This is a genomic window from Chryseobacterium sp. sg2396 (genome assembly GCF_042610505.1).
Lineage (GTDB): Bacteria > Bacteroidota > Bacteroidia > Flavobacteriales > Weeksellaceae > Chryseobacterium.
Genome location: NZ_JBHGAQ010000024.1, coordinates 1 through 45,042, shown reverse-complemented (window position 1 = coordinate 45,042; position 45,042 = coordinate 1). Strand labels below are relative to the sequence as shown.

Genomic DNA, 45,042 nt, shown 5'->3' with positions numbered 1-45,042 from the left:
CTATCCTATCAGAGAAATTCAAGTGCAAAGCTTTTAACTCCCCATTAAATAAACGAAATCATCCGTGAAAATCTGTGCAAATCCATGGTTAAAAAATTCTTCGATTTTATTTTATATGTTTCAGGCTATCAAAAAAACTCTTCTGTGACCAATATGTTAATACCTGAATTAAACACCCAGTTTGTCATTCCCGCAGGGAATTTGAACATAGTATTAGAGAAGCAATAGAAAACCCGGTTTCTATCCTATCAGAGAAATTCAAGTGCAAAGCTTTTAACTCCCCATTAAATAAACGAAATCATCCGTGAAAATCTGTGCAAATCCATGGTTAAAAAATTCTTCGATTTTATTTTATATGTTTCAGGCTATCAAAAAAACTCTTCTGTGACCAATATGTTAATACCTGAATTAAACACCCAGTTTGTCATTCCCGCAGGGAATCTGAACATAGTATTAGAGAAGCAATAGAAAACCCGGTTTCTATCCTATCAGAGAAATTCAAGTGCAAAGCTTTTCAACTCCCATTAAATAAACGGAATCATCCGTGAAAATCTGTGCAAATCCATGGTTAAAAAAAACAAATGCAGACTCCAGCCTTCCAATGAGAAGTATACATTTAAAAATCTTTGATTTTTAGTCTCATGTGTTCTGAAATATTTTCAATCCATTCCAAAATTCTCCTGTGCTCGATGTGTTAACAAAGCAAATGCAATCATCCTTAAAATCAGCAGGGCTTAAAACCTCAAAGCCAGCAAAGCCCCGATTAGCGCAGGAATCATTACCACCATTCCGAGTTTTAAAAACGCCCAGCCGCTCATATCATAACCGTTTTTTCTTAACTCTTTCAGCCATAAAATCGTTGCTAAAGAACCTGTGATGGAAAGATTCGGACCAAGATCGATCCCAACGAGGATGGCACTTCGTACCGCTTCCGGCAGGTGAATGGCTGAAACCGTTGATCCGGCAATAAGTCCGGCCGGCAGATTATTGATAAGATTGCTTCCAAACGCAACGGCCAGACCAGCGAGCCAGGAAGTCGTTTCCGTCGCATGATGCGCCTCATCCGCCAGTTTTTGGGAAAGGGAATCAATAATTCCCGTTTGCTGAACAGCTTCTACCAAAACAAACAGGCCAGCTACCAACGGAATGACAGACCATGAAATATGCCGGGCAAACGCCACCGGATTTTTCCGGCCGGCTATGAGAACCAGAATGGTCGTACTTAGCCCGGCAATGGCCGTAGGTAATCCGAGATCCCAATTCATGAGGGAAGCAGAAAGTAAAACCAGGGTGGTAACAACAATTCCGGCCAGTGCCATCTTTCCTCCCGGCTGTAAAGGCTCTGCTTCAATATCAGAATTGATAGATTCACGCAGTAATTTTTTCTGGGTTAAAAAAAGCATCAGAAAGGTAAGTACTACCGAAATCATGGACGGCAGCAGATAGGTACTGAACCATACTCCCAGGGGTGGCATTTCTTTTCCGTAGATTACCAGGTTGGCCGGATTAGAAATCGGAAGAATGAAAGAAGCCGCGTTAGCAATAAAAGCACAGATCAGCAGATAGGGAAGGACATTTTTTACTTTCGCCCGCCTTACAGCAACGGCAACGGCAGGAGTTAATACAACGGCAGTGGCATCGTTCGACATGAAAGTGGTTACCATAAGACCTACCAGGTAAATCAGCACAAAAAGCCTGAAGGAAGATCCTTTGGAGAATCGTATCGCATGACAGGCCAGCCAGTCGAAAAGGCCCTCCCGCCGTGCGGATTCGGCAAGGGTCATCATTCCGATCAGGAAAAGATAGACATCAAGACCTTTCCCGATTCCAGTCCAGGCATCCTGTAAAGAAATCAGTCCGAAAACAAGCAGAAGCAAAGCTCCGGCAACGGCCCAGACCGCTTCCTGGATTTTATATGGCCGGATAATCACTCCGCCAATGGTAACTAAAGCAATAAAGTAGATGAAGAATTCATTGTTCATAATAAAGGGAAAAATAATCTTTATTTAATGATAATTAAATAGTAAATGATCTTGAAGTCTGTTTAAAATTAGTTTAAGGTATGATTTCCAGTAAATTATAGTGGTTATGCAACAGATACAAATCAAATCTTCCTGATTTGCGTGAGAGATTAAAACTCAAAAATAAGATCTTAATTAACCGGAAAAGTGTAATATTTTAATTTTAAGCGGGCTCTGAGCAGGCTTCGGAGGGCGCACATTCTTTTTTCATGGTTTTGGCGTTAATTAGCCATAATGCAATGGAAATGACGGCAATGCTTCCCAGAATAAGAAACGCAGAGCTGTATCCCATCTGCTGCGCAATCCATCCGCCAATGGCCGGGCTTAAGGCTGCACCGACTCCCTGAACCGTCATTACCGCACCCTGCCCGATATTGATCCTTCCCGTTCCGTTAAGAATATGCGCGACCAACCCCGGAACGGCAACACTCTGAAGTCCTGCTCCGATTCCGTCAAGGATCTGTACAGGATACAATCCCACTTCACCGATCATTTGGGAGGCAATAAATCCTCTTAGCGGAAGAGAAAGAAAAGAAACCAGCATGATCATCCAGTATCCGTTCTTTTCGGCAATTTTCATTCCTGCGATCGAAGCCAGGATCATAACAATCTGGGCAATTATAACGGTTAACGCCACAAACATATAGGCATTTTCCTGCATTTTAGAGGCTGCCGCCATTCCGTAAAGAGGAAGTAAAGCGCCATTGCCGAGGTGAAAGCATGCGAGTGCCGCTGCAAGAATCAGCAACGGTTTACATTTCAGAAGCGTGCTGAGCCCGCTCGCTTTCTCGTCCTGTTCTGCATCCGACTTCATTCCGCGCGCGGCTTTATTATCGATACTGTCTGCCGGGATCATCAGAACGCTGATGATCGTGAGAACACCAAATAAAGCGGCGAGAAGAACAATCGCTGTCATCCCCCATTTCAGTCCCAGATAACCTGATAGAGCCGCGCCCGCCACGTTTCCGGCATGGTTGAAAGCCTGGTTCAAGCCATTCTGCCTGTTGAATCCTTTCTGCTTTACGATTCCCAGCGTGATTCCTACTACCGCAGGTCCTATGGCAGCTCCTGCAATGGCGGTTGCTACCTGGGAAAGGCTGACTACCCAGAAGTTTTGTGAAAGTAGAATAAGAGCGGATGCAATAACGGTAAAAATTCCGGGTAAAATGACAAATCTCCGTTTATGATTGGTGGAATCGATCACAGCACCGGCTGGCGTTGTCATCAGCATTCCTGCCACCCCTCCCAGGGACATTACCGTACCGATGGGGCCGCTTTGCCATCCTTTTGAAAGCAGAAAAATCCCCAGAAAGGGCCCGATACCGGCCTGCATATCGGCCATAAAAAAATTTAGCGCCTTAAGGGCACCTAATGTACGCAGCCCGGCATGAGTGTTTTTTTTCATAGATAACCTCAGTATTAATTGGTTTAATCGTAAACAGAAAACCTTATGGAAAATGTAATCATGCCATCGTCAAAAGGTTTTCATATTCTTAATTTTGTGTGTAAGTGATATTTTGTAAGCCTGCCAAAAAGTATTCCAAATATGATCAGGATCATATTAATAATTTGAAATGACAAAGGTTGCCGATCAATAAAAAATATTTCCGGTCTTACTTTCCGGCATTTAAAAAAATTACAAGGACGAAATGCTTCAATTTAAATTCATTCTTAACGAAACATTTCCTAATTTTGCATAAGTGAAAAAACTGATCTCGATACTATTGCTTAGTCTATACTTGGTTTCTACAACCGAGCTGTATCAGTTTTTGAAAGTACCGGTTCTTATTGAACATTATCTGGAACATAAGGCAGAAAATCCGGCCATTACAATTGTTTCATTTTTTAAAATTCATTACGAAAACCCGGTAAAGGATTCGGATTACAATAAAGACCAGCAGCTTCCCTTTGCTTCGCATGCAGCGCATCTTGTGATTGTTTGTACACCGGCGACACCTTTTACTTTTCAGTTGTCCGACAAGGGTTCCAACCCGATTATTAAATCCAAACAGACTTTTTACAAAAGCATCTTTTATAATAAGGATATTCTCAATTCCATCTGGCAACCGCCGAAATCCTGTTGATTTTTTTCTGAATTATTCTCAAAAATATTTTTGAGAACGTTTTGATATTAGGTTAATCAACGATAGGTTCATTAATTTTTATCAGGCGATCAAACTTATTTATTCATAAGCATTTGCTGGAATAGTAAATTCGAATAGAGATATTTATCTATAGCATAGGTATATGTTATCTGTTATTTATTATCTGCATATGCTAATAAGCTCAACAAATCATTATGCTTACAAAAATCATTGAGTTTTCTGTAAAGAACAAACTCATCATTGCGCTGTTGGTTTTGGGACTGATAGGCATTGGCTCCTATCAGGTTACCAAACTTCCGATAGACGCAGTTCCGGACATTACCAACAATCAGGTTCAGGTGATCACGATTGCCCCTTCATTTGGAGCAACAGACATTGAAAGACTGGTAACTTTTCCCATAGAACAGGCAAACAATAATATTTCAGGATTAAAAGAGATCCGCAGTTTTTCACGGTTCGGGTTATCGCTCGTTACCATCGTTTTCGAGGATGATATCGATATTTACTGGGCAAGACAGCAGGTGGCAGAACGGCTGCAGCAGGTTCAGACCCAGATTCCGCAGGGAATCGGAACCCCCGAATTGGGGCCTATTTCCACAGGGCTAGGCGAAATTTTCCAGTATGTGATCCGTCCCGAAAAAGGCTACGAGAAAAAATACGACATCACAGAACTTCGTACCATTCAGGACTGGATCGTAAGACGACAGCTTCTCGGTGTAAAAGGCGTTGCCGAAGTCAGCAGTTTCGGTGGAAAACTGAAACAATACGAAATTGCCGTAAATCCCGACAGGTTAAATGCTTACGGAATTACCATCAACGATGTTTTCGATGCTTTAAACACCAATAACCAGAACACAGGAGGAGCTTATATCGAAAAAGGGCCCACTGTTTTATACATCCGAAGCGAAGGTCTCATCGGAAATATTGAAGACATCAAAAATATAGCGATTGCTTCCAAAACCAATGAAATTCCATTGTTCATAAGAGATGTTGCAGAGGTAAAAACCAGCTTTGCCACAAGATACGGCGCCATGACATTCAATGATCAGGGAGAAGTTTCCGGGGCAGTGGTGATGATGCTGAAAGGAGAAAACAGCAATCAGGTGATTAAAAACGTAAAAGAAAAAATTGCACAGATCCAGAAAACCCTTCCGAAAGGAGTGGTGATAGAACCGTTTCTGGATCGTACCAAAATGGTAAACAACGCCATCGGAACCGTAGAAAAAAACCTTACGGAAGGTGCATTGATTGTTGTATTTGTACTGGTTCTGTTCCTTGGAAATGTACGCGCAGGCCTGCTGGTGGCTTCTGTGATTCCTCTCGCAATGCTTTTTGCCATCTGTATGATGAATCTTTTCGGAGTCAGCGGAAACCTGATGAGTCTTGGTGCACTGGATTTCGGATTGATTATCGACGGTGCGGTCATTATTGTAGAATCTGTCCTGCACCAGTTCAGCCATAATTCAAAATTCAAAAAAATATTCTCCGTCGGAAAAGAAGAAATGGACACCATTGTTACCGATTCTGCCGGAAAAATGATGAACAGTGCGGTCTTCGGTCAAATCATCATCCTGATTGTTTATCTTCCCATTCTTACCTTGCAGGGAATCGAAGGAAAAATGTTCAAACCGATGGCTCAGACTGTCGCTTTTGCTTTACTGGGCGCATTTTTATTGTCGTTAACCTACATTCCGATGATGAGTTCTTTGCTATTGAGAAAAAGAAGCTCAAAGCCGAATTTATCCGACCGGATGATGAAAAAAGTAGAGAAAATTTATCTGAAAACATTACTTAAAATTTTAAGAGTTCCGAAAATCGTATTCTCCATCGTGGCTTTACTTTTCGTATTGGCAATTTTCATTCTCAGCAGAATGGGAGGAGAATTTATTCCTTCCCTTGAAGAAGGAGATTTTGCGGTAGAAACCAGAGTTTTGCCGGGAAGTAATCTGAATACAACCATTGAAAGTACCCAAAAAGCCGCTCATATTCTGAAATCAAGATTTCCCGAAGTACAAAAAGTCGTGACAAAAATCGGGAGCGGGGAAGTTCCTACAGATCCGATGCCGATGGATGCTGCCGATTTAATGGTGATTCTGAAAGACAAAAAAGAATGGACTTCTGCCTCTACATTCCCTGAACTGGCAGATAAAATGAGCAAAGAACTGCAGGACGTTCCCGGTGTAACGGTAAGTTTCCAATTTCCGGTGCAGATGCGTTTCAATGAACTGATGACGGGAGCAAGACAGGATGTCGTGGTGAAGATTTTCGGAGATGATCTTGACATTCTTTCCCAAAATGCCCAAAAACTCGGGAAAATTATTGAAACTGTAGACGGAGCGCAAAATCTTTACATCGAACCGATTGCCGGAATGCCGCAGGTAACTATAGAATACAACCGTCCTGTTATTGCACAATATCATTTATCCATTTCCGATATCAACCGGATTGTGAATGCTGCATTTGCAGGGCAGAGTACGGGTCTCGTTTTCGAAGGAGAAAAACGTTTCGATATGGTCGTTCGTCTCGATTCCAAAGTCCGTAAAAATGTGGATGATGTTAAAAACCTGCTTGTTCCGACCCCTTTCGGAAACCAGATTCCGCTTTCCCAGCTTGCAAAAGTTGAGGTGAAAAACGGTCCGAACCAGATTCAGAGAGAAAACGCACAACGAAGAATTGTGGTTGGCTTTAACATCAAAGGAAGAGACGTTCAGAGCATCGTGGAAGAACTTCAGGCTAAAGTTAACAAAGAAATAAAACTTCCAACAGGTTATTACATGACGTACGGAGGTTCTTTTGAAAACCTGAACAATGCAAAACAGCGTCTGATGATCGCCGTTCCGGTTGCTTTGGCGCTTATTTTTGTGATGTTGTTTTTAGCATTTGGCTCGGTGAAAGAAAGTCTGCTGATTTACACCGCAATTCCACTGTCGATTATTGGCGGCGTATTTCTTCTGGCTCTGAGAGGAATGCCTTTCAGCATCAGTGCAGGTGTCGGATTCATTGCCCTTTTCGGAGTGGCAGTTCTTAACGGAATCGTTCTCATTTCAGAATTCAACAGATTATACAAAAGCGGGATCCGCAATATCGTAAGAATTGTAATTGATGGCGGAGAATCCAGACTTCGTCCGGTTCTAATGACGGCTTTCGTAGCATCTTTAGGATTTATTCCGATGGCGCTCAGCAACGGAGCAGGAGCGGAAGTGCAACGTCCGCTGGCAACCGTGGTGATCGGAGGTCTGCTCGTGGCAACTTTCCTTACGCTTTTTGTACTGCCGCTTCTTTATGTAACTATTGAAAAAGGATTTAAAATGAAATCGCCATCATTTGTAAAACGCAAACGCCTATGAAGAAAACGCGATTACATATGACCTTTAAAAAATAATAAATATCTACATATGAAAAATAATCATAAAAATATAACGGCTGTATTCATTTTGCTATTCAGCTTTGCAGGATTCGGGTTGAAAGCGCAAACGCCAATTAATCTTCAGACGGCGATCAATACCGCACTGGAAAACAACAGAAATCTTAAAAACGAAAAGCTTAAATCTGAATATTCCAAAGCTTTGATAAAATCGGCTGATGATATTCCGCAGACTGGTGTAACGTTCGATTACGGACAGATCAACAGTGCGTACAACGATATGAAATTTGGCGTTTCGCAGAACATTGCTTTTCCGACCGTGTATAAAAAACAGAAAAATGTGTACACCGAAGAATGGAAAAAATCTTTGCTGAATGTTTCCCTGAAAGAATATGAACTTAAAAAAGCAGTCAGTCTTACCTTTTACAATATGCTGTACTGGAAAGAAAAAGAAAAACTGCTGAATGAAATCCTGCAACTCTACACCGATTTTTCCGACAAAGCGAACCTTCGTCTGAAAGCCGGGGAGAGCAATATTCTTGAAAAAACAACCGCTTCCAGCCAGAAATCGGCGATCGAAATTCAGTTAAAACAATTGCAGCAGGAATTAGCCGTTTTAAAGATCCAGTTTCAATGGCTTTTAAATACGGAAACCGATTTTATTCCCGAAGATTCAAAATCTTTTGCCAATTCTCTAAGCGGAGAACTGGCGGATCATCCTCTGCTCAAAATCTGGGAACAGCAGAAAAATATTTCCGCAGAACAGATCGCACTGGAAAAAGCGAAAATGCTTCCTGGTCTGCAATTGGCGTACAATCTGAACAGTTTTAAAGGATTAGGTCCGGATGATAAAATGTATAATGCAACGCCTCAGTTTCATTCGGTTCAGGTGGGTGTTTCGCTTCCTGTATTTTCTCGAGGTCAGAAAGCGAGGATTGAAGCCGCAAAAGTGGCGCAGTCCGTTGCTGAAAGTGAATTGAAAAATGCGGAATTCAATCTTCAGAATCAGCTTAAAAAAGCCAGAGAAATCTATCATTCCAACCTGGACATTGTTTCAAAATATGAAACTTCCGACCTTAAAAACGCAGTGGTCATTACCGAAACGGCGAAAAGGCAGTTTATCGGCGGTGAAATCAATTACCTCGAATTTGTGATCCTCGTGAACCAGGCGGTACAGCTTAAAAACAATTACTCCGATGCAGTCTGGAAACTTAACCAAAGTGCCATTGAACTGGAATACCTTACTTTAAATCCGTAAAAAAATGAAATCAATTTCAATATATACCTTATTAATCAGCTTTTTTGTATTCATTCAATGTAAAAAAGAAGAAGCTCCAAAGCAGGAAAAAAGCCTCCCGAAAGACGAAAATGTAGTGACTTTAACGGATGCACAGTTAAGAAATGCACCGATAGAGACGACCACGCTTTCGTTACAGAATATCGCTTCCACCCTGAAATTAAATGGAATGATCGATGTTCCGCCCCAAAATCTGGTTTCTGTAAGCATTCCGCTTGGCGGCTATCTGAAATCCAGCAATCTCCTTCCGGGAATGCCGGTTTCCAGAGGTCAGGTCATTGCGGTGATCGAAAACCCGCAGTTCATCCAGCTTCAGCAGGATTATTTAATGGCAAGATCCAAAGCACATTTTGCGGAACTGGATTATAACCGTCAGAAAACCCTGAACCAAAGCCAGGCAAGCAGCGACAAAGCAATGCAGCTCGCCCAATCTGAAATGAACAGCCAGCGAATTCTGATGAACTCCCTGGCGCAACAGCTCAGACTGATCAATATCAATCCGGGATCCTTAAAATCAGGAAACATTACGAAAAGCGTTCCGGTGTACAGTTCGATCAACGGTTTTGTAAGCAAAGTGAATGTGAATATCGGGAAATTTGTAAACCCTTCGGATGTGCTTTTCGAGCTTATTAATCCCGATGATATCCACCTGAATCTTAAAGTATACGAAAAGGATCTGGAAAACCTAAAAAAAGGACAGCGTTTTGAGGCATACACCAATGCCGATCCGGCCAGGAAATATTACGGCGAAATTCTTCTCATCAGCAAGGATATCAGCCAGGGCGGTCTGGCGGAAGTACATTGTCATTTCGATAAATACGATCACAGCCTGGTTCCGGGAATGTATATGAATGCCGAAATTGAAACCAGCACCTCTTTTTCCAATGTAGTTCCGGAAGAAAGCATCGTTAATTTTGAAGGCAAAGACTTCGTTTTTGTTGAGGTTAAAAAGCAGACGTACCGATTGACTCCGGTTACTTTGGGAGAAACGGAAAACGGATTTATCCAGATCCTCAATTTTGATGATTTTAAGAATAAAAAGATCGTGACCAAAAATGCTTATACGCTTTTGATGAAGCTTAAAAATACGGAGGAAGAAGAATAAATATTAAGTTTAAAGTAATTTGATATCATTATTCGTCAGTTAAATATGTAAAGTCTGTCTGAAATAATTTCAGAATTAATTTACACAAGTTTATAATTTAAACAATAAACTAAAGCTGAACAATTTATTGAACATTTTAGCGTTATAATCCGGATTAATTTAAAATCATTCTTAACAGAAGATTTTATACCTTTGATTAGGTGAAAAAGTTGGTTTCCATATTGTTACTATCCTTATTCTTGGTTTCTACAACCGAGCTGTATCAGCTTTTGAAGATTCCTGCTCTGGTAGAACATTACTGGGAACACAAACAGCTTAATCCGGAAATGCCGCTGATTGCGTTTTTCAAAGCACATTACGATCATCCTGCAAAAGACGGAGATTACGGTAAAGACAGAAAACTGCCGTTTGTAATTCATTCTGCACCGCTTACTTTGGTTTTTACCATCAATCCGGGCTTTTATTTTGAAACAAAAACGGAAAATTTCAGATCACTGAAATCGCATGAAATTCCTTCAAAAGACGAAGATTTCTGCTACAAAGGATTCGCGGGATCTGTCTGGGAGCCACCGAAATCGATTGCTTAATTCATTTACCATTTTTTGATTTCATTTAATCAAAATCCATCGTTTATTATCAAAATCATTATAAAATTTAAAATAATGAAAACAATATTATCAGCCATTCTTATGGTTGTATTTTCCTTTGGTTTCCACGCGCAAAACAGACTGGAAAACGCAAAAAAAACGGCTGCAGAAAACAAAGAACTTATCCTGCTTAATTTTTCGGGTTCTGACTGGTGTATCCCGTGCATTAAACTTCATAAAAATATCATCGAAACAGAAGATTTCAAAAAACTGGAATCCGATGGTGTGCTTGTGTACATCAATGCCGATTTTCCACGAAATAAGAAAAACCAGCTTTCGGCAGATCTGAAAAAAGAGAACGCTTCTCTTGCCGACCAGTACAATCCGAAAGGTATTTTCCCATATACCATTCTGATGAATGCGGACGGAAAGATCCTGAAAAGCTGGGAAGGGCTGCCTTCGGAAAATGCGCTGGCTTTTACTGAAGAAATAAAAGAGATCAGGGAGAACCAAAAACCTTAAACTATGCTGAGAGAATTCAAAAGACCCCGGAAGCTGATGGGGAATGCTTTTGAAATTACCGTGGTAAGCGATGATGAAAATGCTGCGTACGGTCATATTGAAGATGCCATTGATGAAATCCGCAGGATCGAAAAGCTTCTTACGACTTACAATGAAGAAAGCCAGACCAACCTTATCAACCGGAATGCCGGTGTGAGGCCTATAAAGGTAGACCGGGAAATCTTTGACCTCATTGAAAGAAGCCTCCGCATCAGCAGGATAACGGATGGGTATTTTGACATCTCTTATGGCGGGATCGATAAAAGTTTCTGGAACTTCGACCGTGAAATGAAAGAGCTTCCGGATCCCAAGCAGATTAAAGATCATTTGAAACTAGTCAATTATCAGCATATTATGCTCGATCGGGAAAATCAGACCGTTTTTCTCAAAGAAAAAGGGATGCGCATCGGCTTTGGCGGAATTGGGAAAGGATATGCCGCAGAAATGGCCAAAAGAATTCTCCTTGAAAGAGGCGTAAATTCCGGCATCGTGAATGCTTCGGGTGATCTGACCACGTGGGGAAATCAGGCGAATGGAAAACCGTGGACGGTAGGAATTGCCGATCCCGACAACGCCGGACAGCCTTTTTCCTATATGAATATCACAGATATGGCCGTGGCAACGTCCGGGAATTACGAAAAATTTGTGGTTATCAACGGTAAAAAATATTCACATACCATTAATCCGAAAACGGGAATGCCGGTTTCGGGTGTCAAAAGTGTCACCGTTTTTTGCCCCAATGCAGAAATTGCCGATGCCATGGCAACCCCTGTCAGTATTATGGGGGTTGAAGCAGCACTCAATATGGTCAACCAGATCAATCATCTGGAATGCATCATCATCGATGATCATGATACAATATATTCCTCTCAGAATATTAATTTAAAATATTAAAAAAATGAAACATTTCATAAAACATATCCGGAAAATTTCCAATTTATTAGGGCAGCTAAAAACGATGTTCGTAAATTTCAGAAAAACATTCGTTTTTGCCTCATGTATGTCTTCCACTAATGCGAGTCACTTTGAGCTTGTCGAAGAGTCCGCTCAGGTCGGGCTGCATAAATTCAACACTTTACATTACAGAACAATTGCTGTTCTTTCGATATTGATAATCCCGTTTTTGAATTCGTGCACAACCGTAAAAGAGTACGAAAAAAATAAACTCAACGATGCCGAAATGGTTCTTGGAAACCGTACCATCGAAAAAACGGAACTCAGCTTCCAGTCTTACCGTGAAGGTTCTTCGGGAGCCAATGCCGGAAAAGTAGGTGGCGGCTGCGGCTGTAATTAAGAAAAGAGAAATTGTAAAATGTAATTGTGATTTAAAATGAAAAGAATTATCATCAGTGCCCTTGCTCTTTTCGGGATCTTTAATGCCAAAGCGCAGGAAAATACCAATAACGAGCAGCCTAAAAAGCTGACTTTCGATGAAGCTAATTTAGTATCGAGCTATTATAAACAGGATGGAAACAACTCGGCAGTAACCGGCGGAATCGGTACGGAGAAGCTTACCGATATTTCCAATGCCATCGACGTAACGGTGGTGAAATACGATAAAAAAGACAGGAAAAACAAATTTGGGCTAAGTGTCGGCATCGACCATTACACCTCAGCTTCTTCCGATATGATCGACCTGAAGGCCAATTCGTCGGCTTCTCATGCCGATACCAGGATTTATCCTGCGCTCAGCTGGAGCCGGGAAAATGAAGCCAAAGGTACCACGCTGATGGCCGGAGCTATGTTTTCCACGGAGTTCGATTATCAATCTGTCGGGGCCAATATCGGATTTGCAAAAAAAACAGGCGACAGAATGGGCGAATTTACTGCAAAATTCCAGGCGTATATCGACCAGGTAAAACTCGTGACCCCCATTGAGCTGAGAACAAACGGAAGTACCGGTGGCGAACATGAAAATTACGGAACCAGCGGCAGAAATACTTTTGCGCTTTCATTGGCCTATTCGCAGATCATCAACCAGAATTTTCAGGTTGAGCTTTTGGCGGACGGGGTTCAGCAGACCGGTTATTTAAGCCTGCCTTTTCACCGGGTCTATTTTACGGACAACTCGGTACATCAGGAAACTTTGCCGGATAAAAGATTTAAAATTCCGGTAGGTGTACGGGCCAATTATTTCCTGGGCGATAAAGTAATCCTGAGAGCGTATTATCGTTATTACACCGACGATTGGGGGTTGAAGTCGAATACCTTCAGCCTGGAAACCCCGGTAAAGATCTCACCGTTTGTTTCCGTAAGTCCGTTTTACCGGTACTATTCCCAGACGGCGGCTAAATATTTTGCACCTTACCAGCAGCATACGGCTTTTGACGATTACTATACCAGCAATTATGATCTCTCGAAATTCGACAGCCATTTTTACGGAGCCGGAATCCGGCTCAATCCCAAAAACGGTCTCTTCGGAATCCAGAGGCTGAATATGCTGGAAATCCGGTATGGGCATTATACGAAATCCGTAGGGATGAAATCTGATATTATTTCCTTAAATTTAAGGTTCAAATAATAGCCTATGAAATTATTAACACTATCTGCTTTGATCTGTTCGAATATTATTTTCGGGCAGATCGAAGCGGATTCTTCCGGTATCGTCCGGCAGAGCATGAAATATGAAGACCACGTTTATAAACCAAGTTATAAAAAACTTATTGTTCCAACAGTTTTTGTAGCCTTCGGTGTTGCGAGTCTTACTTCTGATGCATTGAAGAATCTTAATAATTCGACCAAATACGAAATCGGAGAACATCAGCCTAAACATATTACGCTGGATAATTATACACAATACGTTCCTGCCGCAATGGTGTACGGGTACAACCTCGCCGCGATCAAAGGGAAACATAATCTGAAGGAGCGAACCATTATCTACGGAACCTCACAGCTGATTGCCGCTACCATCGTTCTTCCGCTGAAACACCTGGTAAAAGAGGAACGTCCGGACGGTTCCAACCGCCTTTCATTTCCTTCCGGGCATACGACCACTGCATTTTCATCGGCGCAGTTTCTGTTCCGCGAATATCAGGATGAAAATATCTGGCTGGCTGTTTCGGGTTATCCGGTCGCACTTTTTACCGGAATTTACAGAACACTGAACGACAAACATTGGGTTGGCGATGTAGTTGCCGGTGCCGGATTCGGGATCCTGAGCACGGAGCTGGCTTACTGGCTGTTTCCTTTTATCAATAAGCATCTGAGTAAAAAAGATTCCAAAAGCTTTACCTTTATCTATCCCGTTCTGCAATCGAAAAACGTAGGCGCAGGATTGGTCTTGAATTTCTGAAAAATAAGGAAAACCTGAGTCGGCTGGAAGAAAGAAACTGAAGGTTTCCGGATAGTATATCACAGCCAATCGTCCTGACAACATTGAATTTAGAACCTTGAACCTTGAATCATAAATTATGCATCACCAGTTAGAAAAACATTATGTCAATAGAGTAGGGTGGCTGCGGGCAGCAGTTTTAGGGGCCAATGACGGTATACTGTCCACTACGAGTATCGTTATTGGCGTGGCCGCAGCTTCCCCCGACCGGAATACCATTATCCTCGCTGCCCTTGCCGGGATGATTGCCGGGGCTATGTCCATGGCCGCAGGAGAATATGTTTCCGTAAGCTCGCAGGAGGATACTGAAAGAGCGGACCTTCTCAGGGAAAAGCGGGAACTGGAAGAAATGCCGGAAGTAGAATTACAGGAACTGGCCAAAATCTATGAAAAGCGGGGCGTGAGTAAAGAGACCGCCCTGCTTGTAGCTACCGAACTTACTGCTCATGATGCTTTGGCTGCCCACGCTCACGACGAACTGGGAATTAATGAAATTACCCAGGCTAAACCGCTGCAGGCGGCAATGGCTTCCTTCGGTTCGTTTGCGCTGGGAGCATTGCTGCCGTTTGCGGTTTCCCTCCTTGCGCCTATCCAGCAGATGGTTTATTTCCAATACGCTTTCTCAATTATTTTCCTGATGATCCTTGGTGCCGTTTCGGCCAGAACCGGTGGTTCAAAAATTGGGATTGCCGTCATGAGGATCTGTTTCTGGGGAACCATTGCCATGGGCGTAACGGCACTGATCGGACATTTGTTCGGGGTAACGGTTTCATAAATTGGCAATCAGGCGGGCTGATATCATCTGTGAAAATCTTAGCAGATCAGTGGTTAATAATGCACAGATTTTTAAGTTTTCAGACGATGCTTAACTCCGGTAAATAATTAATCGAATATTTTATCATAGCGGATGAGATCATGATTTTGATCATATTTTAAATGCTGTTTTTACAGTCGTTTCCGTATTTTAACGTATGGTACCCCGTTCTAACGGCATTATGGGAAAAATAAGGTATGTGTTTTTTGACCACGGGATCACCATTTTTATTCTGTTAAGAATCTTTTCTGGAATTTATGGGCATAATATTTGGTCTGCTAGAAGATGACGAACAAAGATTTTAAAACCCGTACATCATCGGGGTTCGATCGCTATATGTGCAAGTAATTATTATGCTTTATGGATGACAATAATCTCGAACTTTATTTAAAAGCGCTGGATTCCGCAAATTCAGGAATTATTATAACAGACAACCGTCTGCCGGATAATCCTATTATTTACTGCAACAAGGCATTTGAAAAAATTACAGGATACAGCCATGAAGAAATTATCGGCCACAACTGCCGTTTCCTCCAGATGAAAGACCGTAGTCAGCCTGAACGTGCAATGTTAAGGGAACATATCATAGAAGGGAGAGAGTGCAGGGTTGAGATCAGGAATTATAAAAAGAACGGTGATCTGTTCTGGAATGAATTATATATTTCTCCTGTAAAAGATGAAAACGGTTTGATAACCAATTTTATCGGCGTACAGAATGATATTACCGACCGTAAAAAAGCAGAGCAGGATCTTCGCGAAGAAAAAGCAAGTGTCGAAAGAAAAATAAACGAACGTACCCAGGAACTTCAGGAAAATGAAGCCTTTCTTTCCAGTATTATCCAGACGGTACGCGAAAGTCTGTTGGTACTTGATCCTGACTTCAGGGTGATAAGTGTCAATTCCTATTTTCTGAAAACTTTTAAAGTAACGGAAGAAGAAACCATAGGAAAAGTTCTGTATGAACTCGGAAACCATCAGTGGGATATAGATTCACTGAAGGAGTTGCTGATTAAAATACTTCCTACCAATAATCCGGTGATCGATTTTGAAGTTGAACATGATTTTCCGTATATCGGCAGAAAGCTGATGCTGCTGAATGCATACCGGATTGAATTCGACGGCCAGTATAAAGATAATATTCTTTTGGCCATTGAAGATATTACGGACAAGAGAGAGATTGACCGTCGTAAGGATGATTTCCTCTCCATTGCCAGCCACGAGCTTAAAACACCTTTAACAACAATCAAAACATTGGTACAGCTGCTTGAAAGAATGATGGATAAGGGAATAGACGACAAATTCAGGTCTACACTTCACAAAGTATCCGTCAACATCGAAAGACTGAATAACCTGATTACGGAACTGCTGGATACTTCCAAGATCCATTCCGGAAATATCGATATTAACCGAAAACCATTTGATATCAACGCCCTGATTCACGAGACAGTAGAAAACAGCCTCTATAATGCTTTCTCTCACCGTATCGAGATCAAGGGTAGTACAAATGCCATTGTAGAAGGTGATGAAATAAAGATATCGCAGGTATTGAACAATATCGTTTCAAATGCCGTAAAATATTCTCCTGAGGCAGATAAAATAGAGATTCTTCTCGGTAACGTGGGGAATTTCGTAAAAGTCTCGGTAAAGGATTTTGGCGTAGGAATTGATTATGATGACAAATCCAAGATTTTCGAAAGGTTTTTCAGAGTAAAGAATGTACAGCAGAAGTTTTCAGGGTTGGGTATCGGGTTATATGTAAGCCAGGAAATCATAAAGATGCATGGCGGTACAATCTGGGTGGAAAGCGAGTTGGGAAGCGGATCTGTTTTTAGTTTTACATTACCGATTTTAAAAATGAAGAAAAGTGAAAAATAAATTAATATTAGTGTGCGATGATGAAGAGGGAATACTTGATGTGGTAGAAATGATGCTTGATGCTGAAGGTTTTACGGTAAAGACCGAACTCGAAAGTGCCCATGTTTTTGACCGTATAAAGGAGCACAATCCTGATCTGCTGATCGTAGATCTGTGGATGCCTGTTATGTCGGGAGATGAGTTAATCCGGAAAATAAGGGGAAATGAAGAAATGAAATCCCTGCCAATTATGGTGATGTCTGCCAGCCGTGACGGTGAAGGCATTGCTTTCGGAGCAGGAGCAGATACTTTTATATCGAAGCCATTTGATATCAATGCCTTTGTGTCTAAGGTGAATGAGCTGATTAGTTAGAAAACCGATTACCCGTATAGTGTTTTATTTTGTGAAATTATACTCTTATTCTCCATCAGCATGTTAATACGGAAAGAGAAAAAAAGAAAGATTCTTATTTTTGACGATGATTTGATGACCCTTGAAGTCATTTCTATAATTTTCAGTGAAAAAGGGTATGATGTTTCGGTGTCCGAAACCACTTACAATCTGCTGGAAATTGTAGATGAGATCAAGCCGGATTTAATTATTATGGACAACTGGATTCCGGACAGGGGCGGGGTTGAAGCAACCCTTCTTCTGAAAAATAGTAAGAAATATTCGGCAATTCCGGTGCTTTTTATCAGTGCGAATATCGATATTGAAAAGCTGGCCGGTTACTCTTATGCCAACGATTATGTTCAAAAACCTTTTGATCTGGATCATTTTGAGCAGAAGGTTATGTTTCTTCTGAATATATAACTGCAATTGGTGGCAAGTAAATATTATCCATACCGCTTTTTCCAATCTGTTTTCATGTGTTTATATTCGGGAACTGCCTCAGCTTCTTTCCATTTTTTATAGAAAACCTCGGCAGATTTTGCCTTTTCAGGATCTCCTGTTCCGCGTTCCGATTGTTCATAGTTATTTGAGGAATCGTATTTTTTTCCTCCTTTGTAATTGAAATACCGCCGCGCCCGTGTAAAACCCATCTGCAGATATTTCCGTGACATATCCGCACCCACAAAATCATTTTCTTTCAGGTATTCGAGGAAAAGACCGAATATGTTCTCCGAACTTTCCAGGGCAATTTCCCTGTTCTTAAAACGCCAGTATTTGCCGATTTCGCTTTTATACGGTTCACATATGAGTACGCCTTGTTCTCCTTTTCCAACCCGGTATAATTCAGGATGCTGACGGTAATCAACATCAGGTTTCCATTCATAATTACCGGCATCAAAGTTCAAATAGCTGGGGGTTTCTTTTTTCATAAATATAAGAGTGAAATTGGGACTGATGCTCTTCAGATGTAGAAGATTTTGTAATTAATTATTTCTCAAAAACAAGGCCATACTAATAAAAAAAGATGACTGTCTTATCATAAAAAATAAGAATACCACGGAAGATGGCATAATAATTTCAGGGCTATCAGCTGAGCAAAACAGGACAATTATGAATGAGAAATTTATCAGGATATTAGGATGGGTAGCTACGGTAACAGCTATGGCCATGTATTTTTCTTATATTCCCCAGATCTCCGGGAATCTGAACGGCCATAAAGGCGACTGGCTCCAGCCGTTAGTTGCTGCTATCAACTGCAGCCTTTGGGTAACCTACGGATTTATCCAGAAACCTGAGAAAGACTGGCCAATTGTGGTAGCCAACTCACCAGGTGTATTTTTCGGATTATTTGCGTTTATCACTGCGCTGTAAATCATCCAGTAATTCTTTTCGGGTGTTTTAAAATTTTATTCAATATTTCAGGTATTTTTGCTTAATGTGCTTTATGCGAATAAAACAGAGTTTATTCTTCATCTTTTAATGTTGAAAATATAACTAAGGAAAGTCGCAGTCTCGGATATAACATTAAAAAATGTAAGGTTAAAAATAATGCTTAGATATTGTGATATTTTTGGATTATTAATATCCGTACTTTTAGGCATCTTCACTCTCATAACGTTCATCGACTTCAAGGTTATAAGAATTTTCTCTTGAACTGTCGTCATTTGAGTTTCTTTCCAAAGCGTTTTTGAAAAAAGTGGATTTTCCCGAACCTGTATTTCTTCTATTACTATTTGATGGTATGCGGGTTGATCTTCAACAACTGCACCATAAGATTTACCAAAAGTGAGATATGCTACCTTCTGCAGGTGGATGTGCCAATCTACTATTTATGTGTGCTTTGCGATTTGGATTCCTGTAGTCAGCTGTTGGCTTGCTAATTGATATGAAAAGATGTATTCAATATTGCTGTCGGTGAGAAAATTTGTGTTATTCTTTCTTTTAATCTGCTTTTCCTTTGCACATGGACAGGAGAAGCGGGATTCACTGTATTACAGAATAGAAAAATTCTCGGACAAAAGAAAGTTTACCCGGTTTCTCCACCGCTTTATTTTCCGTAGGGAGCCAGATTCTGCTTCCGTAAAGACCAGTACGGAGAAGCAGGTACAGCAGACCTACGATGGGAAATACATCAGGCATATCCGTATAGAAACCATCGACCCTTTTGGGTACGGTTCCGGTGACAGGAAAGAAAAATCCAAATGGTACGACTGGTTTACTAACCACCTTCATTCCAATACCAGGCTTTCAACCGTTAATAATTACCTGCTTTTTAAAGAAGGGGAGGAATATAATGCGCAGAAACTGTATGAGTCTGAACGTCTGTTGAGAGGAATGCCTTTCATTAACAGGGTAAACATAAGCGTTTCCGACAGTACTTCGGGTAAAGACTCCATCGATGTTGTGGTAAAAGTACTGGATTCCTGGAGCCTGAAGCCCAGAGCCAATTATTCAGGCAGTAAGATCGGAGTTGGCGTTACCGAAGAAAATCTTTTGGGGCTGGGGCATGATGTCGATTTCCTGTACCGTAATGATTCCAGGGAAAAGCAGGATTATTTTCTCGGAAGTTATACGGCCTATAATCTTTGGGGTTCTTACATCAATGCCCAGGTGTTGGGTGAACGTGATTTTTATAAAAATGAAAGGATCAACGTAAACGCAAGAAGAGATTTTTTCTCGCCTCTGACCAAGTGGGGAGGTGGTTTTACTTTTGAATACTTTATGCGGCACGTACTGCTTCCGCTTCAAGACAATACCGTTTTTCCGGAAGTACAGATCAAAGTCTACAGCCAGGATCTCTGGGGTGGTTACCAGATTCCGGTTTCCTCAAACCCGGAGACTCGGATTTCCAGCAATATTGCACTTATCGGAAGGTTCCAGAACTACCAGTACAAGGATAATCCTTCTATCGATCAATATCAGTATTTTACTTCCTACAGCAGCCTGCTGGTATCGGCCGGACTGGTCCAGCGAAAATTTTCCATTGAAAAAAATATTTTTCAGTACGATTTGCCGGAGGATATTGCATACGGCTATTCGGTAAATCTCACTTCGGGATTTCTGGCCAGAAGCAACACATTAATACCGTATGCGGGAATCTCAGCTTCCTACGGCGATTTTACAAAATTGGGATACTTTACTGTAAAAGCCCAGTTCGGAAGATTTTTCAGCGAGGACCGCCAAAACCGGGAATCTTTCCGGCTGGACGGTACTTACTTTACCAATCTTACCGACTGGAAGTTTGCCAAAGCACGGCATTTCTTTTCCCCGACACTGGCTTTGGGAAATCCACAGCATAACTATTCATACAGAGACCGCATTAATCTTTCCGGGAGTGATGAGTTTCCTGTGTATAACAGCGATTATATAGGAACCAAAAAACTGGTGCTGCGATATCAGCTGCAGCTGTTCGTCAATAAAGCATGGAAAAATTTTCATTTCAGCCCCTATATTACAGCTGCTGCCGGCTGGCTGGCTATGCCCGATGAAAAGCTTCTGAAAACCAATGCAAATACGAAAATAGGAATCGGTGTACTCATCAACAATCCGTTTCTGGTTTTCAACAGAATCCAGATCTCATTTACGTATTATCCGAGGGTCCCTTTTGACAATAACCAGGTTTTCGATTTCAACAGCAACCGGAACAATGTTCTTCCGTTAAATGGTTTTGGTACAGAAATCCCACACTTTGTGAATTTTGGGAATTAATACGGTCTACTGCTGTTTTAAGATGAATTCAAAGTATTTTTTATTTAATTCATAAATGAAAAGAAGTGCTAAAAATTTTAAAAGAGATTTGTCGGAATTGAATACGGTCGGGTCGGGTAAAAATTGATCCTTAAATGATAATAAGACACAGGATACATGGATATTATTAAGAATTTTCATTAAATCTTGTTTATAATAAAACAAAGATCAACTTTAATTATTATTTTTGCAGAAATTAAATCTCCCGGTGAAATTTTATTCATGTATCGTGGCTGTATTTTGCAGTCTGCTTTTTCAGGCCCAGCAATTGGATATTAAAAAACTGTCAGATAAAATCTATCTTCTGAACAATGGTTTACAATATAAGAAATCTCAGGATACGCTTATCGGGCTGCTTCAGAGAGAAGATCTTTCGCCGAGGGACCATATTGAAGTAAATATCCTGCTTTCAGCCACATACAAGAGATTACAGGATTATACCTCCGTAAATTACTACCTTTCCAAAGCCTTGGACATTGCCAAGGAAAATAACTGTAGGGATCTTTACAATATCATCAATTCCCATTTTGCATTCTCTTATTTCGATACACACGATTATAAAAAAGCAGCCGGGATTATGGAGCAGATTGCCGATCAGGACTATAAATACCTGCCGGCAGAAGATAAATCCAAGATCCTGATGCAGGAAGGGTACATCAGGTTTCTTGATGAAAATTTCCAGGCGGCAGAAGAATATTACCGCAGGGCTTCTTCTTTGATGATGCAGGATAACGCTTGCGATTTGCCTATTGTTTACGGAAAGCAGATACAGCTTTATTTTGCAGAGAATAATATTGCAAAGGCTTTAGAATATTACAGGACAGGAGTTTCCAGGGCAAAACGGTGTAATATACTGAAATATGAAATGTATCTGGCTGAGGTCATGATGAATACTTATAAGGAGCGGAAAGATGCGGACAATGAACTGAAGTTTAACCATATCTACGATTCTCTGAGCAATATCTACAAACCCACGGAAAATCTTCAGGCCCTTCATTTGAACCGTGAAATAAAATCCAAAGAAAATGAAGAAAAGGAGAAAAAAGAGAAATGGAGAATCTTTATTATTTATACCCTGGCAACCCTTGTACTGGTATTTATAATCATCATGATTGTAAGGTATATGCTGAAGTTGAAGGTGAAAAACAGGGAAAATGAAAGAGTAATCGATGAAATGAGGCAGTTGCTTGCGGAATATGAAACTGAAAAAGCCAGAAATATAGATCAGCAGTCAAAGCTTACCTCCAAACAGCAGCTGATGCTGGAAATGATAAAAGACGGAAAAAGCAATAAAGAAATTGCCATTCATTTTAACATTACCGAAAGTACGGTAAAATATCACATCAGGAATATATTTGAAATCCTCAACATCAAACGCCGAAGCGAACTGAGATAAAACGTTGCTTTTAATACCGGTGAGTTTATACTTAAACCCGTATGAAAAAATTATCAGTTTAAACAGATTTTTTATACGGGTTCCTGGGCTTATGTGATGTACGGTTTACATCCTTTACCGATGAAGATGCTAAACTTTATAACCTTCATGTGGTAACACGATAAAATTTGCATCTACTCTCAAATACGATAATTAAATCGGTAGGGTAAACCAGAATTCGGATCCTTTGCCTTCTTCACTTTCGACACCAATCCTGCCGCCGTGCTCTTTAATGATATCACCGCTTATAAATAAGCCCAAGCCCAGACCGGTAAACTTCTGCCCGTGATAATTGGTGCGGTAATAACGTTTAAAAAGATGTTCAAGTTTCTCTTTCGGGATTCCCGGGCCCTGGTCCCTTACGCTTATTTTAATTTCATGATCGGAAATTTTTTTAGCCGTAATAATGACCTGTTTCGACTCCGGGGCATACTTGATGGCATTACTGATGAAATTGATCATGACCTGACCGATCTGCTGATTGTCTGCCATAACCTGCTCATAGATATCCCCCTCAAAGATAATCTCCTGGTCCGTAATCTGTGAAAAGTTGGAACAACAGTCATCAAAAAGCTCTGAAATAGTAAACGGCCGCTTATCCAGTTTCAGCTGGCCCTGTTCAATTCTGCTGGTATCCAGAAGGCTGTTGATTAATCCGGATAACTTATCAAGGCTTTTAATGGATTGATCCAGAAGCTTCGCCCGTGATTCCGGTGGCAGCCTGTCGTGTGACCGCTGTAATAATTGAAGGGATGCTTTCAGGGCAGTAACGGGAGTCTTCAGCTCGTGGCTGGCAATACTGATAAAATCTTCTTTCCCCTGCGTAATCATCCTTCTTGTGGTTACGTCCATAAAAGTACCGATTCCACCTGTGAGATTCCCTTCATCGTCGAAAAGGGGAGCCGCATTGATGGAGATATACATTATGTCCCTTTCGGGAGCTTTTACACCGACTTCATGGTCGTATACAGGCTTTTGGGTAGACATCATAATAGACATCGGATGTTCTTCCGAAGGCAGCAGTGTGCCATCCAGTCTCAGGTTCTGCCATTTGGGATCATCATAGGTCCTTTCTTTGATTTTGCTTTCTGAAAGCCCCAGGATCTGCTGTGCCATAGGATTGGCATAAACAAGCTGCCCTGTTGCATCGATGACGCCTACACCTTCTGCCATTGTTTCAAGGATTCCCTGCAAACGTTGTTCGCTTTTGCGAAGGGTCTCTTCCAGTACACTTTTCTCAATAATAATAGATTCGCGTTCCTGTATTGCCATGACCTGGGTGGTAACTTCCACAGCCATATCAATAACACCCGTTACTTTTCCGTCTTCAATGAACGGCGTATAATTAAAGGTAAAATATCGCTCTTCAAACTGTCCGTCGCGGTTTAAAATTACCGGATTGGAGTGGTCGGAATTCGGTGTTCCCATCCGGTATGTCTTGATCAGCATTTCTGCGGCCGGCTGCCCCTTAAGTTCTGGAAGCACTTCAAATAAAGATTTCCCTATGACGGAGTAATCTTTCTCAATAAGTGCCAGCATCGCATCATTTATCATCGTAATCACAAAATCATCACCTTTTAAAAGCATGATGGCTACCGGTGCCTGATCGATCAGATTGGTAAAGCTGATGTCGCTTTCTGATAATTTGTTATTCAGCTGGGTAATGGTGTCATTTAAATCCTTTAGCTCCTGATTTCTGGAAGCAAGGTTTTTATTAAGATCTCCCAGATTGGTAATATCATCCTGAAACTTCCTGTTTCCGGACAACAGTTCGTTGTTTTCCTTTTTTATCTGCAGATTCAGATCTTGGATGATTTTATTGGAAGCACCAAGCTTTTCGTTGGTAACCGTATATTCTTTATTTAAAGTGTAAAGTTCTTGGTTGTTAGAGCGAAGTCCTTCATTGGAAGCCCTTAGCTCTTTTTTTATTTCCTCTTCTTTTCTTTCTTTTTCAAGAACAGCATCACGTGTTCTGATGAGTTCCGTTACGTCTTTTGCCGTATGCAGGATACAATAAATGTCGCCTTCCTTATTAAGAATCGGTTTAAAGGTAAAATTAAAATAAGAAGTAATCGGTTCACCATGGATATCCAGGGTGGCAGGCATTTCATTTGCTTCATAGATCTCTTTCGATTCCCATACCTGCTTAAGCAGATCGGCGAAAGGCTGGCCTTTCATTTCCGGCAATGCATTCTCAAATCTATGACCAATGACGGACTCATCCTTTCCCCATATCGCAAGAATGGCATTATTGGCAAACTGAATGGTAAATTCAGGCCCCGTATACATTGCGGTAGGATCACCGGACTGCTGAAGGATTTTCAAAAGAGGCTCTACCCCCAGAGCAGAAAAAAAATGAGTCATTAAGTGAAAGGTGTTAATGTAATTCAGATTAATCTAACAAATTTACGATATTTATATTAAATTCTATCCAATGGAAAATGGATCATGTTTTTATTAACATTCTGACTGACGGTTAAGAACAATTACTTATCATTACCCGGATTTTCAGGTGATCCTTATTGAATTTATAGCCGTTACCCATTCGTTTCTGCTGCAGGAAGCGCAATATTCCGGGCCTTTTTCCAGATTTTCCGTATGGCCGCAATAGGTACAGGCATATATTCCCGGTGAAGGTATCTGCACTGATTTCCTGTCATATATTTTCGGTTGTACAGGCAAGCCGTATTTTACTTCTTTGTCGGGATAATAATAGAAACTTATGTTGCCATTGGTTTCCAGGATCGCAGTTTTGATTTGTCCCAAATGTTCGATACTTTCCTGCCGCATCTCAGCAAAAAATTCATCCTTAGCAAAAGTATGGCTCTCGTTGTCCAGTAAAATAAACCGACCTTCCTCGATTACATACAGTGGTTCGCCTTCAATTACCTTTTCAAAACGTTCGCTTTTGCTCGCCCACAGAGTAATAAAACGGTAAAGAATAATGATGGCACTAAAAACGATCAGTGAAACAAAAATGGCAGTATCTTTCGTGAACATAGGATCGCCTGCGGCGGAACCCATGGCAATAATAATGGCCACCTCAAAAATAGACAGCTGCCGTACCCCTTTTTTGCCCGTAAGACGCAGTACAAGAAGGACCATGCTGAACATGAACAGAGTCCTGATGACGATTTCCGCTGCAAAACCTACACTGAGGTCTCCGAGAAAAATTTTTCTGAAGTCCAGTTCCGTAAATATCCGATTCATGCGACTGGTTATGCAAAAGATTAGCCATTACGTCCGGAACACCGGTAGTGCCTGTACATTTAAAAGAAGTTCCGGGATCTATCTGCAACATAAAAAGTACCACATAAATGCAGTATTGAAGCATGATTAAACGTATTACTGCTGAAGATTCATATATTTGCCGCCTTTTAAAACGGTTAAGTGACACTAAAAAAACTACTATTTTTAGGGATATTTTCTGTATCTCTTCATTTCAATGCCCAACGGGCGGTTTCCAGGATTTATTCAGATTTCGGTGGCTTTTGGGACAGCTTCAGCACCATACAGCCGGATAACAGCCATAACCTTATCGGTTTCAGGTGGGATGCGGACGGAAATGGTACCTTGTATTCACCGGTTACGTACAGTACCGGAGTAAATGATGCGGCGCTTTCTGCAGCAGGCGTTGTCTTCCAGCCCGGAACCTTTATCTCTCTGCCCATCTATAATATTCCGGCACCGGGAGGCAGTACTTTCATAGGAGTAGGGAAGATGTACGGAGGAAACGGCAATGTTTCGCCGGTGCCCGTAACCAACAATATGGTGGAATATCTTTCGGACGGTGCCAATGGCCTTGGGCTGGGCTCTGCCATATTCAATATCCCTCAGGGATCAAGCATCAGTTTAAACACCATGGGGATTGTAGCTTCCTCTATCGGAGACGGGATTCCGGATCTTATTTTTACCCAGATGGGAAATCCTTCTTCGGCCAATGACAGCTATCATTTTGAGGACATCAACGGAAATATTGTGGGGACGACTTACTCAGTGGCTTTCAGCAATGTTCCCAGCATCGGAAAAGCGTGCTGGAAATTCTATAATGCCAATGTAAACCCGCCTGCTTACAATGCCGGGACTTCTTCCGGCTGCGAAAGGGATGTCAGGGTACTCGCTGCAGACTGGTCGGAATTCGGGATCACGACCGCGAATTATCCGCAGGCCGTAAAGCTGATCCAGTCTTTTTCGGGTACATCGGATCTTGCCTTCATCGGAGCATATAATCATGAGTCGATTACTTTTGCGGCCAGCATTGCAGGAAGTGTTTTCAATGATAACAATGCAGGAACTCCGGATGGAAACGGTATCGGCGGGGTAACGATGAAACTTTTCAGCAACAACGTAGAAATCCGCAGTACGGTAACCAATGCAGCAGGATTTTATTATTTTGATAACATTAATACCAACGTCAATCAGGGGCCTTACCGTGTCGACGTGATAAGTCCTTCGGGGTTTCAGGTCGTTGGAAACAGGGCCGGAACCAATTCGGCGAGCCTTTCGGTGATCTTAAACAACAGTACGTCTACCGGGAACAATTTCGGGATCAATCAGCCTCCTGTAGCCGGTAATGACCACTTGTCCGTAGAAAAAAACAATCCGAAAAGCCTATTGCTGACGGGCAATGATTCTGATCCCAATTCCGGAACGATCCTTCCTGCTTCCATTAATCTTATTCCGCCTTCCGGCGCGGGTAATTTGGTATACGGCAATGGTCTTGTAAAAGGATTCAGCATAAGCGGTCAAGGTACCTGGCTGGTAGATAATACCGGTTTGCTGACCTTCACCCCGGTAAATAATTTCTTCAGCAATACCACGCCTTTCAGCTATACAATTAAAGATGCTGCTAACTTGACGAGCAATCAGGCAACCGTTACTACAGCAGTGGATTATTGTACAAAACCCGGATTAACCGGAACGCCCGATACCTATACCGATCTGGGAATATCTACGCTTTCGGCGAGATACAAAAACTGGCCGGCAGGGCCGGGGATCAGCAACGGCGGTATTCCCAATGGAGCTCTGGCGCTGCAATCTTCGGATAAAGGATTGGTCATTACAAGGGTCGCCGATACCTCTCTGATTGCGAATCCCGTAAAAGGAATGATCGTATACGACCGTAATGCCCAATGTGTAAAATTATATAACGGAACGGTCTGGAACTGTATTAAAAGAAGCTGTAATGATTAAAATAGGTAAGGAACGGATAATGAGAAAATATATCCTATCGTTGGTGTTGGTTGGAAACCTTGTAAATGCTCAGGTCTCTATCGGGAAACAAGTGCTTTCCGGAAGCAGCTCTATACTGGAATTTTCAGGAATGACGCAGACCGGTGCTGTTAATGATGCAGAAACTGCAAATATAAAAGGGCTTATTCTTCCGGCAGTGGCCTCTTCGCCTGTTTTTACAGCGGTCAATCCTTCCACCAATCACCCGCAGAACGGAACCTTTGTATTCGATAACCAGGTTTCTAAAGTGAGGATGTTTGAAAATGGGACGTGGCTGGATATGACGGATCCCGGAAATTCCTCAGCCACCGTTCCTGTAGCAGGAATTGAAACAGGGAACGGTGTTATTATCGGGGCCTCATCAAGCAGTGCGAAAGGTGCTTTGGTGTTGGAGTCCTCGAATAAAGCAATGATTCTTCCTCAAATTAAAAATCCGCATTTAACGGTGAAAAGCCCATATCCGGGAATGATGTGCTTCGATACGGTGAGCAATTCCGTGGCGGTGTTCGACGGGAATAAATGGAGCTACTGGAAATAGTGGAAAAAGAAAACCGGATGCTTGACGTTTTCTCTGATGATATGGTTACTTTCTTTAGTAACTTTATCCAAATTCAGGATGTTTAGTATTTCCTGATGACATTCGTTTATTTTAAATAAAATAACCTCCTAACTGAAAGTCCGGAGGTTTTTATATAGTATTGAGGCAAATCAGCTCTTCTGTAAATTGCCGATCAGATTTTCGATTTTAACGATTACATCATCGATGTCAAAAGGCTTGGATACAAATACATCCGCATTGCATGAATTGACGACGCTCGCTTCCTTTGCATGCGCACTGATGATCATCACAGGCGTATTGGAGGTTAGAGGATCGTTCTTAAGTTCATTACATAAATCAGTACCTAAACCATCAGGTAACCGTACATCCAGGATAAAAATATCAGGGACTATGGATTTGTCTCTTTTATTAAATGCTTCTGCAGTAGAGAAAGAACGGACATCATAATTTTCAAATGACAGGAGCAACTGCAATGCATCTCTGATGCCTGTCTCATCTTCAACGATAAAAATTGTTTTCATACCTGTGGGCTGGCAAAAACAGAGCCAATCTTTACGCAACGGAATAATTTGTTTTGAATATGTATTCCTGAATGCGATATTGATCTCTTAAAGGCGTTAGAAAACCGCAAAGTTGCAAGACCTGATAAGAGATGCTGTTTTTAAGGCGCAAGTATAATGCAGCTTAATTTTTAATGTAACTAAATCAACGGTATACAAATTTGACAGCGGTAAATTTGTTGCACCCTAAAGCATTATGTTAGTTTAATTATTTTGCGCCTTTGTAAAATCCAACATCAACACTCAGAAAATCTACACAATCACCAAAACCTGCATGACATTAAAAGGGAAATTATTTTTCTTACACAAAATCCTTCCCGCTCCTGATAAGATGTAAAAGCTTCATCGCTGCCATCGTTCCCATACTGAAACCGTCATTGATGATGCATTCGTAAGATTCGTCGAGATATTTGGGCAAAATCCCTTCGGTGATTGCAACGACCTTTACCGCGGAAGTCTGGACTTTCTTTTTAATCAGCGAGCTGTGCAGTCCGGCAAGTGTTTCGTCACTCATCGCAAAATACCCGTCGAAACTTTCATAATCCAGGATGATGTTCAGCTTTTCCTTTACATTATCAGCCGACTCGCAATAAATAACCTTACATTCCATATCCGCATGTGCGTTGATCTTTTGCAGGAAGAAATCCTTTCTTGCCTGGGTAATTTCAAGGTTTTCATCTCCGAAAATGGCCAGGATCTTTTTACAGCCGCTTTCTATGAATTTGTCAGCCGCCGCTTCTGCATACATTTTATTATCAAAAATGATCTCTTCGAAAAAGTTTTGCGGAATGGTCTTATCAAAAATTACCGCCGGAACTTCCATCTCCCGGATTCTCTGCAGATGCGAAAGATCTTTGGTATACCGGGTGAGCGAAATAAGGATTCCGTCTACTCTGGAGTTGATGCAGGTTACAATATTCTCTTCCTCCATACTGAGGGATTCTTCGGAAGAAAGCACGAAAAAATGATAACCCTCACGGTGAAGAACGGAAGATATTCCTTTAATAATGGACGGAATAAAAAACATCGACATTTCAGGAATGATAAGTCCGATCACCTTAGAAGACTTCTTCCGGAAATTGATGGCAAAATCGTTGGGAATATAATTAAAAGTTGCCGCTGCTTCCTTTACACGGGCCTTTACCGCCTGGCTGATGTCGGGATGGTCTTTCAGTGCCCGGGATACCGTGGAGACGCTGATATTAAGCATTTCTGCAAGGTCTTTTATAGTGACTCTTTTCATTTTTAAGTTAATGGAGGCAATTTTTGGGTTAATTTAGTCATATTACTAGTCTAAATTTAAGTTAAAAAATGTTAATATTATGGAAATAAAAGTTAATGAAAAGTTAAAATATAAATGACTTATCCACCGCAAACGTTTGCGCAAACGTTTGAAATTAATACTAATTTAACACAGCCGAGAAACTGCATTTTGGATATGGTAAAAAAAATACTTTTAGACCATAATTAAAAACTCCCAAAAAATATGGAATCAAAAATTTTTACCAGACTCCTCATTTTCGGTGCGATGAATACCGCAGCATTTATGTTCTCTCAGAACACGGAAAATGATACCATTACCAGAGGAAAAGCCATCGATGAGGTGGTGGTAACCGGAAATGCGAATCCGAAAGCCTCCATTAAAACCAGTACTTCCATATCTACTTTAAAGATGAAGGATATAGAAAACGCTGCGCCAAGAACTACAGCTGAAATCTTCCGTACCATTCCGGGAATCCGTTCGGAATCTTCCGGAGGGGAAGGAAACTCAAATATTACCGTAAGAGGGGTTCCTGTTTCGGCGGGAGGTTCAAGATATTTGCTGATCCAGGAAGACGGTCTTCCGGTGATGCAGTTCGGGGATATCGCTTTCGGAACACAGGACCAGTTTACCAGATTCGATTCTTTTGTTTCCAGGGTTGAAGCGCTCAGAGGAGGTTCCGCATCTGTTTTTGCGAGCAATTCTCCGGCAGGGATCATCAACTTTATCACCAAAACAGGAGAGAAGGAAGGCGGAAGCGTTACCCAGCAGATGGGCCTTAACTACAAAAACTACAGAACGGATTTTGATTACGGAACCAGAATCGCAGAAGGAACTTATGCTTCCGTAGGCGGATTTTACCGCATCGGTGACGGACCCAGAAAAACAGGATTCAATTCCAACAACGGCGGACAGTTCAGGATTTCCCTGCTTAAAAAGTTCGATCGCGGAAGCTTCAGGGTCTATGCTAAATTCCTGGATGACAGAACTGCAGCTTACATGCCGATGCCGGTAAGCGTTACCGGAACCGATTCTAATCCGAAATGGTCTTCTTTACCAAGCTACAATATCCTTACGGGAGCTTTGCAGACCATCAATTTACAGCACGACAGAACCCTGGGGAACGACGGAAATATCTTCAACAGCGATGTTTCAGACGGAATGCATTCGATTTCCAAGACCATCGGTGCCGAATTCAATTATGACCTCGGAGAAGGATGGAAATTTGAAGAGAAAATCCGGTATGCGGCCAACAACGGACAGTTTATTGCTCCTTTCCCTGCCAGCGTAAGCAAAGGAAGCGATTTCTTTACTACAGCTAATTTTACCAATTTCGGAAGCGCCGTGTATGCAGGAACCAATACGACGGTAGACATGAACGCTTATTATATGAAACTGGCACTCTTCAATGTAAAGCTTAACAACTTCAATAATTTTGTAAATGATTTCAACATCAGCAAAAAATGGAGCAATGTGAAGATGAACGCCGGATTATACAAATCTACCCAGAACATCAATATGTCCTGGATGTGGAACAATTACATCCAGGAAGTGAGCGATAATAATGCAAGACTGGTAGATGTTAAAAACGCATCAGGCGCATTCATTACCGATCAGGGGCTGCTGAACTACGGAATGAAAGACTGGGGCAACCTGAAAAGAGACTACAACACAAAATACGATATTACGGCTCCGCATGCACAGATCGAAATCAACGCTACCGACAAGCTGACGATCGATGCCGGTGCAAGGTATGATATCGGAAAAGTAACCGGTTATTTTTCCGGAGCTACGGTAACCTACACCAGCCGTGATATGAACGGAAACGGTGTGATAGACATTCCGGAGCAGATGGTAGGTTCAAACGACAACATCAACGTTCCTGTAAATTACCGTTACGGAATCTTCGGATACTCGGTAGGAGCAAATTACGCGCTGAACAATAAAAACGCTGTGTTCGCAAGGGTAAGCCAGGGCGGAAGCGCTTCGGCAGACAGGATCTTATTTTCCGGATACAACTATACCAATAACGATGATCCGGCACTGGATGCGGTGAAGGTAAACAAAGTGAACCAGGTGGAAGCCGGGTACAAGCTAAGAGGAGCAGGTTACTTTCTGAACACGACTTTATTCTATGCCGGAACCAAAGAGGCCAACTATGAAGCGACTACCCAGAGAAAAACGGAGAACAAATACCAGTCGTTAGGGGTGGAGCTTGACGGATACTACAGAATCAGCAAAAGCTTTGATGTGAAAGCCGGGCTTACTTACACCCACGCCGAAATCAAAAACGCGCTTGATCCCACCATTATCGGGAATATGCCGAGAAGAACACCGAAGTTCATGTATTCCATAAACCCTAATTTCAATATGGATAAGCTGAATGTAGGCTTCTACCTGATCGGGGCCACGAAAGCCTTTACACAGGACAACAATAAGCTGATCATGCCGGGCTATGCCCTTTTAAATCCGTATGTTTCCTACCAGGTGATGAAAAACCTTACCGTAAGTGTGAATGCGAACAATGTTTTCAATACCATCGCAGTGACGGAAGCTGAAGAAGGATCCATCACCGGCGGAAACGGTATTATAAGAGCAAGAACCCTTCCGGGAAGCTCGTATAGTGCCAGCGTAAAATTTGATTTTTAATAGTATATACCATGTGGAATGAACCTTACGGTTCATTCTGCATTTTTTAACAACAATAATATGTTTAAACAAGAAGCCATTGAAGTCATCCGGAAAGCGATTACCGACGAAGGGATCCTGGCATCGGCACAGCAGCGGGACAATTATGCAAGAGTATGGGCCAGGGATTCCATGATGACAGGCTATGCAGGGATTTTAGCGGATGATAAAGAAATACAGGCCGGACTGGAACAATCGATCCTGACGCTGGCCAAGCACCAGGCGGAAAACGGGCAGATCCCGTCCAATGTGGTGAATGATAAAGCAAGCTACGGAACCCACGTCGGAAGAACCGATGCCACAACATGGTGGGTGGTTGTTGCCTGTGAGTATCTTAAAAAACAGAAAAATGAAGCTCTTAAACATAAGCTTCAGCCACAGATCTGCCTGGCACTTTCCTGTCTTAAAACCTGGGAATATAATCAGAGAGGATTGGTCTACAGCCCGCTCGGCGGAAACTGGGCAGATGAATATGTCACTTCCGGATATACGTTATACGATAACATCTTACGGTACTGGGCTTTAAAGAATGCCGCTGAAATTTACCATGATGAAGACCTGAAAACGAAGGCCGTTAACACAAAACAACTGATCCAGGAGAATTTTTACAAGAACGATTCCGAAGGCGCAAAATATCACGAAACAGCCTATGCCAAAACTCCGGCAAAACCTTACTTCTGGGCTTCGCTGAATGCCAATGGCTATGACGAAAGGTTCGATCTTGCCGGAAATGCACTGGCTATTCTTTTGGATTTTGAGCTGGACTATAAAGCTTTTTCAGAATTCCTGGAAACCATTCATGAAGAATTCGGACACTGGATGCTTCCTGTTTTCTACCCGGTGATTTTCCCTGGGGATGACGACTGGAGACTGCTGGAAAACAACTACAGCTACAGCTTTAAAAATGAGCCGCACCACTTCCACAACGGCGGATCGTGGCCGATATTTTTAGGCTGGCTCTGCCTTGCGCTCAAAAGAAAAGGATTCCCGGAAATCCCTGAAAAAATTATTGCCCAATACGAATCGCTGATGAAAGACAAAGAGGAATATTTCAGGGAATATTATTCCACGGATCAGCTTCTGCCACTGGGAACGGAACAGCTTTGCTTTTCCGCGTCGGGATATCTTTTAATGACGAATTAAAATTAAACCACAAAAGTTACAAAAGTTTTTGACACATGAGCCACAAAAGATTTTAGTTGAAAGTATTGTGCATATTTTAGAACACAGAAGATTAAAAATCAAAGATTTTTATTGATGATGTACCACAAAAGAATAAGTTTTCGATTAAAGCTTTACCTGAGATTCTGAAAACAAGATGTAAGTTTTACAAAATCTAAAAATAAAGCATAATCATCTGTGAAAATCCGTGAAATCTGTGGTAAAAAAATAACAACTCTGCGTGATCTCAGCTGCTCATTTAAAATTAAACCACAAAAGTTACAAAAGCTTTTTTGACACATGAGTCACATAAGATTAGTTTAGAGTATTGCGCATATTTTAGATCACAGAAGATTAAAAATCAAAGATTTTTATTGATGATTTACCATAGAAGAATAAGTGTTCGATTAAAGCTTATAATGAATTTTAGAATGAGACTTAAACTTTTAGAAAATAAAATAAAGCTTTATCATCTGTGAAAATCCGTGACGATCTGTGGTAGAAAATCAACTCTTCGTTATATTCTTTAAGTAGAACGGCTTTGCGAACTTAAAAGTTAGTAGTTAAAGAAAACTTCGTGGACTTTGTGTTCAAAATAAAAAATAACGAAATGATTGATGTGCCAAATAAAGCTTCATCATCTGTGAAAATCCGTGAGATAAAAAAACTCTTTGCGGTCTTAGTTAAGTAGAATGCCTTTGCGAACTTAAAAACAGTTAGTGGTCAAAGAAACCTTCGCGGACTTTGCGTTCAAACCAACCAACAACAAAAAAATGACGAAATGATAGGTGATATTATCGAACTGAAAGAAAAACATCTGGCCATCGCTAAAGAAATCATAGCCATCCTGAAACAGCGGCTTACCTTCCAGACACCTCCTAAAATCGCCATCGGCGTTGCGGGAGAAAGCGGGAGCGGAAAATCGGTAACGGCATTTTCCCTGCAGAAAGTGCTGGAACAGGAACACGTAAAAAGCATCGTTATGCAAATGGACGATTATTTTAAACTTCCTCCCAAAACCAACCATGAAAACCGGCTGAAATCCCTGGACAATGTCGGAGTCCATGAAGTGGATTTGGAAAAGCTGGCCCAAAATATCAAAGCCTTTAAAAACGGAGATTCCGAAATCGAAAAACCGTTGGTCAATTATAACGAAAATTCCATCGGAACGGAAAAAATCGATGCTTCCGAATATGACGTTGTTATCGTGGAAGGAACTTATATTTTTGAAGCGGAAGGATTCGATTATAAAATCTTCATAGACCGCAATTACCGGGATACTTACGAAAACCGGATGGAACGGAACCGTGATGAAAAAAGTGATTTCGTGGAAGAAGTTCTGGAAATCGAACACCGGATCATCCGGAATTTCAAAAATAATGCGGATCTTATCCTCGGAAAAAACTATGAACCTATAAACCCGGATGTATGAACGTCAACAGAATCATTCCGCGCCTGAGTTTCTGGCAGATCTGGAATATGAATGTCGGATTTTTCGGTATTCAGTACAGCTTCGGATTGCAGCAGACCGCGGTAAATCCCATCTATTCCTTTTTGGGAGCGCATGCGGAACAGCTGCCGATCCTGAACCTGGCCGGCCCGATCACCGGACTGCTGATCCAGCCTCTGATCGGTGCCATCAGCGATAAAACATGGAGCCCGAAGTGGGGCCGCCGGAAGCCGTTCTTTTTACTGGGTGCTGTATTCTGCAGTATTGCCCTGTTCTTATTCCCGTTCAGTTCTACGATATGGATGGCAGCCGGATTATTGTGGATCCTGGACGCTGCCAACAATACCGCCATGGAACCTTACCGTGCGTTTATCGGCGACAAGCTGCCGGAAGACCAGCAGACTTTTGGATTTCAGATGCAAAGTTTATTCGTAGGGGCGGGGATTACCTTAGCCAACCTTTCGCTGTTTGTTTTCCAGAAATACCTGGGCGGGAACGCGGCAAACGGCGGTATTCCGGTTTGGGTATACTATTCATTTTTCCTGGGATCTTTCTGTTCCATTGCCTCCGTTGCCTGGTCGGTCTATAAAACACCTGAGATTCCGCCGACGGAAGAAGAATTGGCAGAATTAAAAAAAGCAAAAGCGGAAAGTACGTTTTTCACACCTTTTATAGAAATTATAACTGCTATACGCGAAATGCCTAAAATCCTGTGGCAGCTTTCACTGGTGTACCTTTTTCAATGGTATGCGCTCTTTGTGTACTGGCAGTTTATCACACCCATGCTGAAATGGTCATTGTACGGAATTTCCGAAGCCGACGAAATCAAAGCAAACGGTTTCCTGGAAAGTGTCAAAAAAGGAATTTCCGTAACCACTTCCGATATGGCCTGGGCAAAAGGCGTGCTGCACCAGGTGGAAGTAGCTGTAGGACAGACCGGACTGATGAACGGTTCCTACAATATCGTGACCATGGTTTCTGCCTTGCTGCTGGTTCCGTTTGCCAATAAATTCACTTCCAAAAATACCTATATCTGCTGCCTGTTTCTTACCGGCTTCGGATTGATGACTTTACCGTTTATCAAAGACGAGTATCTCATCCTGCTTCCGATGATCGCTTTGGGGATCGGGTGGGCTTCGATGATGGGACTGCCATATTCCATGGTTTCGGCTTCGATCCCACACAGCAAAAGAGGAGTTTATATGGGGGTGATCAACATGATGATCGTGATCCCAATGCTGATCCAGACTTTGTCTTTCGGATTTATCTTTAATAATTTTTTAGGCAGCAATCCTTCTTCAGCAATAATCCTGGCCGGCATTTTATTTATTGTGGCAGGAGTCTGTGTATTTGCAATGAAACCGCATCTTTCCGGAATGAAAAAATCTTTTAACAGCGTAAGGTGATTCTGATCATATAGTAGATTAATATAACTTTATACTTTTACTCCTGAAATTTTATAAATTGTATTTCGAGTGTATTAATAAAGGAGCGACAAATCCGTCGTTCCTTTATTTTTTTATATGATGGCGGAATTAAAATTTACAAGTATCTCTATGAAAGCAAACAATTTTCTTTGTGTTATAGGATGGAGACCTGCAAAATTTAAATCCTTCATCTGAATTTGCTACAGTATCAATAGGTGAAAATATGATTTAATATTTATAACTATTAACTGGGATCTAATGCAAAATACTTCCAGTATCCTACTTCCCTTTTCCTGTCTGACAAATTAAGACACCAGCTGATTGGCATCCGAGGTATGTTTTATAGCCAGAGCCACTCTTTTTCCTGCCGTATCGCAGAAATCAAGCCCTGAATAATCCGGGTTCAGTCCGGCGATATACGGAACGGCCATGATATACAGATTTTCTGTAGCCTCCCCGTAATAATTCAGTGCCTGGAAATGATCGTTGATGTTCAATCCGTCTACCCGCAGGTAAAAATAATCCGGTTCTATTTTCAGGATATGGGAACGGTCTTCTTCAAAAGCTTCCATCCCTTTATTCTTATCTTTAAATTTAAGATAGCCTGAACTGATGCTTCCGTCCGTCCTCAACCCTTCAAAAGGAATATCATTAAACTGTACCGGCTGCTGGCCGATCGCATCGATGTACAGCCTGTAATGTTCAGACTTTTTATTTCCTGCGGCATCGCTGAAGTGATAGACGATACCTTCGTTTTCATCCGGTTCCACGTGGCTTTCATCGTCTACGCTGATCAGATCGATAATTCCGGCATTATATAATGCGATCATTTCATGGTAGGAAGATTGTGGCAGAGAGGCAATGATGACCGAGATCAACGGCAAAAGGGTTTTGCGCATCCGCATCATGTCCTCCGCCGAAAAGTGCTTGGCCGGATAATTAATGGCATAGCTGAAAGCAGCAAGCATTTCTTTCCAGGCGATCGTCTGGTGCCTTTCGATGGATTTTTGGGCTTCACTGTATTCGGCTTTAAAAAGCTCAAAACTGTCCAGTTCGTCCCGTATGCTCAGCATTTTTTTTACAAATTCCTCGATGCTTAAATCTTTGATTTCGTTGTAGAATTTTTCATTCTTTTTTTGCAATGGCTTTTTAAAATTTCTTTCAAAAATATAATCGAGGTCTACGAAGCCTCCGTTTTTCTGCTTATATTCGTAAATCTCGTCCTGCGACATGATCCAGCCTTCGGAATACGGGCTCCCTTCGGAATGAAACCTCAATGCCGGGAGATAACCTCTCTTTGAAAACAAGGTCATGGAGAAATTCTGACTGTTTTCATGCAGGGTATACGTATATTCATGATCTTTTTTCGTAAAGGTACCGTTCAGCCTTGCTAGTGTTTTCACGGCATCAACAGCCGTAAGCGAAGTCCCGCGGATGGCGACGGCGTGATCGGTAGGAGTGGTAAACTTTGAAGGCGGATACGGGGAATCGTACCATCCTTTTACCTGTTCCTCGTATTTTTTAGGCCAATGGTGCCCGGTACAGAGAATCACGCGGGAACAGACAAATGTTTCATCCCGTTCAATGGTAATATGAAAAAGTGCATCTTCTTTCCTATGGATGTCCGTAACGGCAGTTTCTTTATGAACTTTTATGTCGGCCCCCAGCTTTCTGGCCTCATTCAAAAGAAGCTTAAACTGTTCTTCCATGTAATTTCCGAGCAGCAGTCTGGGAATCACCTGATATTCATTGATATTCCTGTAATCGCTAAAATCCGGATCTTCGTGATAAGGCTTACGTTTGATATATTCTGTGAGGGTTTCGGGCAAATGCGGAAGCTCATTAGCGGAAACATTGGCCACATGCTCACGGCAAGCCCCTCTTTCGCTGTAAGGCATTCCTGCACCCAGTCTGTCACTTTTTTCAAAGATATATAGTATGTCGGGTAATACCTTTTCGGAAATAAGATGCTTGACGGCGAACAAAGCGGCAGGTCCTCCTCCGATGATCGCAATGCTGTCGGTTTTTTTCATGATACTGATATTTTGCGGTTATTCTCGGATCATAAAAATGAGGATCGGCAATATGAAACAGCAGTATTTTTTTTGTACTGCTGTTGTCAAAAGTATATTGGAGCTCTTTGATTAAGAAATTATTGCTTATCGTTTTTATGATTCTCCTCATAATTTGCAATAAGCATGCCCGCATACCATCCTGTGGTATTTAAATTTTTTGAGAACTGCAATATGAACGGTCTTTACCCGAAGGTTAAGGTTGTTTTATGGCTAAACAGCAGCCGGCTGATGCATTTTGCAAAGCGATTCGATCAGCAGCCTCACCTGAAGCGGTCTCTTTTTTTTATCAACATCAAGCCTGTTATAGAATCCGGTTTTTACAATAACCATATTCCGCTCGGGGATCATAATGATAAACTGGCCGAGGAAGCCGTAGAAAAACCGGCATCTTATTTCGCTTTCGTCATCAGCCCAGACGGTAAAGCAGAAAGCATCATTTTCGGAAGTAGGGGTGAGCATCCGCCGGCAGTAATCTTCACTGATCAGCTGTTGATCTTTCCACCGGCCGTTCTGCATAATTAGCTGTCCGATCTTCGCAAAATCCCTGGCAGTGGCATGGATGCAGCAGAAGGCTTTTTCCGTTCCTTTTTCATCGGTGCTCCATTTGGCAGGAAATTCCATGCCCAGCGGCTTCCATATTTTTTCGGATAGATAGGTTGCCAGATCCTTACGGAGGGCTTTTCTCAGGGCAAGTCCGAGAAGCTGGGCGGCCACGCTCTGGTACTCGTAGCGGGTACCGGGCATTTCGATAAAATCAATATCAAAGGCCTGTTCGGCAAGGTCTTCCACAAAATACTGCTTTGAATTTTCAGCAAAAGGGTGGCGGTATTCTTCGATCCAGTCGAATCCGGCCTGCATGGTCATCAGATGCCTGAAGGTTAGATGCTTTCCGTAGAAATTTTCTGCATAGTGAGGAAAAAGTGTTGAAATAAGCTGGTCTTCGGATGTGATGTAACCGTCATCAATGGCGCATCCTACAAGAATTGAAAGAATTCCTTTCGCCATGGAAAAAGAATTCATAAGGGAAGAGGAATCGTGGTCTTTCCAGTATTGCTCGTGCAGCAGTTTTCCCTTCTGTACCACAAGAAGGGAAGATGCCCTGGTTTTTTTTAATTCATTTGAAATATCTTCAGAGAGGCTGCTGTCGTTATATAAATTATCTTTTTCCCAGGGTTCCGCTTTCAGATTCGGGACCAACCGGGAAGGAAACTTTTCTTCATCATCAATGGATGGGGTAACGGCTCCCTTTTTCAGATTCAGGGCGACGGCTTTGAAAATGTAGCCGTAACCTGCAAGACAGATGGCTGCTGCTGCCGCTGAAGTTCCCAGTGCGAATGCCGTTAGTATTTTTTTCATAAATTAAATCTTATAATTAAAAACCGATCATTTTTTCAACACCATGGGCAGTCTGCTCTCTATTTAAATCAGTGGTTTTGGGTTAAGTTACCCTCTCAAGAGAACTAATAATTTTAATGCCAAACCTCAATTAATTTTAATAATAGAAGTCTTTTTTTCATAAGCCTTTAGCTTGGTATTGAAATTCTCCTTTTTAAGGAATGGTTTTTGTAACTTTTTGGCAGATCACTGAAACATTACAAATGCAAAATATTATGAAAATCTACCTCTTACCTTTGGCAGCATTGTTTCTGTTCAGCTGCAAGGAAAAAAACAAATCCGGACGGTCAGGACAAGGCGATACCGCGGTTACCCAAACCGATACCCTGAAGCTTCCGCCACCTGATGAAAAAAGTTCCAAAAAAAAATTCAGCAATGTGATAGGCTGGCCTAAGGATAAGGCACCGACGGCTCCGGAAGGGTTTACCGTAACCCGTTTTGCAGAAAATATCAAAAGCCCGAGAAATATGATTCAGGCGGAGAACGGCGATGTTTTTGTGGTGTTGTCCAACTCCGAACGTACCGTTTCTGAAAAAATCAAAAATGACATCAGCGGAAAAAGCGATGCAGAAGTAGGAGGAAAGTCGGCCAACAGGATCCTAATGTACCGCGATGTTAACAAAGACGGGATTCCGGAATCTTCATCTGTATTTCTCAGCAACCTTAATCAGCCGTACGGAATGCTGATCATCGGCAATCAGTTCTACGTGGCCAATACCGATGGGGTATGGGTATATCCCTACAAGCTTGGAGATACGAAGATTACTCAGCCGGGAAAGAAAATCGTAAGCCTTCCTGCAGGCGGTTACAACAACCACTGGACCCGGAACCTGATCGCCAACAAAGACCAGTCTAAAATTTACATTTCCGTAGGATCCGGAAGCAACGTCGGTGAAAACGGAATGGAAAACGAAATAAGAAGAGCAGATATCCTGGAAGTAAATCCCGACGGAAGAGGCGAAAGAATTTACGCAGCAGGACTTAGAAATCCTGTAGGCATGAGCTGGAACCCGGTAACCGGGGAACTCTGGACCGTGGTAAATGAAAGGGATGAATTGGGAGATGAACTGGTCCCGGATTACCTGACAAGCGTAAAGCAAGGTGCTTTTTACGGTTGGCCTTATGCTTATTTTGGGAAAAATGAAGATCCGAGAAGAAAAGGTGAAAAGCCGGATCTGGTCGCAAAAACTATTGTTCCCGATGTTCCTTTGGGAAGTCATACGGCTTCGCTGGGGTTAACTTTTTATACCGGATCCCAGTTTCCTGATAAATATAAAAACGGAGCTTTCATCGGGCAGCACGGCTCATGGAACCGCTCTTCACTGGTTGGGTACCAGGTTGCTTTCGTTCCTTTTAAAGACGGGAAAGCTTCAGGTTCTTACCAGCCGTTTCTTACCGGATTTATCGCTAACGAACCCAAAGGTGATGTTTACGGCAGGCCGGTAGGTGTTCTGCAGCTTTTAGACGGATCTCTGCTGGTCGCGGATGATGTAAGCGGCATTGTCTGGAGAGTGGCATACCGTAAAAAATAGTTTTAATTTAATTCATAAAAAAAGCAGGCTTTCTCACGGATAGCCTGTTTTTTGTCTTTATATTGGTAATGGGGTCAAAAATAGTTGGTGTTTAAAGCGGTTACACACAATAAGGGAAAAACCTCCAGCTCACAGCTTTCCTCTTGCGGTCAATTAAATCCTGTCATCAATGCCGGTAAGATGCTCCGACGAAATAATGCTTTTGAGCCTGATGCTGAATTCCGTAGTTAAACCCCGCATCTACTTTAAAGTCCTTGGCGACATCAATTTCAAGGGCTGCGTTAATGTAATTGGAAAGCTGATGCGCTTTGAAATTATAGGTATAATAGGTTTCCGCTATTGCATCAATGCTTTTTATGATGGAGCGGCTGATTGTTAAGGTCTGTAGAAGTTCCGTGTGCATAGCAGGCTCGTCAAGATCTTTAAGGCGAGCAACTTCCACCTGGAACCCGAGTTTCCACTGGCCGGGCAATTTATATAGCATCGGTACGATAAGACCGCCTTCAAAACGGCTTTCTTCATCATATCCGGAAGTCGGAAATTTAATATAAGGCAGGACGGCAAGTACAAAATTTCCATGGTCGTTGCCTATGAGGTTCTGCTTTATTCTGAAATTAATATCTCCGAAGCCCTGTGTGCGCTGTATCTCTCCCGAAGACAGGTCCTGTTCGCGCTGGACACTATAAGTTTCAAATCCGATCTGTATCGCGGTGGAACCGGTAATCCCCAGCTTGATATTTCCATGGTTTACCAATACCGTGGAAATCTCACGGGAATACGATCTCTCTTTGGTGAGCCGTACCAGATCTATTTCATATTGAAAGTGCCCCGCATCCACGGTGTAGGCAGACTCTGTAACATCCGGACGGTCGGTCTCCATTTCCCGCATTAACTGCTGAGGAACAGGATTGAAAAGAGAGTAATGCTTTTCCTTATTTTCCTGTCCCCGGTAAGCCGAAGGGATAAAAAGCATACCGCATAAAAGGATGGCAAGACGACTTTGCTTATTCATTATATCGTTTTAGGTAATTAACCGCAATTTAGCGGCCGTTAAAAAACGGATCTAAAAATTTACCCGGATGTCTTCCGGTTCTTTCACCACCACCCGGATCCGCACAGGGTGATCGATGATTTCATAGTCCAAGTCATCCGATAAATGGTCATCGCTTTTCTTCTGTATTTTAAGGTTACCAAATCCTACTTCATCTTTCGATATTTCCAGAAAGTAACTGTTCTGTTTTTCGTCGTGGGTAAAATGTTCTTTTTTAAATTCGATGAATTGCATATCTCTGTTTTTTGGTGTTTAAAAAATCAATGAGCCGTTGTTATAAAGCTCTGAAAAGGTCAACACAAAAACGGAGCCATAAAACAGTCAAACTTATAAGAATGAACGTAAAACTGTCTGATATGGTAGCAAAAGAAATGCGGATCGATAAGATCCGCATTTCTTTTAGTATCTGCCAGCGTTTATGCCTCTATAAATTCAAGAATATCTTTATTGATAGTCTCCGCTTCCGTAGTCGGCATTCCGTGAGGAAATCCGGGGTAGCTGATGAGTTTACCGTTTTTCAGCAGCTTAGCCGATTTCAATCCTGAATTTTCGTACGGAACGATCTGATCGTCTTCGCCGTGAAGGACGAGAACAGGAATATCCACCGCTTTCAGGTCCTCTGTAAAATCGGTTTCGGAAAATGCTTTTACACCGTCATAATGCGCTACAATACCTCCCATCATTCCCTGTCTCCACCAGTTTCTCTGGATCCCTTCCTTAATATCAGCACCTTCCCGGTTGTATCCGTAAAAAGGAACCGTAAGATCTATGTAGAACTGCTGTCTGTTATTCATGGTCTGTTCCCTGATGTTATCGAAAACCGACATCGGAACACCGTCCGGATTGCTTTCACTGGCTACCATCACCGGTGGTACGGCACTGATCAATACCGCCTTTTTAGCCCTGCCATTCGCATATTTGTGAACGTAACGGATGACTTCACCACCTCCTGTGGAATGTCCGATGTGAATTACATCTTTCAGATCCAGGAATTCCACCAGTTCGGCTGCATCCGAAGCGTATTGCTCGATGTTGTGTCCGTAAATATTCTGGCTGGATCTTCCGTGGCCTCTTCTGTCGTGGGCAATCACCCTGTAGCCCCTCTGCAGGAAGAAAATCACCTGTGCATCCCAGTCGTCGGATGATAGAGGCCATCCATGGTGAAACATCAGTACCGGGCCCTGTCCCTGATCTTTGTAGAAAATTTCTGTTCCGTCTTTTAAAGTAAGTGTACTCATAGCTGTAAATTTTTTAAATTGTGATTAATTGTTTTGTTGTTTATTTCTTTAACAAAGGTAGGACATCGGCATAAGGCAAAAATTACCTTGTGTTAATTTCGTACGGTTTAATAAAAAAAGTTTGAAGCCCTTGATCAGAATTGTAAAGCTAAAAAATGATTCTTTTACTATATAATGATTCCTTTGAAACAATGAGCCGTTTTAGCCTGTTTTTTGGCGGTATTGGTTTGTAAAAACCCAAAATGGGACATATTTTCAATAAAAGCCCGTTTTTCTGTACGAATTCACATAAATTTTTTCTTCACAATTAGGCTGGAATCCCCATAAAAGCTATATTTGCAGCCTAAATTTTTGAAATAATGAAAGAACTAATTGAAAAAATCAACGCAGAATTTGAAGCTTTCACCACTGAAGCTAACCAACAGGTAGAAAAAGGAAACAAGGCAGCCGGGACAAGAGCCCGTAAAGCAGCTTTGGAACTAAGCAAGCTGTTCAAAGATTTCAGAAAAGTTTCTGTAGAAGAATCAAAAAAATAATTGTTCTGAAAAAAACCGGTTTTTTTAAGCCGGTTTTTTTATGCTCAAAATGGTCAAATGTGAATTGTGAATTTTGCTTACGCAAGTCAATGATGAATCAAGTAAAATTGACAAGCGAAGCAGATTGACCATTGACCATTCACTTTACCGTTTTGTAGATTGTGAATTGTGAATTTTGCTACGCAAGTCAATAGTGAATTTATTAAATTGACAAGCGCAGCGGATTTCCCATTTAGCATTCACTCTTAAAAGAATGATGCTT

35 protein-coding genes and 1 pseudogene are annotated in these 45,042 nt (G+C 41.8%); 24 read left to right on the top strand and 12 right to left on the bottom strand.

Annotated features, from left to right (window positions below; genetic code table 11):
* Window positions 1-734 precede the first annotated feature (734 nt).
* Both ACED20_RS19230 and ACED20_RS19225 read right to left on the bottom strand, forming a co-directional pair.
* Window positions 735-1,982, bottom strand: coding sequence for an arsenic transporter (locus tag ACED20_RS19230; protein WP_378106374.1), 1,248 nt, complete (start codon window positions 1,980-1,982; stop codon window positions 735-737).
* A 202-nt stretch (window positions 1,983-2,184) separates the two neighbouring features.
* Window positions 2,185-3,426, bottom strand: coding sequence for an MFS transporter (locus tag ACED20_RS19225; RefSeq protein WP_378106372.1), 1,242 nt, complete (start codon window positions 3,424-3,426; stop codon window positions 2,185-2,187).
* 295 nt (window positions 3,427-3,721) lie between these two features.
* Here ACED20_RS19225 and ACED20_RS19220 point away from each other — a divergent pair, with 295 nt between their 5' ends.
* The 13 genes and pseudogenes from ACED20_RS19220 to ACED20_RS19160 all read left to right on the top strand — a co-directional run bounded on the left by ACED20_RS19220 (window position 3,722) and on the right by ACED20_RS19160 (window position 17,853).
* Entirely contained in the window at window positions 3,722-4,105 is a 384-nt protein-coding gene (locus ACED20_RS19220; RefSeq protein WP_378106370.1) for a hypothetical protein, read from the top strand.
* A gap of 215 nt (window positions 4,106-4,320) precedes the next feature.
* A pseudogene (locus tag ACED20_RS19215) lies at window positions 4,321-8,748 on the top strand (CusA/CzcA family heavy metal efflux RND transporter).
* A 4-nt stretch (window positions 8,749-8,752) separates the two neighbouring features.
* Window positions 8,753-9,892, top strand: coding sequence for an efflux RND transporter periplasmic adaptor subunit (locus ACED20_RS19210; protein ID WP_294308770.1), 1,140 nt, complete (start codon window positions 8,753-8,755; stop codon window positions 9,890-9,892).
* A 200-nt stretch (window positions 9,893-10,092) separates the two neighbouring features.
* Window positions 10,093-10,479 carry a hypothetical protein gene (locus ACED20_RS19205; RefSeq protein ID WP_294203232.1) on the top strand — a complete coding sequence of 129 codons (387 nt, stop codon included), beginning with the start codon at window positions 10,093-10,095 and terminating at the stop codon, window positions 10,477-10,479.
* A 75-nt stretch (window positions 10,480-10,554) separates the two neighbouring features.
* Complete coding sequence (locus tag ACED20_RS19200; protein ID WP_295222481.1) at window positions 10,555-11,001, top strand: thioredoxin family protein; 447 nt, start codon at window positions 10,555-10,557, stop codon at window positions 10,999-11,001.
* Window positions 11,002-11,004: 3 nt separating this feature from the next.
* Window positions 11,005-11,934 (top strand): FAD:protein FMN transferase, encoded by a 930-nt coding sequence (locus ACED20_RS19195; RefSeq protein ID WP_294308767.1) that lies wholly within the window; start codon window positions 11,005-11,007, stop codon window positions 11,932-11,934.
* A 196-nt stretch (window positions 11,935-12,130) separates the two neighbouring features.
* Window positions 12,131-12,334 carry a DUF4266 domain-containing protein gene (locus tag ACED20_RS19190; protein WP_294203241.1) on the top strand — a complete coding sequence of 68 codons (204 nt, stop codon included), beginning with the start codon at window positions 12,131-12,133 and terminating at the stop codon, window positions 12,332-12,334.
* A gap of 36 nt (window positions 12,335-12,370) precedes the next feature.
* Window positions 12,371-13,561 (top strand): DUF3570 domain-containing protein, encoded by a 1,191-nt coding sequence (locus ACED20_RS19185; protein WP_294220004.1) that lies wholly within the window; start codon window positions 12,371-12,373, stop codon window positions 13,559-13,561.
* Window positions 13,562-13,567: 6 nt separating this feature from the next.
* On the top strand, window positions 13,568-14,332 hold the full coding sequence (locus ACED20_RS19180; RefSeq protein WP_345765874.1) for a phosphatase PAP2 family protein: 765 nt from the start codon (window positions 13,568-13,570) through the stop codon (window positions 14,330-14,332).
* A 118-nt stretch (window positions 14,333-14,450) separates the two neighbouring features.
* Window positions 14,451-15,146: a VIT family protein gene (locus ACED20_RS19175; protein ID WP_345765873.1), complete on the top strand. Its 696-nt coding sequence runs from the start codon at window positions 14,451-14,453 to the stop codon at window positions 15,144-15,146.
* Between the two features lie 399 nt (window positions 15,147-15,545).
* Complete coding sequence (locus tag ACED20_RS19170; RefSeq protein WP_294226446.1) at window positions 15,546-17,060, top strand: PAS domain S-box protein; 1,515 nt, start codon at window positions 15,546-15,548, stop codon at window positions 17,058-17,060.
* The gene (locus ACED20_RS19165) at window positions 17,050-17,412 is read left to right on the top strand and encodes a PleD family two-component system response regulator (RefSeq protein ID WP_294198566.1); all 363 of its coding nucleotides are present in this window, start codon (window positions 17,050-17,052) and stop codon (window positions 17,410-17,412) included. Before ACED20_RS19170 ends, ACED20_RS19165 begins: the two co-directional genes overlap by 11 nt.
* A gap of 60 nt (window positions 17,413-17,472) precedes the next feature.
* Window positions 17,473-17,853, top strand: a complete 381-nt coding sequence (locus ACED20_RS19160; protein ID WP_378106365.1) for a PleD family two-component system response regulator — start codon at window positions 17,473-17,475, stop codon at window positions 17,851-17,853.
* Window positions 17,854-17,876: 23 nt separating this feature from the next.
* On the opposite strand, the gene ACED20_RS19155 is transcribed toward ACED20_RS19160, so the two are convergent.
* Complete coding sequence (locus tag ACED20_RS19155; RefSeq protein ID WP_294226443.1) at window positions 17,877-18,362, bottom strand: DUF4385 domain-containing protein; 486 nt, start codon at window positions 18,360-18,362, stop codon at window positions 17,877-17,879.
* A 181-nt stretch (window positions 18,363-18,543) separates the two neighbouring features.
* On the opposite strand from ACED20_RS19155, the gene ACED20_RS19150 reads away from it, so the two are divergent.
* From ACED20_RS19150 to ACED20_RS19140, 3 genes are all read left to right on the top strand, one after another.
* Window positions 18,544-18,804, top strand: a complete 261-nt coding sequence (locus ACED20_RS19150) for a SemiSWEET family transporter (RefSeq protein WP_294226440.1) — start codon at window positions 18,544-18,546, stop codon at window positions 18,802-18,804.
* Window positions 18,805-19,326: 522 nt separating this feature from the next.
* Window positions 19,327-21,141 (top strand): hypothetical protein, encoded by a 1,815-nt coding sequence (locus ACED20_RS19145; RefSeq protein ID WP_294198575.1) that lies wholly within the window; start codon window positions 19,327-19,329, stop codon window positions 21,139-21,141.
* Window positions 21,142-21,367: 226 nt separating this feature from the next.
* A complete protein-coding gene (locus ACED20_RS19140) occupies window positions 21,368-22,576 on the top strand; it encodes a LuxR C-terminal-related transcriptional regulator (protein WP_294225019.1) in 1,209 nt (402 codons plus the stop codon).
* A 192-nt stretch (window positions 22,577-22,768) separates the two neighbouring features.
* Here ACED20_RS19140 and ACED20_RS19135 read toward each other — a convergent pair whose 3' ends face one another.
* Together ACED20_RS19135 and ACED20_RS19130 are read right to left on the bottom strand one after the other, a co-directional pair.
* Window positions 22,769-24,979 (bottom strand): ATP-binding protein, encoded by a 2,211-nt coding sequence (locus tag ACED20_RS19135; protein ID WP_294231857.1) that lies wholly within the window; start codon window positions 24,977-24,979, stop codon window positions 22,769-22,771.
* A gap of 144 nt (window positions 24,980-25,123) precedes the next feature.
* Window positions 25,124-25,825 carry a DUF421 domain-containing protein gene (locus tag ACED20_RS19130; RefSeq protein WP_378106361.1) on the bottom strand — a complete coding sequence of 234 codons (702 nt, stop codon included), beginning with the start codon at window positions 25,823-25,825 and terminating at the stop codon, window positions 25,124-25,126.
* Window positions 25,826-26,005: 180 nt separating this feature from the next.
* On the opposite strand from ACED20_RS19130, the gene ACED20_RS19125 reads away from it, so the two are divergent.
* Both ACED20_RS19125 and ACED20_RS19120 read left to right on the top strand, forming a co-directional pair.
* Complete coding sequence (locus tag ACED20_RS19125; RefSeq protein WP_294198583.1) at window positions 26,006-27,808, top strand: Ig-like domain-containing protein; 1,803 nt, start codon at window positions 26,006-26,008, stop codon at window positions 27,806-27,808.
* Between the two features lie 19 nt (window positions 27,809-27,827).
* The gene (locus ACED20_RS19120; RefSeq protein ID WP_294225468.1) at window positions 27,828-28,385 is read left to right on the top strand and encodes a hypothetical protein; all 558 of its coding nucleotides are present in this window, start codon (window positions 27,828-27,830) and stop codon (window positions 28,383-28,385) included.
* 170 nt (window positions 28,386-28,555) lie between these two features.
* Here the strand turns inward: ACED20_RS19120 and ACED20_RS19115 are convergent, their stop codons facing one another.
* Both ACED20_RS19115 and ACED20_RS19110 read right to left on the bottom strand, forming a co-directional pair.
* Window positions 28,556-28,927 (bottom strand): response regulator transcription factor, encoded by a 372-nt coding sequence (locus ACED20_RS19115; protein ID WP_294225464.1) that lies wholly within the window; start codon window positions 28,925-28,927, stop codon window positions 28,556-28,558.
* Window positions 28,928-29,267: 340 nt separating this feature from the next.
* On the bottom strand, window positions 29,268-30,209 hold the full coding sequence (locus tag ACED20_RS19110; RefSeq protein WP_294225461.1) for a LacI family DNA-binding transcriptional regulator: 942 nt from the start codon (window positions 30,207-30,209) through the stop codon (window positions 29,268-29,270).
* Between the two features lie 243 nt (window positions 30,210-30,452).
* Here ACED20_RS19110 and ACED20_RS19105 point away from each other — a divergent pair, with 243 nt between their 5' ends.
* The 4 genes from ACED20_RS19105 to ACED20_RS19090 all read left to right on the top strand — a co-directional run bounded on the left by ACED20_RS19105 (window position 30,453) and on the right by ACED20_RS19090 (window position 36,932).
* On the top strand, window positions 30,453-32,876 hold the full coding sequence (locus ACED20_RS19105; RefSeq protein ID WP_294333666.1) for a TonB-dependent siderophore receptor: 2,424 nt from the start codon (window positions 30,453-30,455) through the stop codon (window positions 32,874-32,876).
* A gap of 60 nt (window positions 32,877-32,936) precedes the next feature.
* Window positions 32,937-34,058 (top strand): glycoside hydrolase 100 family protein, encoded by a 1,122-nt coding sequence (locus tag ACED20_RS19100; protein WP_378106356.1) that lies wholly within the window; start codon window positions 32,937-32,939, stop codon window positions 34,056-34,058.
* A 799-nt stretch (window positions 34,059-34,857) separates the two neighbouring features.
* Window positions 34,858-35,508, top strand: coding sequence for a uridine kinase (locus ACED20_RS19095; RefSeq protein ID WP_378106354.1), 651 nt, complete (start codon window positions 34,858-34,860; stop codon window positions 35,506-35,508).
* On the top strand, window positions 35,505-36,932 hold the full coding sequence (locus tag ACED20_RS19090; RefSeq protein ID WP_294222613.1) for an MFS transporter: 1,428 nt from the start codon (window positions 35,505-35,507) through the stop codon (window positions 36,930-36,932). Before ACED20_RS19095 ends, ACED20_RS19090 begins: the two co-directional genes overlap by 4 nt.
* Before the next feature lie 326 nt (window positions 36,933-37,258).
* On the opposite strand, the gene ACED20_RS19085 is transcribed toward ACED20_RS19090, so the two are convergent.
* Together ACED20_RS19085 and ACED20_RS19080 are read right to left on the bottom strand one after the other, a co-directional pair.
* The gene (locus tag ACED20_RS19085) at window positions 37,259-38,986 is read right to left on the bottom strand and encodes an FAD/NAD(P)-binding protein (RefSeq protein WP_378106351.1); all 1,728 of its coding nucleotides are present in this window, start codon (window positions 38,984-38,986) and stop codon (window positions 37,259-37,261) included.
* A 252-nt stretch (window positions 38,987-39,238) separates the two neighbouring features.
* Complete coding sequence (locus ACED20_RS19080) at window positions 39,239-40,384, bottom strand: serine hydrolase (protein WP_294313122.1); 1,146 nt, start codon at window positions 40,382-40,384, stop codon at window positions 39,239-39,241.
* A gap of 254 nt (window positions 40,385-40,638) precedes the next feature.
* Between ACED20_RS19080 and ACED20_RS19075 the strand changes: the two genes are divergently transcribed.
* Entirely contained in the window at window positions 40,639-41,955 is a 1,317-nt protein-coding gene (locus ACED20_RS19075) for a PQQ-dependent sugar dehydrogenase (RefSeq protein ID WP_378106349.1), read from the top strand.
* Between the two features lie 166 nt (window positions 41,956-42,121).
* Here ACED20_RS19075 and ACED20_RS19070 read toward each other — a convergent pair whose 3' ends face one another.
* From ACED20_RS19070 to ACED20_RS19060, 3 genes are all read right to left on the bottom strand, one after another.
* Window positions 42,122-42,967 (bottom strand): transporter, encoded by an 846-nt coding sequence (locus tag ACED20_RS19070; RefSeq protein WP_378106347.1) that lies wholly within the window; start codon window positions 42,965-42,967, stop codon window positions 42,122-42,124.
* Window positions 42,968-43,018: 51 nt separating this feature from the next.
* Window positions 43,019-43,240, bottom strand: a complete 222-nt coding sequence (locus ACED20_RS19065) for a hypothetical protein (RefSeq protein WP_294231872.1) — start codon at window positions 43,238-43,240, stop codon at window positions 43,019-43,021.
* Window positions 43,241-43,422: 182 nt separating this feature from the next.
* Complete coding sequence (locus tag ACED20_RS19060) at window positions 43,423-44,244, bottom strand: alpha/beta fold hydrolase (RefSeq protein ID WP_294198607.1); 822 nt, start codon at window positions 44,242-44,244, stop codon at window positions 43,423-43,425.
* A gap of 359 nt (window positions 44,245-44,603) precedes the next feature.
* Here ACED20_RS19060 and ACED20_RS19055 point away from each other — a divergent pair, with 359 nt between their 5' ends.
* Window positions 44,604-44,780 (top strand): histone H1, encoded by a 177-nt coding sequence (locus ACED20_RS19055; protein ID WP_034678341.1) that lies wholly within the window; start codon window positions 44,604-44,606, stop codon window positions 44,778-44,780.
* Window positions 44,781-45,042 lie beyond the last annotated feature (262 nt).

Excerpts from the sequence above, each read along its gene's own strand:
- ACED20_RS19230 (WP_378106374.1), bottom strand. The coding sequence starts at position 1,982 with ATGAACAATGAATTCTTCATCTACTTTATTGCTTTAGTTACCATTGGC.
- ACED20_RS19225 (WP_378106372.1), bottom strand. The coding sequence starts at position 3,426 with ATGAAAAAAAACACTCATGCCGGGCTGCGTACATTAGGTGCCCTTAAG.
- ACED20_RS19210 (WP_294308770.1), top strand. The coding sequence starts at position 8,753 with ATGAAATCAATTTCAATATATACCTTATTAATCAGCTTTTTTGTATTC.
- ACED20_RS19200 (WP_295222481.1), top strand. The coding sequence starts at position 10,555 with ATGAAAACAATATTATCAGCCATTCTTATGGTTGTATTTTCCTTTGGT.
- ACED20_RS19195 (WP_294308767.1), top strand. The coding sequence starts at position 11,005 with ATGCTGAGAGAATTCAAAAGACCCCGGAAGCTGATGGGGAATGCTTTT.
- ACED20_RS19185 (WP_294220004.1), top strand. The coding sequence starts at position 12,371 with ATGAAAAGAATTATCATCAGTGCCCTTGCTCTTTTCGGGATCTTTAAT.
- ACED20_RS19180 (WP_345765874.1), top strand. The coding sequence starts at position 13,568 with ATGAAATTATTAACACTATCTGCTTTGATCTGTTCGAATATTATTTTC.
- ACED20_RS19175 (WP_345765873.1), top strand. The coding sequence starts at position 14,451 with ATGCATCACCAGTTAGAAAAACATTATGTCAATAGAGTAGGGTGGCTG.
- ACED20_RS19170 (WP_294226446.1), top strand. The coding sequence starts at position 15,546 with ATGGATGACAATAATCTCGAACTTTATTTAAAAGCGCTGGATTCCGCA.
- ACED20_RS19160 (WP_378106365.1), top strand. The coding sequence starts at position 17,473 with ATGTTAATACGGAAAGAGAAAAAAAGAAAGATTCTTATTTTTGACGAT.
- ACED20_RS19155 (WP_294226443.1), bottom strand. The coding sequence starts at position 18,362 with ATGAAAAAAGAAACCCCCAGCTATTTGAACTTTGATGCCGGTAATTAT.
- ACED20_RS19150 (WP_294226440.1), top strand. The coding sequence starts at position 18,544 with ATGAATGAGAAATTTATCAGGATATTAGGATGGGTAGCTACGGTAACA.
- ACED20_RS19145 (WP_294198575.1), top strand. The coding sequence starts at position 19,327 with ATGTATTCAATATTGCTGTCGGTGAGAAAATTTGTGTTATTCTTTCTT.
- ACED20_RS19135 (WP_294231857.1), bottom strand. The coding sequence starts at position 24,979 with ATGACTCATTTTTTTTCTGCTCTGGGGGTAGAGCCTCTTTTGAAAATC.
- ACED20_RS19130 (WP_378106361.1), bottom strand. The coding sequence starts at position 25,825 with ATGAATCGGATATTTACGGAACTGGACTTCAGAAAAATTTTTCTCGGA.
- ACED20_RS19120 (WP_294225468.1), top strand. The coding sequence starts at position 27,828 with ATGAGAAAATATATCCTATCGTTGGTGTTGGTTGGAAACCTTGTAAAT.
- ACED20_RS19115 (WP_294225464.1), bottom strand. The coding sequence starts at position 28,927 with ATGAAAACAATTTTTATCGTTGAAGATGAGACAGGCATCAGAGATGCA.
- ACED20_RS19110 (WP_294225461.1), bottom strand. The coding sequence starts at position 30,209 with ATGAAAAGAGTCACTATAAAAGACCTTGCAGAAATGCTTAATATCAGC.
- ACED20_RS19105 (WP_294333666.1), top strand. The coding sequence starts at position 30,453 with ATGGAATCAAAAATTTTTACCAGACTCCTCATTTTCGGTGCGATGAAT.
- ACED20_RS19100 (WP_378106356.1), top strand. The coding sequence starts at position 32,937 with ATGTTTAAACAAGAAGCCATTGAAGTCATCCGGAAAGCGATTACCGAC.
- ACED20_RS19095 (WP_378106354.1), top strand. The coding sequence starts at position 34,858 with ATGATAGGTGATATTATCGAACTGAAAGAAAAACATCTGGCCATCGCT.
- ACED20_RS19090 (WP_294222613.1), top strand. The coding sequence starts at position 35,505 with ATGAACGTCAACAGAATCATTCCGCGCCTGAGTTTCTGGCAGATCTGG.
- ACED20_RS19085 (WP_378106351.1), bottom strand. The coding sequence starts at position 38,986 with ATGAAAAAAACCGACAGCATTGCGATCATCGGAGGAGGACCTGCCGCT.
- ACED20_RS19080 (WP_294313122.1), bottom strand. The coding sequence starts at position 40,384 with ATGAAAAAAATACTAACGGCATTCGCACTGGGAACTTCAGCGGCAGCA.
- ACED20_RS19075 (WP_378106349.1), top strand. The coding sequence starts at position 40,639 with ATGAAAATCTACCTCTTACCTTTGGCAGCATTGTTTCTGTTCAGCTGC.
- ACED20_RS19070 (WP_378106347.1), bottom strand. The coding sequence starts at position 42,967 with ATGAATAAGCAAAGTCGTCTTGCCATCCTTTTATGCGGTATGCTTTTT.
- ACED20_RS19065 (WP_294231872.1), bottom strand. The coding sequence starts at position 43,240 with ATGCAATTCATCGAATTTAAAAAAGAACATTTTACCCACGACGAAAAA.
- ACED20_RS19060 (WP_294198607.1), bottom strand. The coding sequence starts at position 44,244 with ATGAGTACACTTACTTTAAAAGACGGAACAGAAATTTTCTACAAAGAT.
- ACED20_RS19055 (WP_034678341.1), top strand. The coding sequence starts at position 44,604 with ATGAAAGAACTAATTGAAAAAATCAACGCAGAATTTGAAGCTTTCACC.